Annotated in this window: 38 protein-coding genes and 1 pseudogene; 18 read left to right on the top strand and 21 right to left on the bottom strand. The window is 52.7% G+C overall.

All coding sequences use genetic code 11. The features are described from left to right. Positions 1 to 148: 148 nt before the first annotated feature. Positions 149 to 1,091 (bottom strand): annotated as a pseudogene (locus tag ACFSSA_RS06635) (IS30 family transposase). Between the two features lie 250 nt (positions 1,092 to 1,341). Then, positions 1,342 to 2,181 (bottom strand): D-hexose-6-phosphate mutarotase, encoded by an 840-nt coding sequence (locus ACFSSA_RS06630; protein ID WP_386819502.1) that lies wholly within the window; start codon positions 2,179 to 2,181, stop codon positions 1,342 to 1,344. A 235-nt stretch (positions 2,182 to 2,416) separates the two neighbouring features. Between ACFSSA_RS06630 and ACFSSA_RS06625 the strand changes: the two genes are divergently transcribed. Further along, positions 2,417 to 3,193 (top strand): PEP-CTERM sorting domain-containing protein, encoded by a 777-nt coding sequence (locus ACFSSA_RS06625; RefSeq protein WP_386819500.1) that lies wholly within the window; start codon positions 2,417 to 2,419, stop codon positions 3,191 to 3,193. Positions 3,194 to 3,200: 7 nt separating this feature from the next. Here the strand turns inward: ACFSSA_RS06625 and ACFSSA_RS06620 are convergent, their stop codons facing one another. The 9 genes from ACFSSA_RS06620 to ACFSSA_RS06580 form a co-directional block, all read right to left on the bottom strand. Next, positions 3,201 to 3,590 (bottom strand): RNA-binding S4 domain-containing protein, encoded by a 390-nt coding sequence (locus tag ACFSSA_RS06620; protein WP_386819498.1) that lies wholly within the window; start codon positions 3,588 to 3,590, stop codon positions 3,201 to 3,203. After that, entirely contained in the window at positions 3,583 to 5,835 is a 2,253-nt protein-coding gene (locus tag ACFSSA_RS06615) for an FdhF/YdeP family oxidoreductase (protein WP_386819496.1), read from the bottom strand. Before ACFSSA_RS06615 ends, ACFSSA_RS06620 begins: the two co-directional genes overlap by 8 nt. Positions 5,836 to 5,891: 56 nt before the next feature. Beyond that, positions 5,892 to 6,689, bottom strand: a complete 798-nt coding sequence (locus ACFSSA_RS06610; protein ID WP_386819494.1) for an HAD family hydrolase — start codon at positions 6,687 to 6,689, stop codon at positions 5,892 to 5,894. Positions 6,690 to 6,742: 53 nt separating this feature from the next. Then, positions 6,743 to 7,522 (bottom strand): prepilin-type N-terminal cleavage/methylation domain-containing protein, encoded by a 780-nt coding sequence (locus ACFSSA_RS06605; protein ID WP_386819492.1) that lies wholly within the window; start codon positions 7,520 to 7,522, stop codon positions 6,743 to 6,745. A 285-nt stretch (positions 7,523 to 7,807) separates the two neighbouring features. Next, on the bottom strand, positions 7,808 to 8,584 hold the full coding sequence (gene hisF, locus ACFSSA_RS06600) for an imidazole glycerol phosphate synthase subunit HisF (RefSeq protein WP_386819490.1): 777 nt from the start codon (positions 8,582 to 8,584) through the stop codon (positions 7,808 to 7,810). A 146-nt stretch (positions 8,585 to 8,730) separates the two neighbouring features. Continuing rightward, complete coding sequence (locus ACFSSA_RS06595) at positions 8,731 to 9,000, bottom strand: type B 50S ribosomal protein L31 (protein WP_386819488.1); 270 nt, start codon at positions 8,998 to 9,000, stop codon at positions 8,731 to 8,733. Between the two features lie 112 nt (positions 9,001 to 9,112). Beyond that, the gene (locus tag ACFSSA_RS06590) at positions 9,113 to 10,246 is read right to left on the bottom strand and encodes a serine hydrolase domain-containing protein (protein ID WP_386819486.1); all 1,134 of its coding nucleotides are present in this window, start codon (positions 10,244 to 10,246) and stop codon (positions 9,113 to 9,115) included. Between the two features lie 41 nt (positions 10,247 to 10,287). Beyond that, entirely contained in the window at positions 10,288 to 11,202 is a 915-nt protein-coding gene (locus ACFSSA_RS06585) for a histone deacetylase family protein (protein WP_386819485.1), read from the bottom strand. Positions 11,203 to 11,301: 99 nt separating this feature from the next. Next, positions 11,302 to 12,153 carry an alpha/beta hydrolase gene (locus ACFSSA_RS06580; protein WP_386819483.1) on the bottom strand — a complete coding sequence of 284 codons (852 nt, stop codon included), beginning with the start codon at positions 12,151 to 12,153 and terminating at the stop codon, positions 11,302 to 11,304. Between the two features lie 190 nt (positions 12,154 to 12,343). Between ACFSSA_RS06580 and ACFSSA_RS06575 the strand changes: the two genes are divergently transcribed. Further along, positions 12,344 to 12,754, top strand: a complete 411-nt coding sequence (locus ACFSSA_RS06575; RefSeq protein WP_386819482.1) for a hypothetical protein — start codon at positions 12,344 to 12,346, stop codon at positions 12,752 to 12,754. Positions 12,755 to 12,774: 20 nt separating this feature from the next. Here the strand turns inward: ACFSSA_RS06575 and tsaB are convergent, their stop codons facing one another. Next, a complete protein-coding gene (tsaB, locus tag ACFSSA_RS06570; RefSeq protein WP_386819481.1) occupies positions 12,775 to 13,428 on the bottom strand; it encodes a tRNA (adenosine(37)-N6)-threonylcarbamoyltransferase complex dimerization subunit type 1 TsaB in 654 nt (217 codons plus the stop codon). Positions 13,429 to 13,540: 112 nt separating this feature from the next. Between tsaB and ACFSSA_RS06565 the strand changes: the two genes are divergently transcribed. Genes ACFSSA_RS06565 through ACFSSA_RS06555 form a run of 3 tightly spaced genes read left to right on the top strand, consistent with a single transcriptional unit; the run spans position 13,541 to position 17,031 of the window. Beyond that, positions 13,541 to 14,641, top strand: a complete 1,101-nt coding sequence (locus ACFSSA_RS06565) for an LptF/LptG family permease (protein WP_386819479.1) — start codon at positions 13,541 to 13,543, stop codon at positions 14,639 to 14,641. 15 nt (positions 14,642 to 14,656) lie between these two features. Then, positions 14,657 to 16,534: a SulP family inorganic anion transporter gene (locus ACFSSA_RS06560; RefSeq protein WP_386819477.1), complete on the top strand. Its 1,878-nt coding sequence runs from the start codon at positions 14,657 to 14,659 to the stop codon at positions 16,532 to 16,534. A gap of 8 nt (positions 16,535 to 16,542) precedes the next feature. Further along, on the top strand, positions 16,543 to 17,031 hold the full coding sequence (locus ACFSSA_RS06555) for a hypothetical protein (protein WP_386819475.1): 489 nt from the start codon (positions 16,543 to 16,545) through the stop codon (positions 17,029 to 17,031). Here ACFSSA_RS06555 and ACFSSA_RS06550 read toward each other — a convergent pair. Then, entirely contained in the window at positions 17,028 to 17,702 is a 675-nt protein-coding gene (locus ACFSSA_RS06550) for a hypothetical protein (protein ID WP_386819473.1), read from the bottom strand. The two genes, ACFSSA_RS06555 and ACFSSA_RS06550, sit on opposite strands and share 4 nt — an antisense overlap. Before the next feature lie 182 nt (positions 17,703 to 17,884). Between ACFSSA_RS06550 and ACFSSA_RS06545 the strand changes: the two genes are divergently transcribed. From ACFSSA_RS06545 to ACFSSA_RS06530, 4 genes are all read left to right on the top strand, one after another. Next, entirely contained in the window at positions 17,885 to 18,772 is an 888-nt protein-coding gene (locus ACFSSA_RS06545) for a hydroxypyruvate isomerase family protein (RefSeq protein WP_386819471.1), read from the top strand. Between the two features lie 195 nt (positions 18,773 to 18,967). Beyond that, the gene (locus tag ACFSSA_RS06540) at positions 18,968 to 20,734 is read left to right on the top strand and encodes a Na/Pi cotransporter family protein (RefSeq protein ID WP_386819469.1); all 1,767 of its coding nucleotides are present in this window, start codon (positions 18,968 to 18,970) and stop codon (positions 20,732 to 20,734) included. Positions 20,735 to 20,761: 27 nt separating this feature from the next. Then, positions 20,762 to 23,107: a substrate-binding domain-containing protein gene (locus tag ACFSSA_RS06535; protein WP_386819467.1), complete on the top strand. Its 2,346-nt coding sequence runs from the start codon at positions 20,762 to 20,764 to the stop codon at positions 23,105 to 23,107. A gap of 174 nt (positions 23,108 to 23,281) precedes the next feature. Next, the gene (locus tag ACFSSA_RS06530) at positions 23,282 to 24,127 is read left to right on the top strand and encodes a PEP-CTERM sorting domain-containing protein (protein ID WP_386819465.1); all 846 of its coding nucleotides are present in this window, start codon (positions 23,282 to 23,284) and stop codon (positions 24,125 to 24,127) included. 97 nt (positions 24,128 to 24,224) lie between these two features. Here ACFSSA_RS06530 and lptB read toward each other — a convergent pair whose 3' ends face one another. Together lptB and ACFSSA_RS06520 are read right to left on the bottom strand one after the other, a co-directional pair. Beyond that, positions 24,225 to 24,947, bottom strand: a complete 723-nt coding sequence (gene lptB / locus ACFSSA_RS06525) for an LPS export ABC transporter ATP-binding protein (RefSeq protein ID WP_386819463.1) — start codon at positions 24,945 to 24,947, stop codon at positions 24,225 to 24,227. Between the two features lie 78 nt (positions 24,948 to 25,025). Further along, the gene (locus ACFSSA_RS06520; RefSeq protein ID WP_386819461.1) at positions 25,026 to 26,309 is read right to left on the bottom strand and encodes an LptA/OstA family protein; all 1,284 of its coding nucleotides are present in this window, start codon (positions 26,307 to 26,309) and stop codon (positions 25,026 to 25,028) included. A 114-nt stretch (positions 26,310 to 26,423) separates the two neighbouring features. Here ACFSSA_RS06520 and ACFSSA_RS06515 point away from each other — a divergent pair, with 114 nt between their 5' ends. The 5 genes from ACFSSA_RS06515 (at position 26,424) to ACFSSA_RS06495 (ending at position 30,666) form a co-directional block, all read left to right on the top strand. Next, complete coding sequence (locus ACFSSA_RS06515) at positions 26,424 to 26,888, top strand: peroxiredoxin (RefSeq protein ID WP_386819459.1); 465 nt, start codon at positions 26,424 to 26,426, stop codon at positions 26,886 to 26,888. Further along, entirely contained in the window at positions 26,885 to 27,355 is a 471-nt protein-coding gene (locus tag ACFSSA_RS06510; protein WP_386819457.1) for a hypothetical protein, read from the top strand. The genes ACFSSA_RS06515 and ACFSSA_RS06510 overlap by 4 nt, the downstream gene beginning before the upstream one ends. Further along, positions 27,342 to 27,950 (top strand): recombination mediator RecR, encoded by a 609-nt coding sequence (recR, locus tag ACFSSA_RS06505; protein WP_386819455.1) that lies wholly within the window; start codon positions 27,342 to 27,344, stop codon positions 27,948 to 27,950. Before ACFSSA_RS06510 ends, recR begins: the two co-directional genes overlap by 14 nt. 204 nt (positions 27,951 to 28,154) lie before the next feature. After that, positions 28,155 to 28,685: a DUF892 family protein gene (locus ACFSSA_RS06500; RefSeq protein ID WP_386819453.1), complete on the top strand. Its 531-nt coding sequence runs from the start codon at positions 28,155 to 28,157 to the stop codon at positions 28,683 to 28,685. A gap of 181 nt (positions 28,686 to 28,866) precedes the next feature. Then, the gene (locus ACFSSA_RS06495) at positions 28,867 to 30,666 is read left to right on the top strand and encodes an alpha-amylase family glycosyl hydrolase (protein ID WP_386819451.1); all 1,800 of its coding nucleotides are present in this window, start codon (positions 28,867 to 28,869) and stop codon (positions 30,664 to 30,666) included. Here ACFSSA_RS06495 and ACFSSA_RS06490 read toward each other — a convergent pair. Next, a complete protein-coding gene (locus ACFSSA_RS06490; RefSeq protein ID WP_386819448.1) occupies positions 30,652 to 32,085 on the bottom strand; it encodes a sulfatase-like hydrolase/transferase in 1,434 nt (477 codons plus the stop codon). The genes ACFSSA_RS06495 and ACFSSA_RS06490 overlap by 15 nt on opposite strands. A gap of 226 nt (positions 32,086 to 32,311) precedes the next feature. Here ACFSSA_RS06490 and ACFSSA_RS06485 point away from each other — a divergent pair, with 226 nt between their 5' ends. The 3 genes from ACFSSA_RS06485 to ACFSSA_RS06475 all read left to right on the top strand — a co-directional run bounded on the left by ACFSSA_RS06485 (position 32,312) and on the right by ACFSSA_RS06475 (position 35,914). Next, complete coding sequence (locus tag ACFSSA_RS06485) at positions 32,312 to 32,710, top strand: hypothetical protein (protein ID WP_386819446.1); 399 nt, start codon at positions 32,312 to 32,314, stop codon at positions 32,708 to 32,710. Between the two features lie 403 nt (positions 32,711 to 33,113). Continuing rightward, positions 33,114 to 34,958, top strand: coding sequence for a 3'-5' exonuclease (locus ACFSSA_RS06480; protein WP_386819444.1), 1,845 nt, complete (start codon positions 33,114 to 33,116; stop codon positions 34,956 to 34,958). 113 nt (positions 34,959 to 35,071) lie between these two features. Then, complete coding sequence (locus tag ACFSSA_RS06475; protein WP_386819442.1) at positions 35,072 to 35,914, top strand: HNH endonuclease; 843 nt, start codon at positions 35,072 to 35,074, stop codon at positions 35,912 to 35,914. 214 nt (positions 35,915 to 36,128) lie between these two features. Here ACFSSA_RS06475 and acnA read toward each other — a convergent pair whose 3' ends face one another. From acnA to ACFSSA_RS06455, 4 genes are all read right to left on the bottom strand, one after another. After that, entirely contained in the window at positions 36,129 to 38,987 is a 2,859-nt protein-coding gene (gene acnA, locus ACFSSA_RS06470; protein WP_386819440.1) for an aconitate hydratase, read from the bottom strand. Positions 38,988 to 39,200: 213 nt separating this feature from the next. Then, the gene (locus tag ACFSSA_RS15800) at positions 39,201 to 39,518 is read right to left on the bottom strand and encodes a hypothetical protein (protein ID WP_465262942.1); all 318 of its coding nucleotides are present in this window, start codon (positions 39,516 to 39,518) and stop codon (positions 39,201 to 39,203) included. Positions 39,519 to 39,855: 337 nt separating this feature from the next. Further along, positions 39,856 to 40,953 carry a hypothetical protein gene (locus ACFSSA_RS06460; protein ID WP_386819436.1) on the bottom strand — a complete coding sequence of 366 codons (1,098 nt, stop codon included), beginning with the start codon at positions 40,951 to 40,953 and terminating at the stop codon, positions 39,856 to 39,858. A gap of 9 nt (positions 40,954 to 40,962) precedes the next feature. Beyond that, entirely contained in the window at positions 40,963 to 42,453 is a 1,491-nt protein-coding gene (locus ACFSSA_RS06455; RefSeq protein WP_386819434.1) for a hypothetical protein, read from the bottom strand. Between the two features lie 274 nt (positions 42,454 to 42,727). Here ACFSSA_RS06455 and yaaA point away from each other — a divergent pair, with 274 nt between their 5' ends. After that, complete coding sequence (gene yaaA / locus ACFSSA_RS06450) at positions 42,728 to 43,504, top strand: peroxide stress protein YaaA (protein ID WP_386819432.1); 777 nt, start codon at positions 42,728 to 42,730, stop codon at positions 43,502 to 43,504. Between the two features lie 91 nt (positions 43,505 to 43,595). Here yaaA and ACFSSA_RS06445 read toward each other — a convergent pair whose 3' ends face one another. After that, a complete protein-coding gene (locus ACFSSA_RS06445; protein ID WP_386819430.1) occupies positions 43,596 to 44,183 on the bottom strand; it encodes an REP-associated tyrosine transposase in 588 nt (195 codons plus the stop codon). Between the last annotated feature and the right edge of the window lie 732 nt (positions 44,184 to 44,915).

Below are 44,915 nucleotides of genomic sequence, written 5' to 3'. Positions count from 1 at the left end.
CGGGAAGAATCGCTCCAAACCTGGACAATTCTCCTACTTCATTACAAGCAGATATAGTAATGCCCTTCAATGGAAAGGGTGTATCTCTGGAGAGTAATCGCTATATACGACATAGTTGAGGACTTGGGTTAAAGAGTGAAGTGCATCGTTAGGTTTTACTTATGAAAACTTCAGAAGGGGTTTGGTAGCCGAGTCTTTTCCTTGGCCGGTCGTTGAGTTTTTTGGCGATCGTGTCACACCTCTGCTGGGTCAGTGTCCTCAGGTCTTTTCCATACGGCAGGTATTGGCGGATCAAGCCGTTGGTATTCTCGTTTGTGCCCCGCTCCCACGATTGATGGGGGTGGGCGAAGTAGAAGGGGATACCGGTGATACGCTCAATCATGCCATAGCCGTGGAACTCACAACCGTTGTCTGCGGTGATCGATCTGTAGCTGCGGTAGTGCCGGCCGATGAGTCCGAGCATCGAGCGATTCGTCTCAAGCATTAATCTTGCCGATCTCGACATAACCACTCTTCCGCTCCACAAGGGTGACGACCGAGTGCTTTCCCGAGCCGTGCACAGTGTCAATTTCCCAGTGTCCCAACGTCTTCCGGTTTGCCACTTCCTGTGGGCGATCGTCGATCATACGTTTCCCGGCAAGCCGTCCGCGGCTGTCGTAGGCTCCGTATCTCTTCCTGCGTTTCTTTCGCGAACCGCGAAGGTGCTTCCACAGACTCCCCCCGAGGATTTTGTCCTTCAATACCCACTGGTAGATTGTCTCATGGCTGATTTGCAGTTCGCCCATACACCGGAGGTAGCCGGGGACTTGTTCAGGGCTCCAGTTCCTACGCAACAGGCGCTTCACCTCGCGATGTTGCTCGCCCGAAAACCGGGTTCCCGACCTCGATTCCCTCCGCTGTTTGTTCGCACGGTTTTGTGCGTGGGAGGCACGATACATGTTGTCCAAAGGCGACCGATTCCTACTGTGTTCCCGGCTGATCGTCGATCCGGCACGCCCTATCCGGCGGCCGATCTCGGCAAAGCTCTTCTTCTCCATTCTCAACGCCGTGATCTGGTAGCGTTCCTGTTGGCTGAGTTGTGTGTATTTCATCATGGTAAGTTCCCAGGCGGAACTTTCTGGCAAGATCCGATCGGTGCGCTTACTTTATGAATTCAAGGGAGGAAACAGCCGAGTTTCCCCGGGAACTCCTTTATTTCTTCTCCAAAGCGTTTCGGAAAACTGGGAGAAAAGCTCATATAACTGATAATTTTCGGGTAGAACGCTATTAGTGCAGTCGATTGTTGACTGAATCGGACGCGCTGTTGTCCGGAACTTCGAAAGAGGAGGCAGGATGATTTGTTCAATGAACTACGCGGATTTTTGTAGAAATCTCATGACAATCTGCCGGATTTAGCGAAATAGCCGATTGATTGGAAATCGATGTTTCGATACAAGCGAAGCGTAGATATGCATCATCGGGCAGATCTTTGAGTGCAGCTGCTTTATCTTTCCACGGATTCCAGATCACTGTAGAAGGACTGCCAGATTTTTCTACTACGATTGTCCTCTTCAATACCGGGTCGTCTAAATAAGTAATACCAGAGCTTTCGTAGATTCTATCCACTTCATTTTGAAACATGATGGATCCTTCTTGTTTCCTTACGATAGGTGGTCCGACAGTATCGAGATAATTCGAAGCCTCTAAACCGCGAATCCGGATTTGTCCGATATTGCCGACATTCAAATATGTGTGGAGAGCTCCGGAGATTTTTATCTTTTCGTTACTAGGGTTGTACGATTGCAGGGATACCACTAGTTCTTTGCCCATATCGATCGTCAGCGCCGCCTGCCAATTGTCTTTCCTGAAGCTCAACTTGATCGTGACGCCATCTTTACTTTCAGAGGCGCCCTTGAGTTGCCAAAAGACGTTTCTGACCAAGCCATGAGATGGAAGCTCTTTATTATTTGGATGAGCATTAAACCATGGCCAGCAGATGGGGATACCGCCCCGGATCGGGACTCCTCCGGTGTATACTGCTTGCGGACTGAGGTATAAGACCTCTTCTTCATCATTAGGCCTCCATGCCATCACATGAGCTCCGTGCAATGCGACAGTCCCTGAGCATAAAGGGTGCGAGATTTGTAATACTGGATAATCAGGCGCGAGATCTATAATTCTAATAGAAGAGGGAAGTTTCATGAGGATAACAGTTTTGTCTGAACGGTGGGAAATTTGATGCAGATATTTCTGACCGAGTTCTTAGAGCAATTTGACTGTTTCGTCGATAAAAGGAGAGTTGGCCGAAAATGGCATATAGAAAGTAATCGTTACGCGAAGGCGTTATGCACAAATTAGGGGTAGCTGGTATTCTCTTATCACTGACCTTGAGCGTGTCCTTATCTTTTGCGCTTTCAGATTACTACCCCCACACAGCATGAAATATTCCTCCCTACTCTCAGTAACCGTAGCTCTATGCTTCTCGCCCGTCCTCAACGCTCAGACATTTGTGGTTGATTTTGAAACTGACGATACTGGAGCGCCGTTGGTTGCCGGAGCCGTTGATTTGCAAGCAAAGCAGCCTTATGCCAATCTCTTTGGAGGAGATAAGGGCCTGACAATTACAAGCGGAAACAGTGCTACGAATCCACTGAACCTATACAATACCGAGGCCACCGGCGGTGCTGACGATGATCTCGAAAGGAATTCCACGGGCACGGGAGATTGGGCTGGAGGTTCACTCACTCGCGATGTTTTACATAACGTATTGATCATCAATACGAATACGGATCTAACTACTCCCAATGATAGTGGTAGTGGTGGTGAATTCGGCCTCGAATTTGATGTCGATTTGATTTCGTTCGGATTTGATTTCGTCGATTTGGATCGCTCCGAGAGTGGCGCGATTACTTTCCTGGATACAAATACCGGGCGGAGCCAGACGATACAATTTACCGAGTTCGAGAGTGGCTCGGGATCCGTTTTTGAGCGTGAAGGAGTTCTATTTGGTAACCGTCATGCAAATCGTGTAGATGAGATCACCGCAACCAGTCTTGGCCTAAGTAGTTTTGACCAGATTACATTCACAATGAAAAGCAGTGGCGGCATCGGAACACTATACGGCACCACATTGGTAGACAGTGTTCCGGAGCCCTCATCGGCGTTGTTACTTTTGAGTGGATTGACATTTCTTGGTTTCAAACGCCGCCGCTAGGATCGGGCTAAATTCCCCACTCGAAGTCCGCGCGTATCTGATCGATTGCGCGGCGATCTTTTTTTGTAGGGCGACCTTTTGCCGCCTCAGCTTTCACAATCTGCCAAGCCTTCAATGCCTCGTAAATCTCCCCCGGGGTATGATCCTCATAGCAGCTTCTTGCCTCGGGTGCTCCAACACGTTTCTCAATAACGCAAGTGACGGCGATCTGCCGCACTCCGGGACCTTCGGGAAAAGGGATCTCCAGGATATCACCCGCTTGAATGGCGGACGATCGCTTGAGCGAATGGCCATTGCGCTTAATTTTGCCCCCGGCTAAAATCTCGGCTGCCAAAGCCCTGTTTTTGAAAAAACGGGTGGCCCATAACCATTTATCAGCTCTCGCGGTATCAGGCATCTTTGCTCAAAGTGATTTCGATTTCTACGGATTTACTTGTCGGGGTGCCAGAGCCTTCTGCCTGACTCCAGATAGGCACTAGATCATTTGCTTCGGGGAAATAAGCGGCAGCACTGCCCCGTGGCATCTCGTAGGGAATGGCGGTGAAGTTCATCACTTCTCTGACCTCAGTGCCCCAGAAACTACGGATGTCCACCTTTGCTCCCGGTTTGATTCCTCTATCCATGAGATCGTCCGGATTAGCCATGACAATACGCCTGCCGTTGGCAATTCCCCGATAGCGATCATTGTCTCCATATATTGTGGTATTAAATTGATCGTGACTGCGAAGCGTTTGAAGTATCAATCGGCCTTTGGACGGTTCGAAAACGCTCAACGCCTCAAGCCCGAAGTTTGCCTTCAGATTCGCGGTGTTCCAGATGCGTTCTTTGGGAGAGTTTGGCAAATAAAACCCGCCTGGCTCCTGAGCGCGTTCTGAATAGTTTTCAAATCCGGGAACGACTCTTTCGATTCTGGCCCGTAAAGCATCGTAATCTTCGGCAAAGGTCTGCCATGGGACGATATGGTTCTCTCCAAGAACCGCCGAAGCCAGACCGGCAATGATTTCCACCTCGCTTCTGAGCTTCTCGGATGCCGGAGTCAGCACCCCGCGGGACATTTGAACCACGCCCATGGAATTTTCGCAGGTTACAAAACGATTATCTCCATCGCGCTCGCTTCTTCCTAGACAAGGTAGGATCAGCGCTGTTCTCCCTGTAATCAAATGAGAACGGTTCAACTTGGTGGAAATATGGCAGGTTAGCTCACATTTCTCCAAAGCTTTGGCTGTATATTTCGTATCCGGGCTTGCCTGGAGAAAATTTCCGCCAAGAGCGAAGAAAATTTTCGCCCGACCGTCGTGCATCGCGTGGATACTAGCGACAGTGTCGTAGCCATGGGCCCGCGGTGAAGTGATCCCAAACTCCCGGTCCAGCGCGGTGAGGAAGCTTTCCGGCATCTTTTCAAAGATCCCCATGGTTCTGTCTCCCTGGACATTGCTGTGGCCGCGAACGGGGCATAACCCAGCACCTGGTCGGCCAATTGCTCCGAGTAAAAGATGAACGTTCACCACCTCGCGTATGGTGGCTACGGAATTTTTATGTTGGGTGAGACCCATCGCCCAACACGTGATGAGACGGCGGCTTCCGCGAAGTATCGTATCCGTCAGCCTGCTGATCTCCTCCCTTGATATGCCGCTTTTTCCGATGATCTCGGACCATTGCGTGCTCTTCACCAAATCCCGGTATTTCTGGTAATCTGCGGTGTGTCGGTTGATGAAATCTTCATCTTCAAGATTATTTTCAATGAGGCATTTTGCGATGCCGCGGAAAAGCGCGAAGTCACCGTTGATACGCACCCGAAGGAAGTCCGAGGCCAGCGGGGAGGTGACTCCCAACATACCTTTGATTTTCTGAGGATGTGCAAAGCCCACGAGCCCAGCTTCTTTGAGAGGATTGATGGAAACCAGCCTTGCCCCATTTTCCACGGCCTCTTCCAGAGTGCTAAGCATGCGGGGATGATTGGTGCCAGGGTTCTGACCAACACAAAGAATCGTTTCTGCCTCAAGAAAATCATCGAGAGACACTGTGCCTTTTCCGATACCAATGGCCTCATTCATCGCTAAGCCGGAGGATTCGTGGCACATGTTCGAGCAATCGGGGAAATTGTTTGTGCCCAAACTGCGAACGAACAACTGGTAGATGAAGGCGGCCTCATTGCTTGCACGACCGGATGTATAGAAAACCGCTTCGTCTGGAGTGCTAAGGCTATTGATCTTTTCAGATAGGATCGCAAACGCATCTTCCCACGATATCGGGCGGTAATGGGTCGCTCCCGGATGCAACACCATCGGCTCTGTGATCCTGCCTTGGCGGTCATGCCAAAGATCGCTACGGGATATCAAATCTGCGATGGAATGTTTTTCAAAGAATTCAGGATCGGCCCTCTTTTTGGTGGCCTCGGATGCAAGGGCTTTCGCGCCGTTCTCACAAAACTCCGCATGAGCACGCCCATCATCAGGATCCGGCCATGCACAGCTCGGACAGTCGAACCCGCCGTGTTGGTTCATCTCCAAAAGACCATGTGTTCCTCGAATCAACCCGGCTTCCCGAGTGATATGCTTCATCGACGACACGACTGCCGGAAGCCCTGCGGCCCACGTTTTTGGATCGGTTACTTTGAGGTTTTCCGGCTTCGCGTCTGACATTGCCATAAGCTAGCCGATAGCTCACACAATGCCAGAAATGCTTATGGAATATGGTATTAATCTGCAAAATTTTTCTCAAGAGCCTCGATGACACCCCTCCCTGCAGTCGCTTGGGTGATGAGTCCACCTCTGGCGAGTATAATATTGCGGATAACTTCCACGGAATTTGCCGGGCAGGCAGCTTTGCCGGAATGGGTCTCGGAAAGCATCTCGATATCGTTGTGGCTATCGCCCATCGCAAAAACCCGGGAAGTCTCAAGATTATATAATCTCGCAACCTCGCTCAAGGTGCTGCCTTTCTGATAGTTTTTATGACCGAACCTGAGATAAATCGAATTACGCTGCCAGCCCAGACCCGGCACGGAATCCACCAATGGAGTGATGTGATTGACGATCCATTCCATCTCTTCCTCTGTGCGGGAGATTAGGCCTGCTGGCTCGCCATTCATCTCGATATACTGGGCTCCTGTGTGCTCTTCCACCTCATGCCTTATGATGCCGAGGACTTTTGCTGACTTCTTGAACAGTTTTCGGATATCTTTTTCGCAACGGTCATTCCACGGAGTGTGTGGAAGGAATCTACCGAAGCTATTGGGAAAGAAAATTTCACGTTCGCGCGCGATCACCCAGTCGGGGAGGAAGGGGAACTTACTTTCCATAAAACCGTCGATCACCTGCGGCATCGAACGGCCGGTATTGATACCCCAGACGGCAGATTTTCGCTCTCGGAGAGCGCGGATCAACGCAAAAAATCCAGCAGGGACAGATGGTGTCTCTGCTGGATCGTGGAGTGTGCCATCAAAATCAAAAGATAGCAGCAGGGCGGGTCTTGGGCAGGAATCCAGTGTTCTCACATGGCGGACCCTACAGGCATTTCGTTCTGGAGCAAGTGCGGGAGCAACAGCCCCTATTTCTTAGCTTTGGCCCGGTCGGTATTGATAGAGTAATAGAGCCACCACGCGCCGCCATCGGAGAGCTCGTCATTCGGGATTCTTTCCACATGACCGTCTATGAATACGCAGTGGGCTCCATCTTTGTAATTACCATGTGGAGCTCCTTTCGCAGGGCCGTTAGCCGTGGCTACCTTGCCGAGATCTTCATCATCATTGGCCTCGCCCATCATAATCATCACTTCCGGGCTCGAAATCATCGCCATGTTTACTCGTTTGGTCTCTGCCTCAATAGTTTTGGATGGAGTCATCCACTCACCGAGCTGGTTGCTATATACAAAGCTGCCAAGACCAGTCCGCATATCACTATCCTCGATATCCAAAGGGTTTGTCACATCTCCTGCAAGTTTATGCTCGGAAAGGGGATTCTGGAGAATGGTCTCGGACGGATGGGTGGTCCAAACATAATCATTTCCGTCCAGTCTGCAGGCTCCCTGGGTCTCGGCGATCAAAGTTTTGATCGTGTAGGTTGCCCAACCACCGGTTGCCAGAATTTTTCCGCCGTAACTTGGGAAATATCCCGGGGGAGTGCGCCCGTTATTCGGGAGTCCTTCTTCCGCGATCATGTGAACAGCTGCAGCGCATTGCCGTAAATTGCTAACGCAACTTGAAGCCTTTGCCGCCATCAGTCCACGACGTGCCGCGGTGAAGCCAAGTCCGGCGAGCGTGGCGACAATCACGATCACCACCAGTAGTTCCACCAGGGTGAAACCGCTTTGTTTGTTTTGAGTTTTCATAGGTTTTTTGCAGAGTTGGCCCGATAGGACCGAGTTCTTGGATCCGGGCAAAAACGAATAAATTCACTAGTTTGTCCGACCTATGAAACGTTTCCATATATCTTGCGCGGATTATAGATACAATTGCGCAAAAGATATACGAGATCATGTATGAACTCCCTTAGAACTGGGAGTTTCTGGTGCTATAGTTAACAATAAACGATTATTGTTAACTATAGCATGATCTCCGTGAGAGCTAAGAAATAGCAGTTGTATTTCTAACTCCCGAAGAAATCCGAAACCAGCTTAAGGCGAGTTTTTGAAACTTGGTCTAACGGGCACGCCGTGCTTGGCAAAGTGTGCTTTCGCTTCTCCTACCGTGTGCATGCCAAAGTGGAATATTGATGCCGCGAGGACTGCATCTGCTTTGCCTTTTTCAAGAACCTCCACCATGTGGTCGAGATTTCCAGCTCCACCGGAAGCGATCACCGGAATACCAATGGCAGAGGAGATCGCAGCGGTGAGTTCACAATCGTAGCCTGCTTGAGTGCCATCGGCATCCATGGATGTGAGGAGTATCTCACCAGCGCCGCGGCGCCAAACCTCCTTTGCCCATTCCACTGCGTCCAGGCCCACCGGGGTGCGTCCCCCGTGAGTGTAGACTCCCCATTTTCCCGAACTTTCGCGTTTCGCATCGATCGCGACAACAATGCATTGGCTGCCAAAGGCCTTTGCCCCTTCGTCGATCAAGCCCGGATTGGTGACAGCAGAGGTATTGATTCCTACCTTATCCGCGCCGGCTTGAAGCATGGTATGCATATTATCGACCGAACGAATGCCGCCGCCGACGGTAAGCGGGATAAAACACTGCTCTGCGGTGCGGCGAACGACGTCCACCATCGTATCGCGGGCATCGGAAGATGCGGTAATATCGAGAAAGACCAATTCATCGGCTTCCTGCTCGTTGTAAGCGATCGCGCATTCCACGGGATCGCCCGCATCAATGAGATCGACAAAATTGACGCCTTTTACGACTCGGCCGTTGGTGACATCGAGACAGGGGATGATTCGTTTTGCTAGCATGAGATGTGATATCTTTTGGGAAACACCAGAAGGCAGAAACTTGTCCGGAACAAGTTTCTAAGAAAAAAATGAAAATAAAAAAACGGCGACCGTTTCCGGAACGCCGTTTTTTTGAAGGGAACGGAGATAAAAATCCGTTCTGGGGCTTAGCCAATTTTTGGCTTGCCGACGCGGCGAACTGCGCCGAAACGCTTTTGGAACTTGTCGATGCGGCCTTCGGTATCGACGAATTGCTTCTGACCCGTGAAGAATGGGTGGGAATCCGAGGTGATACCGGAAGAAATTACGGAATGTTCAACACCATCGATAACTTCTTTTTTGTCGGAAGACTTGGTGGAACGTGTGACGAAACGTGCGCCCGTGGTCATGTCAACGAAGACGACGGGATTGTATTGTGGATGGATATCCTTTTTCATGTGATGAGGTAGGTTGGTTTCCACACGTGCCAACGCGCGGGGGTAGGAAGGTGCCGGAAATGACCGAAGTGTCAAGAATTTTGAAATTCCGGTTCGTTTTTGAAATCGATTTTCACTCGGCAGCGGCTTTTTGAAAAAGTGCCCGGGTCTCCGAGCCATCGCCATTTCCCAGATCACTCCGTTGGATCATCAACAAAGTGTAGCGCCCTCTGACAGGATCAATCCAAGCCTGGGTTCCGTAGGCTCCTCCGTGTCCGAAGCTTCCTTCCGAAAGCGGGCTGGTGACTCCGAGCGCCTCCTGAACTGCGATCCAACCCAGTCCGTAGGCATTTCCAGCAACGAAGCCTGCTTTGAGACCATCTGTGTGCGAGGTGGTCATTTGCTTGATGGATTCCGGTGATAAATAGTGCTTTCCGTCTATTTCGCCCCCATTCAGGATCATCCGGGCGAATTTGCCGTAATCCACGGCCGTCGAGAAAAGCCCGCCTGCTGCGGTAGGGTAGTGATCTGTGGAAACGGGTGATTTTCCGTGGAGAATAAAGACCGGCACCGGACTGAGACCTTTATCCGTCAGCTTATATGAGGTGGCGATTCTTGGCAGCTGGGCTTCTGTGGGATAGAAAGTCGTGTCCTTCATACCCAGGGGGACGAAGAGATGTTCGCTGAGGTAGTCCGGATAATTTTTGCCGGATACAACCTCAAGGATTCTTGCCGCGATACAGATGCCGGTCTGGCAGTATTTCCATTCGGTTCCCGGCTGGAATATGAGAGGTTTGGCAGCAGTGACTTTGGAAAGTTGCTCAAGATCTTTCATTGCAGCGTCCTCTTCCTTGGTGAGATCCTGTAGGCCGCTGGTATGAGAGAGGCATTGCTCGATCGTGATGCTGGCCAGCTTGCCATCCGGGCCCTTTAGCGTTTCGAACTCCGGTAGATATTTTGCCACAGCATCAGATAGTGCGATCGAGCCGTTTTCGACTTCCATCATCACGGCGGACCCGCAGATCGGCTTCGACATGGAGGCGATCCAGAAAATCGTGTCCTCCTTCATAGGGACTTGCTTATCCAAATCGGCAAAACCAGCGGCGTCGCGGATCAGGACGCGATCTTTATCACCTACTTCAGTGACGATGCCCGCGGCAGTTCCCGCGGCGATCCGTTCTTTTGCAAAAGCCTCAAGCGCGGCGCTAGGATCTGCCTGCGAAATACCAGCGGCGATGAAAAACGCGAGTAGGGTTTTATAGATCATGATTATTGAAGATTAGCTGGTGAACCTAGGTTCGTAGGAAGTTAGAGGGCGCGGTATTCACGGGCGATGCGTTTCGCTGTGACGATCGTGTTGCGATGTAGTTTGGCGGTAAATTCCGGCTGCCGGTTGTAGCCGCCTCCATAGAGAATGGCGACTGGGATCCGGTTGCGGATGAGGGCCCGCAAAAGAACTTCATCACGACGCTGTATCTCCTTCAAAGATAAGTGCATCTGGCCAAAACGGTCATTGCGATGATTGTCCGCGCCGGAAATCCAGATCACCAGATCCGGAGAAAATTTATCGAGCGAGTCTGCGAGGGTTTTGAAGAGCTGCTGGAGATACATTTCACCCTCCACATAACGCACCGTTTCCACATCCAGAGTGCTGGCGATCTTTTTAGTGGGATAGTTTCTGCCGACGTGGATCGAGTAGGTGAAAACCCTTGGGTCATCCCCGAGGATTGAGGCAGTGCCATTGCCCTGATGGGCGTCTGTATCGACAACCATGACTTTGATACCCGGCTGTTTGTCCTGAAGATCACGGATTGCGATGGCGATGTCATTGAAAACGCAGTAGCCCTCCCCGTGCTCGCGAAAAGCATGATGGGTTCCACCCGCCAGGCAAACTCCCACCCCCTCGGTGAGCGCCGCGTGACAGGCAAGCCTGGTGGCTTCTATCTCTGTGGCGGAGCGCAAGAAGAGATCCCGGCTGGCGGGCAGCCCAAGAAGAAGCTGCTCTTTTCTGTCCAGAGAGGCGGATTGAATTTTTTCGATGTATCCCCGGTCGTGCACCCGGAGAATGTGGTGGATATCGGTGGCTTTTACTTCGGTGATCTCTTCGGGACGTAAAATGTTCTCGCCCAAAAGCATATCTTTCGAGACCCGGAATTTATCCATTGGAAAGGGGTGTCCGCTGGGAAGTTCGAGCTCGAGAGCCTGTGAGTAGAAGCAACGCATGGGAAAACTCTAATTTTTAAATGTTAAACATCAAGAAGAGTCGCCGGAAGCCATCCGTGGCTCCGTTGCGGAGATTGTCTTGGGTTGACCGGCGGAAGGTCAGTTATCCTCAAGTAATTTGCTATCTTCCAGCCACTCAAGCAGACGCTGGGGCCAACGTGACGCGGCGGAATTGTTTTTCTGATGACGGTAGCCGAATCCATGGCCGGCATTTGCAAAGACATGGAATTCCGCCGGGATTTCTACTGCCTTGTATTTCAGATACAATGTGGCGAGCCCTTCAGAAATATCCGGTCTGTCATTGTAGCCACAGGCGAGGAAGACAGGCGGCATGCCAGGTTTTGCGGTCATCTGATCGGATTTTCCGGGATAAATCAGCGCTTGGAAATCCGGTCTGGAGCTTACTTTTTCCACGGGATCCACGGCTGCCGCATTTCCCGGAACGGAATCCATCGCGGAAAGCGCGGCGAGCTCTCCTCCTGCGGAAAAACCGATGATGCCGATCCGTTCGGGATCGATCTGCCACTCTGGCGCACGCGAGCGGACGGTGCGTATGGCGCGGCGGGTGTCTGCCATTGCGTCGCCCGCCAAGGTGTAGGGTTTCTCTGCGCAGCCTTCATCTTTTTCCAAGCGGTATTTCAGGACAAATGCGGCGATTCCACGGTCCCGGAACCACTCGGCGAGCTCATAGCCTTCGCTCCCGACGCAGAGCTTCTTATGGCCGCCACCGGGACAAATTATGATCGCCGTGCCTGTCGCTGTCTCGGTGCTTGGCAGGTATGGAGTGAGCGATGGGTTATGGACATTGGTGATGAGGTTTCCATCGTTCTTCTCAGATTCGTTTCTATATTTTTCAGAGCCGGGAGGGCCATCTTGCCATAGCGAAAAGGATGTTGGGAGTTCCGCCCGGCAAAAGGTCGCTGTTAAAAAGAGGAAGCATAAGAGGCGCATAACGTTAAACGATACCTTGATGCGAGGTTCCGCCTGTCATGTTCCGGAGTTAAATTTTCCACGACGATCCCGATCTTCCACGAGCCGGAGGCCAGGCGGCGGGCAATCAGCTCCTATTGGGGATGATACCGATCACCCACGGGCGGGAAAAATAGCCGACACCTCTATCTTTCACGGATCTCCGAGGTGAATGATCTTTGCTCTTCCCGTGGCGGATGGTGCAGCCTACGATGCGGGCGTGTTTCAAATCGTTTTCAATGAAATCAGTGCTGCCGAGTTGTCCGCCTTGGGAACTTTAGAGCAGTTGGAGCTGTTGGAGGAGTTCCATGTCACAGAAGAGGATCTCAATGGTCTGGGCAGTGACAAATTTGGTAAGATCGAACGTGACGGACACGTGATGTATCGCTTTCGTGCACGAGGATATCGGTTCTACTTCGAGGTAAAAGACGGCTCACTGATTGTTCATCGTGTGCTGCATAAGGGCACTTTCTCGGATTTTCTTTTCCGCTCAAGCATGCCGCTTGCGGAGGATGAGGCGCTGGCTGGCTCCAAGCATTTCTGGAAGCTTATCGACGAAGGGCGGAACGCCCGCCAGCTGTAACGCCCGCCAGGTAGGCTTATTCAAGCGGGATTGACCAATGGTTTTCGCTTGGATGGGGTGATGTGGGGAGGCTTCAGATAAATGGGTTGGGCAATCTGTCCCGCCCATAGGGCACGTGTTTTCGGACTGGCGGCCTTCCACGCGGCCCAGATGCCGGCCGCCGATGGCTTGGCAACCGGAAGTGAATGGCCCCGGATGCCTTCCATACAGAATACGGAGATTCCTTGCTGTTCTGCGGAGAGTAACGCTGCTTCAAATCCGAATGAATCTGTCAGATCCGGGCCGGAAATGAGCTGGCCCTCATTGATTTGGGCGGTCCAGTAGCTTCCCCGCCTGGCGTCGCCGACTGCCATACAGGGATTTCCGCTTAGCGCCTCGGGCGTCGCCAGGATTGAAGGAACGGCAACAGCCTTCGCGTCGCCGACAAGTGCCGCCCCCTGTGCTGCGGCGATTCCCACCCGCGTGCCGCTGTAGCTACCTGGTCCGCTGCCGACGAGAACCGCGTCGAACGATCTGGTTCCGTGAGCAGCCAGGATCTCGGCTAGTGGCTCGAAGAGCAGGGCGTTATGTCGTCTGTCGCTGATAAATGATTTCTCGCAAATGATTTCACCTTCGTTAGCCAGGGCGATCGAGGCAGCGTCTGTGGAGGTTTCGATGATGAGAACAGCGGACATGTGGGCAAAACACTAGATTTCCGGGCGGAAACTTCAATCGAAGAGTCCTCGAAACCCCAAACAATGCAATCTTGTCTCTTGCATGTTTTCGCCGGAGTTATGAGTCTGTGCCATGCGCCTTATTGACCGCTACATCGCCAAGCAGATTCTTGTGGGGACTCTGTATGCTATTGTGGTTTTGAGTCTGGTGTTGGTAATGGGGAATCTTTTCAAGGAAGCGCGGCCCTTGCTTGTCGAGCAACATGCGCCATTGGGCCTGGTTCTGCGTTTTGTCATCAATGTCTTGCCCTTTTCACTGATGTTCACCATTCCCTGGGGATTTCTCTCCGCGGTGCTTCTCGTTTTCGGGCGGTTGTCCGGAGATAATGAGATTACGAGCCTGAGAGTGGCCGGCATCAGCCTGTTCCGGTTGTCCTTGCCGGTTTTTGTAATCGGTGCACTGCTTTCCGGTGTTTGTCTGTGGATCAACGTGAATGTGGTGCCGTTGGCAAAAGCCTCGCTCACGGAAATGATTTACGAGCAGGTAAAGCGCGATCCCAGATCATTGCTGGATCCGGGTATCGTTCAGTCACGTTTCAAAAACCAGAAGGTGTTCGTCGAGTCCCGGGATGGTGACTCTCTCAAAGGTTTCCACCTTTATCAGGTGTCCAGCAATGAAAACGGCCTGACTCCCAGAGCTGAGGCCTATGTGCATGCGGGCCAGGTTTCCCTCGTCGTCGATGAGGAGAAGAAACAGCTGCGATTGAAGCTGATCGATGCCTTCATCGAGACGAAAAATGAGAATGGACAGGGGGAGCTTGCGTTTGCCGAGGAGGCGGAGCCATGGCTCTTTGATTTTGGCTCGGATCGTGTGAAAAAGATCAAATCCAGCGCGATGACAAACGGAGAGATTGTGAAGTATCTCCGAGAGACGAAGGATTTGCCCATGGAAAAGCAGGTAAGCTTCCGTGCTGAAATTACCAAGCGTTACTCGTTCTCCCTCGCCTGCCTTTCCTTTGCCTGCGTTGCCGTTCCATTGGGCTTGAAAAGCCGTAGGAAAGATACCTCGGGTGGTTTGGTAATCAGCTTGTTGGTGGGGCTGGCCTATTTCCTTTTCACCGTCGTTGCGGATGAGTTTGATTCCGATTTGGGAGCTACGCTGGCACTGTGGGCACCGAATATTTTTTGTGTTTTACTAGGCTTGTTTCTGTTCAGAAGAGCGCGCTTCCGCTAGCGTTTTGCGATACGCATGAGTTTTGGTCATTTTATCGCAAAAGCTTTCCGTCAGACGCGGACGTTTTTTGCCACGGAGAAAATAGATTTTATCCCGCGGGTTGGGCCGGTTAGCGCTTATTCCAGAGAAAAATTCCACGGCGATCTGCGGGCGGCGATGAATGTGACATTACTGGCATTGCCTCAGGCGATTGCCTATGCCGCGATTGCCGGGCTGGATATCATCTACGGGGTGGTCTGTGCCTCGATCGCTGCAATTACCGCACCTCTATTTGCCAGTTCCCGCTATAATGTCCTGGGGCCTACGAATGCGACGGCGTTCATGTTGTTCAGCTTTTTCTCGGTGAATCCGGAGCTGCAGGCGCGGATTCCAGAGTTGCTTCCGCTGCTGGTGGTTCTGATCGCATTGATATCGATGACGGGAGCTATGTTGAAAGTCGCGGATTTGCTTCAGTATGTTTCCCGCAGCGTGCTTGTCGGATATATGGCCGGAGCGGCGGTATTGATTATCGGAAATCAGATGAAACCATTGCTGGGGTTGAGCAAATTCGTGGACCCCGAGAAGACTGCGACATTTTTCGGACTGGTGGGGGAGCTGGTGAAGGCCTTGGTTTATATCGATTGGGTGCCCGTCGGGATTGGCGTTGCGACCTTGGCGATCTATCTCTCGTTTCGCCGGTGGAAGAAAAATTGGCCTGCTTTTTCGATCTCTCTGCTTTTGGGGTCGGCGATTTTCGGGCCTTTGATCAATTTCGATATCGGTCCATTCGGTGGGCAGTCTACCTTTAGCACCTTTGGCTTTGCCCAGCTTACACCGACGCTGCCGGATTTTTTCCAAAGGGAGGTTTTCAATGATATCTCGGCCTTGATGGGACTTGCGATGGCGATTTCCTTTCTTGCCTCATTGGAAAATACCTTGATGGCCAAATCGATTTCCTCCCAGACGGGAGACCGGGCCGATGTCAACCAAGACATGCTTTCCATAGGTTTCGCCAATCTTGCGTCCGCCATCGCAGGCGGGATGCCCGCTTCCGGCTCTCTCACACGCTCGATGCTGAATTTCCGCTCGGGGGCGATGACCAAAGCTGCTCCGGTGTTCACAGGCGCTTTCACGCTCACCTTGGTTATACTGATCGCCTGGTCCAGAGAGACGGGGCTGAATATCCTGGATTATATCCCCAAAGCTTCATTGGCGATTCTGGTGATCGCGATCTCTTTTTCTCTCTTCAATGTTCACCAGATCCGTATCTGTCTACGCTCTACGAGCGATGATGCGGTGGTGATCATTTTTACGTTTCTGGCCACGCTGCTGGCTCCGCTACACGTGGCTATTTTCATCGGTGTGGCAATATCGATCACGCTGTTCCTGCGTAAGGCCAGCAAGCCGTATCTCACGGAATATGAGTTCAACGAGACCGGTGAGCTGCGTGAAATGGGAGAAAAAAAAGTGCGGCCCATTCCCGCGATCTCGATCGTCCATGTGGAGGGCGATTTATTCTTTGGCGCGGCCGAGCTTTTCCGGACACAGATCCAGCGCACCGTAGCGGATCCAGCGATCAAGGTGATCATTCTACGTTTGAAGAATGCCCGTCATCTCGATGCTACCAGTGTGATGGCTCTGGAGGATCTGGTGCATTTCATGCGTCGACAGAATCTTCACCTGCTAATTTCCGGAGCCACCAAGGATGTCTATAAGGTGCTGAAGCGCTCGGGAATATTGGAGACCTTGCAGATCGGAGCAGACCGGAAGCAGGGAGAAAGCAATATTTTCCTAACGATGCCCTCCAACCCCAATATCTCCACACGGGATGCCCTGAGGCGTGCGCAGCATCTGCTAGGCACCAAGGAGGCAGATATCCGGATTTTCTACGATCCCAACAAGCACGCCAACTGAAATTTCTTATGACAAGACCCCGGATAATTATCGCAGCTGTCCTTCTTCTGATCCTGGTCCCCACCGGAATGTGGTGGTTTTCTCCGGAACAGGTGATCATGCGCCGGACAAAGCATCTCATGGAAGTTCTCACCCTCAGCGAGGGAATCGGCGGTCCATTGCGGCAGGCAAAGGTGTATTCCATGAACGGAATGCTGGCTCCGGAGGTGGAAATGATCACTCCGGATATATCCGAGGCGAACGGGACTTTTGATAAACAGGAGATAGAGAGCGCGTTCTCGTGGATCTGCCAGAATGCGAAGCGGTCAAATTTCCGGATTACCGAATATCGCGATGTGGAAATCGAGGGAGAGCGGGCGCGGGTGCGTGTGTTTGTGGAAGGCTATATAGAGATCGGCGCCACGCGCCCTGCCGATGGATATTTTGAGGTAGTGATCCATTGGGTCAAAGGTGGCGATGGATGGCGCTTTGAAAAGGTCATCTGGCAGAATAGCTAGTCCCCGAGGAAGATATATTCCTCCGCAATGCGGTTGAGCGATCTCCTCGCCTGCGGGAGGCTTTCCGCGAGTTCCCCGAAAAATTTCCGGGGAATACTACCTGTTGCCGCCGAATTATTGGCTGCGGAAGAATAGGAACGCTGGGCGAAAGATTCATAGAAGCGGATATCGGGAGCTCCCCGTCGCTGACAGCGATTTTCTATATAGGATGGAAATAAGCCGGTGAGCACCAGGAATTGATTCCCGGCCGCGACCTGGAGCCGGAATTTCATTCTGCCGTGGGCATGGCTGATGATCGCCAGGAAATCTCCCGCATGGGTATAGCCGTGGGAAATATCGTGCAGAGGATCCGAGTTCATCGGATTCAAGCGCTCCGCCAGCACTGCGGCCACGTAATCGGCGATATCGGGATTTGCAATATCCGCCTGCACGAAAGCGTGGCGGACCAGCACATAAAAGTAAAAATCCGGAGAAACTTGCAGCGTGGACGGAGAGTCAAGCAGGCCGCGAAGGACTTCTTTGAGATCTAGCATTTCCCGCAAAGCGTTGGGATCTTCCCAGAGCTTGGCCAGGCAGGCCCGTTTCTCACCTCCTGAAAAAACTTCCGTGATGAAATCGAAATCCGCGTTCGTGAATCGATCGCGACTCGCTGCTATCCATTCTTCCAACATGTCTACCCAAATAGCAAAAAACCTGCCATCGTGGCTAGAAAATACTAAGGGGATCTTAAGTGTTTATCATTGAGATAAGTTTCGGCGTGCCGGTTTTTCCAAACTTGCCACATCGGGGGATTTGAAGAGGATAAGAGGAAATGAAACCTAACGAAGGATTAAAACTCTCACGTAGAAACTTTATGGAAAAAACAGCTAAATACGCCGCTATCACCGCCACTGCAGCTTCGCTGGGGGCTAGACTTTCCGCAGCCGAAGAGGCCGCCGATAAAGCCGGAGTCAAAGGCTCGATCAATCACTCGGTTTGCAAATGGTGCTACAAGAATGTCACTCTGGAAGAGCTATGCATCGCAGCCAAGGACATCGGCCTCCAGTCCATTGAGCTTCTTGCACCAAGCGACTTCGCACTTCTCAATAAATACGATCTGACTTGCGCGATGGTTTCCTTCCCTACCGGGACAACGAAAGATGGAGAGAAGGTTGGCCGGATTGAGAAAGCGTTCAACCGCCTGGAACATCACGATACTCTCCAGGAAATCTACGAAAAAGAGCTTAAAGCCTGTGCTGAAGTCGGTGCCAAACAACTCATCTGCTTTTCCGGGAACCGCGAGGGGATGGACGATGAGCAAGGCCTTGAAAACTGTGCGATCGGCTTGAAACGAATTCTCCCGCTGGCGGAAAAACTCGGCATCACCTTGAGCATGGAGCTGCTCAACTCCAAGGTGAACCATCCGGATTATATGTGTGATAACACCAAGTGGGGTGTGGCTCTTGCTGATAAAATCGGTAGCCCGAATTTCAAATACCTCTACGACATCTATCACATGCAGATCATGGAAGGGGATGTCATCTCTACTATTCGGGAGAAAAATGAGTATTTCTCCCACTACCACACTGGCGGCGTCCCGGGGCGCCATGAGATCGATGAGTCCCAGGAGCTCTATTACCCGGCAATCATGCGTGCGATCGTGGAGACCGGATACACTGGTTTTGTAGGACAGGAATTTATCCCGGCCCGTCAGGATGCTTTGGGCAGCTTGAAACAAGGTGTGGAAATCTGCACCGTTTAACATCGCTCCTAAGGACGGATTTTTCCTTCTGATCGGGAAGGACAACTGCTCCGCCCAAACGCACTTCCCGAAAAGCCCGGCTTTTTGAGAGGTGCGTTTTTTTTGTGCCACAATGCTAGGGAGCTCGGCGGATTCGGGAAATCGTCACGATTTTGTTCTGGCAGGTTCGAGGGAATTGTGACGATTTCGTCACACATGTTCATTGCATCCATCTCGATCTGGTCCACCGTCGTGGCGTTACTGCAGGTTCTCGGCTCTCTGGGAATCTTTCTCTATGGGATGAAGGTAATGTCCGAAGGGGTGCAGAAAGTCGCCGGCGATAAGATGCGGGCGGCTCTTTCCGGAATGACGAGCACGAGATTCCGCGGCGTTCTCACAGGCTTTTTCACGACAACTCTCGTTCAGTCCTCTTCGGCTTCGACAGTCCTCGTCGTCTCCTTCGTAAATGCCGGGCTGCTCACTCTGATGCAGGCGATCGGCGTGATCATGGGAGCGAACCTCGGGACGACGACGACAGCCTGGATTGTCGCCCTCATCGGGAAATTCTCCGTGGCTACGATCGCGCTGCCGATCATTGGTATCGGATTGCCGCTCTTTTTTGCCGGAAAGAATAAGGGACGGGACTGGGGCGAGGCCTGTATCGGCTTTGGTCTGGTGTTCCTGGGCCTGGGATTGTTGAAGGATTCCGTGCCGGATCTTAGGATGATGATGGAGACCGACCCCGGAACGGCGCAGAATATCCAACATATTATCGAGCTCCTCGGTGGACACGGCTTTGGCTCAGTCGTCCTCTTCATGACTGCTGGGATATTTCTGACGCTTATCGTCCAATCTTCATCAGCAGCGATGGCGATCACAATGACATGTGCGCTGAATGGCTGGTTTGGCGATATCGGCACGAATCCTCTGGGAGTGTTCCAGAGCTCCGCCGCAATCGTTCTCGGCGAAAATATCGGCACCACTGTCACCGCATGGCTTGCATCCACAGGTGCCAATACAATTGCAAAGCGAGCTGCCCGCGCCCACTTCACGTTCAACGTCATCGGAGTGATCTGGTGCCTTCTCCTGTTTTATCCTTTCACCCAATTTGTATGGTCGATCGCCGCGCAGCTTCCGTATGGATTGCGCACCGCAGCCACCGGTATGTCCCAATCGGAAGTCGCCTTCGCCACCGCGATTTTCCACAGCTTGTTCAACTTCTCGAACATCTTTTTGCTGATCTGGTTCGTTCCACAAATCGAGCGGATCGTGACTTGGTGGGTCAAGGATAACGCTCAAGAGAACGAAACCAAACTGCGCTATATCGGGAGCTCGTTGGTGGACATCGGTGAGCTGAGCTTGGCGGAGGCCGATGGGGCGGTGAAAAAAATGGCGCTGCTGACCTCCGATATGTTTGATGGAATGATCGAGGTTTTCAATAACCCCGAGAGTGATCTCTCCGAGCGTGTGGCCGAGCTGAAGAGCATGGAAAATGTTTGTGATGAAATGCTTCACGATATCACCTCTTACCTGATCCAGTGTTCCACGCACGAGATCGGCTCCGGCAATGCGGCGAGCATTACCTCGAAGCTCAGGGTGGTTTCAGAGTTCGAGGAGGCTACGGATCGTATTTACCGCATGGTAAAAATCGTGCAGCGCAAATACGTGAAAGGCCGGGATTTTTCCGAAGTCCAGCATGAAGAACTGATGTCGAGCAGCAATCAGGTGCGGATGCTCATGGATGTTGCCAGGAACTCCCTGGTCAGTATCGATGGCACGACATTGGAACGCGCCTATGAGATAGAAAGCCGTGTGGACCGTTTGAGGAAGCGCAACAATAAGGCTGCTGCGAAACGCATGCAGGACGGGGCGGTGGTTCAAACCGAAATGATTTTCATTGATCTGAACAACCACCTCGAAGCCGTGGCGAACCACCTGCTCAATGTGATCCAGGCCAGCAAGCGTGAAGTCCGTGTAGACTGAGGCTGGATAGCGGTTAGCATCTGTTCCGTGCCAGTGCTGACAAGAATCGCGATCGTAACGAGCCCATTGCACGTCAATGGCAGGTGTTTTATCCGGGGCGCGGCACATTATTTGCAGGAAAGCCGCCTGCCGGCGGAGCTGGGGATTTTGTCCAACCACGAGCCACTTCTTCCCGCACAGCTGGAAGAATATGATGGCTTTGTCGATATGGGGTCTGATCGGCGGCTCGCTCAGGTTGCCGGCAGGAAGCCGATCGTAGTGATTGACGATCCATTCTCTAAAATCGCGGATGTCTCGCTGCCCATGGAAAATCTGGAGATTGGTAGAGCTGCGGCAAGGGCTCTGCATGATCTCTCGCCTGTTAGCTACGGTTATTTTGATGGAACCCGGGGGAAAGGTCGAAAGCTGGACTGGCGTAGTGCGGAGCGGTGGAAAGGCTTTCGCGAAACTCTGTATTCATTGGCAAGCAAACGAATCGTCAGAAAATTTGAGGACGATCCCGCTTTGCCGGATGCTTGCGGAGAATGGCTGGAAGCGATGCCCAAGCCGATCGGGATTTTTTGCTACAACGATCTGGGAAGCCTCAAGATTGCCTCCGTTTGTAGGTCTCTTGGCCTTGATATTCCCAACGATGTGGCAATTGTCGGGGTGGATAATGCGGAACTCATTTGTCAGCTGGGGCTGCCGCCGTTTTCGAGTGTTGATCCGCAGTATGAAAGGCTTGCGGCTCTCGCATTGCATACGGTTTTTTCCTGTATCGAGAACGGAAAATTTTCCGGTGAAGCTCCGCCAATACCTGTGCCCCGCCTGGTTTCGCGGGAATCTACCGGCAACAGCTCCGTTCCGGATGAATTGGTCCGGAGAGCTCAATCGCTCCTGAAAGAGAGAAAGCCCGGCCCACGTGCCCAACCAGCGGAAATAGCAAAAAAACTGGGACTTGGCCTACGGGCTCTGGACGCCAGGTTTAAGACTCATTTGGGACGAAGTATCCATGAAGAGGCGTTCAACGGTCAGCTTTATGAGGTGAAGCGCCTGCTGAGGACGACGGATCTCACCCTGGAGGAAATCAGTGAGAGATTTCACGCGGACCTATCGAGCATGCGTCGCCGCTTTCTCCGGGCTGAGGGAATTCAGCCGGGAGAATATCGGAAATATCATCGGGATGGTTCCTCCAAGGGCGGAGTGAGGAAATTTTTGAAAAGTCCGGGATTCAACTTCTGCCTGATAACGAACTTCCGCGGGCAATCCGCCTACGATATCGCCATGGGTGCTCTCGATTTCGCGAAGGAACGGAAGGACGTGTTTCTCAGTGTGCGCACCGGAGATTCCTACAATGTGGAAGGAGACGCGCTGCCTGCCTACCGGGATGATTTCAGCCATTTCGATGGTTTTGTAGTTATGCCTCGATTGGGGATCCATGGGCTGATCCCGGGGGATAGGCCGGTGGTGTGCCTTGAGCATGAGGTAGCGGGTAACCACGTGCGGTCCATCGCGATCGACAACTTCGGTGCGGGAGTCCTAGCCGCGCGGCATCTGCTGGGCAAAGGGCATCGGCGCTTCCTGTATTGTGATTTCCAGCACCAGGCAGCCGTTTCGGAAGGCGCGGAGATCGATCATCGGAGTAGCGAACGGTATCGGGGATTCCAGGAAGCGCTCAGCGCTGCCGGGATTACGAATGAGGTTGAAATCCGTAGTATCGGCGGAAAAGATGATTCAATTCCCGCGTGGTTGCTCGAACTGGAGCGTCCGGTGGCTATTTTTGCCTTCAACGACGGGGCGGCGCTCCAACTTGCCAATCACTGCAGGCATCTGGGGTATCCGGTGCCCGATGAGGTTTCAATTCTCGGATGCGACAATGATGTGGTTCTCTGTCGCCTGACCGAGGTGGAGCTGAGCAGCATCGACGTGAATTTCCGGAGAATAGGATATGAGGCTGTGAGGCTCCTTGTCGAGGAACCGCTGGATCATGAAAAGAGAGCAAAGATACTTCCTGCGAAGTATGTGGTGGAGTGTGCAAGCAGCCGTGGAATTGCGACAACGGATGCGTCCCTACGGAAAGCGCATGGCATGATTTCCGGAAGCTATTCAAGAGTCTTGGACGTAAATGCTATCGCAGCGGAAAGCGGCGCGAGCCGACTCACTCTGGAAGGCAGATTTCACACTTTTTTCGGGCAAGGGATAGCTGGTTATCTGCAGGAGTTCCGGATGGAAAAGGCAAGGCAACTGCTTTGTGATACAACGTTGACGGTAGGCGAAATTTCGGAGCACGCGGGCTTCAGGGATACGAATTACTTTATAAAAGTTTTCAAAACGATGCACCGAATGACGCCCCGTGATTTCCGGATTTTGAAATCCCGGGTAGCCGATAGATAGCTTGCGGAAGTTTTCCGGAGATTTGCGCAAATTTGCTATTTTTTTGCGATCGATGCTCTTTCGGCGGCACTGCAGATCGGCTAGTTTGATCCGCTTCACTACCCTCTATTCGCAGCCATGCCACTGATGGACGGAATTGAAGATTTGAAAAACCTACGACTTATCCACTCCAATATGAAATCAAAATTTATTTCGACGGTCCTCGTCGTTTCCTCTGTCGGCTTCACCCACGCCAGCACCATCGTCCAGTGGGGAACTGCTGGAGGAAATACCAATATTGTATCCAAGGCTGGTGTTGGAACCGAAACAGGTAACCCGGTCATGCAGAATGTCACCGGGGGCACAGGAGCAACCGCCGTAACTACATACAATGCGGCTATTAACCGGAACCCGGTCATCGGAACAAATCCTGATGATTCCAAAAAAAGTTATTTCCTGGGTAGCACTACCGGTCAGTCGCCAGTTTATCACATGGCACTGAATGTCGGACCGAACACCTACTCCGTGACTGACAATAATGCGGGAGACCGGATCACCCTTTCCAAAAATGCCAGCGCTACAGTGGGTAGCGGCACTTTCCAGGGGATGCTGGCCTGGGACAGCTTTCTCACCACGGACCGTGAGTTGACGACTTTCAGTTCGGAATTTATTAGAGGTGGCACGGGTGGAACAGAGGGATCTTACCGCTATCTTTTCCAGAATGAGAGCGGCTGGTATGCAAGCTCGGCGATCTCTCTGACGGCAGAATTTGTCTCGAATACGAGCGCGGTCACGGCATTGAGCTGGTTTGGTTTCACTCCTTTCAGCGCGGGGGTAGCTACCATAGGTGCTGCTGCGACTCCCGACTTCACTGGCGTTCAGAGCGTTGGCTACTATTTCGATGTTCGCACCGCAGAGGCAACTGGAAATGCTGCGAGTTTCAACGGACGCTATTTCGAGGTGGGGGCAGTGCCCGAGCCATCAGCTCTCGCGCTTCTCGGAATTGGAGGTCTGGGGCTGACGCTCCGTCGGCGCCGGTAACAACGGCAGGAAAGGTTAAATCGCTCACTCTATCAAAAACCCTCTGCCTTTATGGCGGAGGGTTTTTTCGTATGGAAACGGCCAGGCGAGTGGGCGGCTACATTTTAAAGTCTTCGCCCAGATAGTATTTCTTCGCGATGGGATCGTTGACTAATTCCTGTGAGGCACCTTCCAGAATAACTTTTCCGTCATGAATGAGAAAGGCGCGATCCGTGATGGAGAGGGTTTCGCGGACCGAGTGGTCGGTTATGAGGATTGCGAGCCCGTCTTTTTCACGAAGATCGCGAACAATCCGCTGAATATCTTCCACCGCGATGGGATCAATTCCGGCAAAGGGTTCATCTAGCATCAAAACCTTCGGGTTTGAACATAGAGAGCGGGCAATTGCGAGACGGCGCTTTTCTCCTCCTGAGAGTGTCACTGCCTGGGATTTCGCCAATTTTGTGATATTGAAGCGTTCCAGAAGCTCATGGGCGCGCTCCTTTTGGTCGGCGCGGGAAAGGCCCGGGCGTGTTTCGAGGATCGCGAGCAGATTCTCGAACACTGTGAGTTTGCGGAAAATGGATTCTTCCTGGGGGAGGTAACCGAGCCCGAGGCGTGCGCGACGGTGCATCGGAAGTTTGGAGATGTTTTCTCCATTGAGATGGACCGAACCGTCTTCAGCAGGAATCAGCCCCGCGATCATGTAAAAGGAGGTGGTTTTTCCCGCACCATTCGGACCGAGCAGGCCTACGATTTCGCGCGGTTGCACCGTTACGCATACGCCATCGACAACTGCCCGGCCATTATAGGTTTTGCGCAGGCCTTGGGCGGATAGCACAGCGTTTTCGGTGTTTTTGCAAGTGGAGCCGGGATCGTGCACAGATGGTTAGCGGTTGGTTTTGATGAAAAATTTGATTTATTGTCCGTCTAGTTTCAGCTGGCCGCCCATCTCCCAATTTCCGCGAGTGGAAAAGGAGCCGTTATTAAGGAGCCTGAGGCTTAGATTGGCTTCTTTCGCGCGGGCAAAGTAGGTGCCTTGCTTCACCCATGGATAGCCTCCGTGGATAATGATTTCCTCGTCATCGATATTGTAGGTGAGAACGGCGCCGCTGGCCTCCACAGGTTCTTTCCCATTCACGGATTTCTGCAGGATTCGCACCGCACCGGTGGCGATGAGTTTCTTAACATCCCCAAAGTTCGCCGTTGGCGTCGTGTCGTTTTTCTTTTCATTGCCGGGTGCCTTTTTATCGAAGAAAATCTTCAGTTCATTCGCTCCGGAAAGCGTAAACCTCGGATCGGTAACCCGGACATTCCCGAGATAAACAAGCACCCCGTTATCGGCATCGAAATACATGCCATCGTCGCATTTTATCAAGGTATCCTCGGGCTTTGGCTCGATCTTGAGTGGCTCTGTGGCGGGCTGGTCGTTCCCGGACTCTGAGGCGGTGTTTTTGATTTGGCTTTCCTTGATAAAGGCCATTGCATCGGCGCTGGCCTTCCCACCTGCGGCGACATCGGCGGCGAGGGAGGCCTCGGCGGAATCATTTACTTTATCGATCTCGGGCTTGGCTGAGGCTGCCTCCGCCTTGAGGGCGGCGAGCTCGTCCTGCGAGACATATGCTGGAGGTGCTGCGCTTAACGTTTGCGGCAAGAGGCAAGCGGCGATTAATGCGGCTTTCGGCAAAGGATGGATGTGCATGGAGGTGGTTTTCGGTGGCGTTGAGATCCAGGTGGTGGCGGGACCACGGAGAAATCCTTTGCCGGTTTGGAATGCGTAAACCAGACCGCTGCCACGGGCGACCAGGCGGTCGTTGATGATTTCCACCGGTTCATTTGCGTAAATGAGGGATTTTGCCTGATCGAAAAGGGCGTTTTTCATGGCCACTTTGCCCTTGATGCTGTGATCCGGATTATAAAATTTGATGAGAACGTTCTCGCCTTGGATACGGTCCGCATCGATCAATGTCATCACCTCCGCCTTGAGGTCGCCGACGAGCTTTCGTTCCGCGTCATAACGGGGAAGTAAAACACCTTTGAGAACACTCCCGCTTGGCAGCAGTGCAATGGGCGATTTCGAAGTCACATCTGCCTCGCTGGCTTCCTGGGCATGGAGCAGGGAAACGGTTAGCAGGAAGATGGAAAGCCTGGGGATCAAGGAACTTCGGGGAAAAACGATTGATAATGCGGGACTGGATTTCACTGAAGGTAGCCAATCCTGACGCTCAGACAATCGGAATATGCCATGGAGCAAAGCATTTTCCCGCTGACGATGACGGAGGTTGATTTGCCATGATAAGCGGGTGATGCTCCGGCCATGAAACCAAAGGTTGGAGAGATGGCTCCGGATTTCACTGCAACGGTGGTGGACGGGGAGAACGAGTATGAGCTGGCGCTGAGAGATCTGCGCGGGGAAAAAGTGGTTCTCGTGTTTTACCCGAGGGACAACACCCCGGGATGCACCATCCAGGCTTGCTCTTTGCGCGATCATTGGGAGGACATCCGGGACCGTGCGCGGGTTTTTGGCGTGAGTGCGGATAGTGTGGCTAGTCACCGGAAATTCATTTCGAAAAAAGATCTGCCTTACCCATTGATCGCCGATGTGGACAAATCCATCGTGGAAAGCTACGGGGTTTGGGTGGAAAAATCGATGATGGGGAAAAGGTTCATGGGAATCGAAAGAAGCACTTTCGTAATTGATGAAGAGGGGCGTTTGGAGGCAGTTCTTGAAAAGGTCTCGCCGATGAGCCACACCGAAAAGCTTTTGAAGGTCCTCGGATGAGTAAGAAGTGGAAAAACGAAGAGCACCCGCACCTCGGGTTGGCGATATTTGCAACCGGCGTGATGTCGCTGGCTCTGGCCGCCGGGCTTCAATATCTGGGCTTGGTAGCTCGTTTGGATCGTGCCCTGGCTTCTTGGTTTTCTCCCTCGTCCCTAGGAATGATGGAGCGAGGCATCCACCCTCTGCTGCTATGGTGCTCGACAGCTTTTCTCGCCTTCGGCCTGGCTGCCGTGATGCTGAATATACCCGGCTCCTGGCGTAGATTATTGATATGGGCAATGACGGTCGTGCTCACATTCTGCTGGGGACCGGTATTGGTTTTATCCGCATACAAGCCGGAAATCGGAGTGGCGATCATTGCCATCATTTGGTCGGGAATTTGCTCAATGGTCTACGCGGTGAATCACATCCTGCCGGTTGATAAAGCTGATAACCAAGGAAAGGAGATGGCGGATGGCACGCGCTGATTTCCCGGCTCCGGTAAAGGATTTGATCGCGGGGCTCAAAAGGCTACCCGGCATCGGACCGCGCAGCGCCGAGCGTATGGCCGTGTGGCTGTTGCAGAATAAAAAGGCGGAACCCTTGGCTTTGGCCGAGGCGATCGTCGCTGCCCGGAATCAGGTCATTGCGTGTCCGGTCTGTGGCTTCTTCGCGACGCGGGAGCTATGTGAAATCTGTGCGGATACCAGGAGGGACGATTCGCTTTTATGCGTGATTGAGCAGGCGACCGATGTGTTGCCGCTGGAGCGATCGGGCGCGTTCAAAGGACGCTACCATTGTCTTGGCGGCAAGCTCTCTCCGCTGGACCGGGTTTCGCCGGAAGATCTCAATATTGCGGGCCTGATGGAGCGTATCGCCGTTGTGGAAGGGGAAATGGAGATTATTTTGGCTCTCGGGGCTGATGTGGAAGGAGAGGCGACCTCGAATTATCTGGCGGATATGTTGCGGGGAAAGCCTGTCAAGATCACCCGAATCGCGCAGGGACTTCCGGCTGGCGGAGGTTTGGAGCATGCCGATGAGCTGACCTTGCTACGCGCTTTGCAAGGGAGGCGTGATTTCTAGGCTGGGATTTTTGTGCAGGTGTGCAAAATGCGCGTCAGTGGGTGTTGTTTCTCTCAAATTGCATCTACGTGAGAGGGAATTGAATTAATCAGGGTCTCTGTTTATTGTTGTAAGTGTCTGGAGAACAGTAGAGAGCTGGTGTTTTGGCGCGGGTGGCATGGTGCCTGCGGTAGAGGGAATGTCCTAATAAATTATATTTATCCCATGAACGTATCTACCCAAAGCACCAAGCAAGTTTATAACCTCAAGCATCTTCTCGAAGAGCAGGCACGTGACCTCTACAATGCCGAAACCAAGTATTCCGAGTTTCTCACCAGCATGCAGCTGTCTTCCAAAGATGAGGACTTGGCCGATAAATTCGCCCACGTGAAAGAGGGCACTGCCAATAACATCCAGAAGCTCAAAAGCATCTGTGAAAAACTAAATGTCCCGCCGACAGGTGTAAAATGCGAAGCAATGGCAGGCCTGCTGCGCGAAGCACGCGAGACTGAGCACGATTACGCGCACAGCTCCATCAAAGACGCCGCTCTCATCGCAAACGCACAACGCATCGCCCACTACGAGATCGCAGGATTCGGCACGGCTCGTGCGTTCGCCAAGAAACTGGATCTCGATGATATCGCGGACATGTTTGAGGAAATGGCCGAGCAATCTGGCGAGATCGATAAAAAGCTCACCAAGATCGCGTGCGGTTCATGGCTCAGCACTGGCATCAACGATGCCGCAGCCAATTAGTTTTCAGCCTTAGTCTAGTTTCAACTTTGTTTTGTTATGGCATCGGTGCCCGGATGGGTGCCGATGCTTTGTGTTCTGCCTTCACGCAAACCGTGCCACCCATCTCTAGAAAATCGGGCAATCGATGTCTTCTCCGAGGTTTTCCCCAAATTTTTCTTCAACCATTTTCTCTCAAATCAAGATGCAAACCGCAGCAATCGATCCTACACAATATCCGTTAGGCAGTAATATTCTGGAGGAAGGCACTGTCTTCCGTGTCTGGGCTCCGAACGCTGATAAAGTCAGCGTCATCGGGGATTTCAACAAATGGGACGCGAGCGTCCATACTCTTGAGGGAAGTGAGGAAGGTGTATGGAGCATCTTCGTTGCGGAGGCGAAAGAAGGGGATGAATACAAATACCTGATTACCAATGGAGAAAACGAGATGGAGCGTATTGATCCGCGTGCCATTGAAGTAACCAACTCCACAGGAAACGCAATCATCCGCAGCCAGGAATTCGATTGGCATGAAACGGAATTCCAGATGCCTCCGCACAACCAACTGGTCATCTACGAGCTGCATGCAAAGACATTCCCCGAGGAGTCGGGAAAAAGCTGCCTGGATGCGATTATCGACAAGCTTCCCTACCTCGCCGGATTGGGAATCAACGCGATCGAAGTGATGCCTTTGGCGGAGTTTCCAGGAGATAATTCCTGGGGCTACAACCCCTCCCATCCATATGCGGTGGAGAGTAGCTACGGTGGGCCGTTGGCCTTAAAGCGCTTGGTTCAGGCTGCCCACAAGAACGGGATCGGCGTTATTCTGGATGTCGTCTATAATCACTTCGGGCCAGGCGATCTGGATCTCTGGAAATTCGATGGCTGGTCTGAAAACGACGGTGGCGGAATCTATTTCTACAACGACTGGAAGGCGGAAACGCCGTGGGGAGCGACCCGGCCCGACTATGGTCGAGACGAGGTGCGCAGTTATATTTTCGATAATGCGATGATGTGGTTGAAAGACTACCGCGTCGACGGGCTGCGCTACGATGCCACACTGCTGATCCGAAACGTCAATGAGGATGAAGATCCTTCGAATGAGATACCGGAAGGGTGGTCATTGGTTCAGTGGATCAACGGAGAAATAAGAAAGCAATTTCCGGAACGAATTATCATTGCGGAGGATTTGAAGTCGAATGCGGCTCTGACAAAATCCGCTTTGGCCGGCGGCGCCGATTTTCACGCGCAGTGGGATGCGAATTTTGTTTTCCCCATACGCGATCAGCTGACAAAGGCGGAGGATGACTGGCGTTCGCTGGAAGATGTTCGGAAAACCCTTCTATTCCATTACAATGATGATGTCTTCCAACGCATTATTTATACGGAATCACATGATGAGGTAGCCCAGGAAAAAGCCCGGGTGCCGCAGGAGGTCCAGGATGACAATGCCACAGGATATTTTGCCCAAAAGCTATCCTGCCTCGGCGCAGGGTTGCTATTCACCTGTCCGGGTGTCCCGATGATTTTCCAGGGGCAGGAGTTTCTCCAAGGTGGGAGTTTCTCCGATGAATTTCCTCTGGAGTGGACTAGAGCGGAACAATTCTCCGGCTTGATCCAGATGTATCACGATCTTATTCACTTGCGGCAAAACCGTGACATGAAGACGGGAGGCCTGTGTGGCCAGGGAGTCATCGTCCATCATATTAATGAGGAACAGAACGTCATCGCCTTCCAGCGGTTTTCGACCCATGGGGTCGGTGATGATGTGATCGTGGTTTGTAACCTCAGCCACGAGGAACGTGACGGATACCGGATAGGAATGCCATCCGGTGGCGAATGGAAGCTGCGTTTCAATTCCGATGCAAAACTCTACAGTGAGCTTTTCAATGACGTCCCCAGCCACGATATCCAGGCAGATGGAGAAGGGCAGGATGGCATGCCACACTCAGCCCTTATCCGTATAGGACCTTACTCCACCTTGATCTACTCACAGGGCGAGTGATGAATAGGTCTCAGTAAGATCCAGCTCGTCTCCGTTTTCTTTCTGCAGCTTTTGGAGAGCGGAGAAGAGCGCTTTCATCCGGCTCTCTTGCTCCGGGTTTCCCGCCATATCATTCATCTCCAAGGGATCCGATTTGAGATCAAACAGAAGCGCTTTTTTGATGTTTGGATATAAAATGAGCTTCCAGCCATCCTTGGTCACGGAGCGCTGGAAATCGACATAGGCACCATAGACTGCCTCTAGTTTGGTCTCTTTCTCCCCCCTGATGATCGGCATAAGATCCTGAAAGTCCACATGATCGGGCTTCTCTGCGCCAGCAAGAGCCAGCGAGGTAGCCATAAGATCCTGATAATAAATCGGCTGCGAAATTGATTTTCCCGCAGGAATCCCCGGGCCAACCATCATAAACGGCACACGGGTGCTGTTATCAAAGGAGTTCTGTTTTCCCAAAAGACCATGATGCCCGCAGCTCAGGCCATGGTCCGCGGAAAAGAAAATGACTGTGTTGTCCGCTTTTCCGGATGCTTCCAAAGCATCAAGAATGTGCCCGATCTGGGCATCCATGTGGGTGATGAGCGCGTAATATTCCGCCCGATTTACCTTCACAGAGTGTTCCGTGCGCGGCCATGGGGCCAGACGTTCATCGCGCAGTTTCCGGCCGGCTCCGATGTCTTCGCCATACGGATATTCCGCAAGGAAACTCTTTGGAAGCTCAATGCGTTCTTCTGGATACATATCGATGTATTCCTTTGGCGCCTGATGGGGATCGTGCGGCGCGTTGAATGCCAGATACATGAAAAACGGTTTTTCCTGCTTTGCCGCATCATCGATGAAACCCAACGCATCATCACGCAGGACTTCGCTCCAGTGAGTGCCTCCTTCCCAGAAACCGCCGAATTTTTTATCGTAAGGACTCCAGATATCCGGCTCGCCATCTTTCGGGCGGTTGTAACCTTCCGGCGTCTGCTCTGGCATCCCACCGCGAACATGTGCTGCCACATCGAAGACACTCTCCGCATCTACCGCCACGTGCCACTTGCCGGTCATGTAGGTGCGATAGCCCGCCTTGCTCATTAGCTGGGACCACATCACGCCGCGGTCACGTTCCTTTTCGAGGGTCTTCAGCGCGCCTTTCGCACTCCACACATACCGTCCGGTGTTCAGCATCGCCCGGCTGGGCATGCAAACCGCAGGTGACCAAGAGCCCATATTATAAGCGTGGGTAAATGTCGTGCCGCGGGAGACCAGCTTGTCGAGATTCGGCGTATCGATATCGGTATATCCAAAGGCACGGATTCCCTCATAGGTCAGGTCATCGGCGAAGATGAACATAATATTCGGTTTCTCCGGCTCAGCTGCGGTAGCGGCATGCCCGAGGAAAAGACTGATTGAGAGGAACAGAAGCGGTATTTTTTTCATTGGGTTTGGCAAAAGAACAGAAATTACTGGATCGGGACAGAAGTCATTCCTACGTCAGCGGGGGATAGCATCTTTCCAGGGTTTTCAATCCCCATGAGGTCTGATCAGGAAATTGCGGAATCACGGCTCCATACATATGCGTATTTCCCATGCCCGCACCCAGTTGCGATAATCCTGTCACGGATTCGCTTGGCAAGGCTCGCCGCATTGATCTACATCCGCTGAAATGAATTTTCAGGAAGAAATCGAATGGCCGGATGAAGTTGAAGTAATGGTGGATCAGCTTGAGGGCGAGATGGCTGAGCGCGGGCTTAGCCGTGAGGAACGCGCTCTGATGGATGTCTATGAGACGGTGCCGATCCTTGAGAGTGAGGACTGCTTGCACGAGTTTTGGCAGAGCCCGATCGATCATCAAAGAATTATCAAATCCTTCGATCTTATCGGCGCGACAGGAGTTGTCGATGCGCTGAACGCCAGCCGCTGGTGCGGAACCCGCAGCGAAGACCGCAATGACTATACCGAGACCGAATCCGACTACCTCGCCACCATCGAAGAAGAGCTGCCTTCCGCGATGGAAGAACTCGTAGATCTCGTGCTGGAGTTCATTGAAGACGAATTAGGATAAGCGGCACACCAGGAACTGGTGCTCCTTCGGCTTCAAAAATCATAAGTGGTGTTATTTATTGTACTGCCTGCTGTTTTTATAGTGTTTCGCGAGGAGCTAGATACGAATAGCAGACGATACTGATAAAGAAGCGCGTAGCTGGGATGCGTCACACACCTGCGATGGGGAAGACCAAGACGAAACTTACAATAAGATCCCTATGCGCTGGATCGGCTATGGATTTGCTGTAAATCCACACAGAAAATTTGAAGCTACCCAGTCTATCGAACCATTCTGCCAAATAGGATATCGCCATTTGAAATCGGGTTGCAGGATATCTCTTAGCGATTCTTTTACATGAGATACAATTGATGCTCTCATGCTTGCAGATTGATTGATTTCTTTTAAATATCGCCGCATTGTTATGGCGATCTTTATACAATCGATTAACGCTGCATCCGCCACGGTAACACCCGGAGAGCGGCGTCTTGGGCAGAGACTGAACAGCTATTTAGAGGACGATTATTTGGTATGGTTCAATGTGCCTGTCGGGCGCACTCGAAGGTATCCGGATTATGTAGTTCTGCATCCTCGGCGCGGGCTGCTTGTGCTCGAGGTAAAAGATTGGAAAATCAGCGATTTCCTGAAGTTCAGCAACGACCGGTGGGAGGTCCAGCTAGCGGGAAAAAGGCAAACTGTGGCTAGCCCACTGGAGCAGGCTCGTCAGTATATGATCGAGATTGTCAACCAATTGCAGGTCGATCCTCAGCTCCGAGAAACCGAAGGTAACTATTACGGTAAACTCGTGTTTCCTTACGGCTGGGGTGTCGTCTTCCCAAACATCACCCGCAAGCAATGGAACGAACTCCTATCTGAGCACGAGCAGGACCTCATCCTTCCCGCCCGCCGCCTCATCTGCCAAGACGAGATGCAAGAGTCTACCGATCCAATGATATTCCAGGAAAAGCTCTGGGGCATGTTTGAATATGATTTCAAGCGCACCATGACCCTTCCGCAGATTGATCGTGTTCGCTGGCACTTATTCCCAGAGGTTCGTATCGATGAGAGGAAACAGGCGGAGCTTTTCGAGGAAGAGGAAATCGCTCCGGACCTCATCAAGGTGCTTGATATGCAGCAGGAGCAGCTTGCCCGGAATCTCGGCAAAGGCCATCGTGTCATCCATGGCGTCGCAGGCTCTGGAAAAACCCTCATCCTCGGCTACCGCTGCGTGCAGCTCGCCGACACCCTCGCTCTCCCAGTCCTCGTCCTCTGCTACAACGTCTCCCTCGCCGCCCGTCTCAAACATTTCATTGAGGCGAAAGGGCTTTCAGAGAAAGTCCACATTCGCAGCTTCCACGAATGGTGTGGTGAAATGCTCCGCGCTTACCAGGCTCCGCTAAGAGATGGCGATGGGGAGCATTGGGAGCGTCAGGTCGAATCCGTCATCGAAGGCGTGGAAATCGGCCTCATTCCTCGCGCCCAATATGGTGCTGTCATGATCGACGAAGGCCATGACTTCGAACCGCAATGGCTCAAGCTTGTGGTCCAAATGGTCGATCCCGCGACCGATTCGTTTCTTCTCCTTTACGATGATGCGCAGTCGATCTATCGGAAGAAAAAGGGGCTCGGTTTCTCCCTCTCCAGCGTCGGCGTGAAAGCGGCAGGCCGCACCACCATCCTCCGCTTGAACTATCGTAACAGCCGCGAGATCCTTAAATTTGCTTACGATTTCGCCAAAGGTAGTTTCGGCTCCGCCACTGCGGACGAAGATCACATCCCGCTCATTGAGCCAGAGTCGGCTGGCATTTCCAGATCGAAACCCGCTTTCAAAATGCTATCCCGCTTCGCTGACGAATGTGACTACGCCATCCGTTGCGTGAACGCATGGCGGGAAAGAGGGGTGCCGGCCAATGAGATTGCCATCATCTGTTTCCAAGAATGGCAGGGTGAAGCCGTCTCCGCCCAACTCGCAAATCGCCGCATCGCTCACCTATGGACGGGCGCACCCGGCGGCAAAAAATCTTACGATCCCAGCGCCGAGAAGATCACCGTCATCACAGCCCAGAGCAGCAAAGGCCTCGAGTTCCAATCGGTCATCGTGCTTGGCACTGGAGTTTTGAACGATGAAGAAGACGTTACCTCCGACCTAACTCGTCTCCTCTACGTCGCCATGACGCGTGCGAAACGCCAGTTAGCCGTGAGCGCTTCTGCGGAGAATCGTTTCACACGCAGGTTGAAGGAACTTGGAGAGGTGAAGGTGGGGGCGTGATTCGTGATTGGTGGAATGCTCTGCTCTTACACCTCGAAAGGATGCCTTAAAGAAGTGCTGCCATCTGCCGTCGCTTCTTGTCGAAGAGTTCCTAATCTAGTTTTATTTCAAAAATGAAAGAGGCATACAGCGAATTTGTTCATTCGATCAATCTGAGTGGAAGCGGACGCGCTTCGTCCTACGTCCGCGCCTTGGATTTGCTGCAGGAAATGATCAAGACTGTGCCGTTGGGGTTCGCGGACTGCGAAGATATTTGGAACCCTCCGCCGGTGAAGCGTCTCAATGATCTTTATCATTTTGTATGCGAAGAGAAGAAAAAGGGAGATGCCAGTGTCTGGAATCTTCCGGACCTGCCTAAAAGTTATCTACAATCGGGCTACTGTTCCGCTGCGTTGAGGGATTACCAATCGTTCTTGGTTGAATCCCAGCACGAGCGATCGCTTCTATCGGAATTCGAAGAGCATGACGGTTCCGAAGACGAGCTTGTTTCCAAGCTAAGGCGTGAACTTGAGCTTCCCCGTTTCCTCATCGATGACCTTCTCAAATTGGAGGGCAAGGAGATCTTGAGAATGGTGAAAGCACGCTCCAATCAGCGGGTCTTTCAGAAGATGATCATGAAGAATTACTGCGGAGTTTGCTGCATCACAGGAATCGACGTGCCAGAGGTAAATCGCGCCAGCCACATCATCCCATGGTCGCGCCGCCGGGAGACCCGGATGGATCCTCGCAACGGCCTTTACCTATCGGCGACTTACGATGCGGCGTTTGACCGAAATCTTTTAAGCCTTGATGACGATTACAGAATTATTCTTTCACGTGACCTGAAGGAGCATTATTCGAGTCAGAGTGTGAAGACTTACTTTCTCGATCGAGAGGGAGACAAGATCCAATTGCCGATAGCCTATTTACCCAAAAAGGAATTTCTTGAAGAGCATCGCAGATCCGGGAATTTTTGAAATCGCATAGAATAAACCATCTAAGAAATCATACTTATAGCCCGTGGACGCTGCATTTTAAAATAATGAACGTTGCTATCGGCAGGAGTGAGTAGTGGGGACTGGGAGGAAAACGGATCGGGTCTTTAGCCCCCCCCGGAGGATATGAGCGGAGGTAAATGGAGCGGACCGAAGATCCGCGGTCCGTTTTCCGGGACAGAAGTGTCCCGACTCCTTACGCTAGGATTTGGTCCAGCACGTAAGGAAGAATTCCGCCGGCATTGTAGTAGTCGACTTCCGCAGGTGTATCCAGGCGGACTTTCAGAGGGATTTCCACTTTGGTGCCGTCGGGTTTCGTGGCGGTGAGGGTGGCGGACTGCATCGGTTTCAGTTCGCCGGCGATGCCGGTGATGTCAAAGGTGGCGTCGGTAAGGTCTTTGACTTTTTCATAGTCGGCTTTGTCGATGAAGTTGAGCGGCAGCACGCCCATGCCGATGAGGTTGGAGCGGTGGATGCGCTCGAAGGATTTGGTGACGACGGCTTTCACGCCGAGCAGGCGGGTGCCTTTCGCCGCCCAATCGCGGCTACTACCCATGCCGTAGTCTTCGCCGCCGATGGCGATGAGGGGGGTGCCTTCTTCCTGATAGGCCATGCAGGCGTCATAGATGAAAGTGGGTTGCGCGCCGCTGTAGGATTCGATGGCGATATCGGGTGCAGGCACGGGTTTTCCTCCGAAATACTGGGTGTAGCCGCCTTCGATGCCGGGGCACATCAGGTTTTTGATACGGACGTTGGCGAAGGTGCCGCGCGTCATAACGCGGTCATTGCCACGGCGTGCACCGTAGGAATTGAACGAGGCTTTCTCCACGCCGTTGGCGAGCAGGTATTGGCCGGCGGGTGAGGTTTCCTTGATGGCTCCGGCGGGTGAGATGTGATCGGTGGTGACGGAGTCGCCGAAGATGCCAAGAGGACGTGCGCCGACGATATCTTCGCTGCCGCCAATCTTGGTTTCGAAGAAGGGGGGAGACTGGACGTAGGTGGATTTTTCATCCCACTCGTAGGTGTCTCCGGTGGAGCCGTTGATCTCGGCCCACTTCGGGTTTGCGGTATCGACGCTGCCATAAAGTTTGTTGTAAACTTCAGGCTTGAGCGCGGCATCGAGCTGGATGCGGATTTCTTCCTGGGTCGGCCAAAGATCTTTCAGGAAAACAGGATTACCTTCTTTGTCGTTTCCGAGGGGCTCTGTTGTGAGGTCGATATCGACGCGGCCGGCGAGAGCGTAGGCTACGACGAGCGGTGGCGACATGAGGAAGTTCGACTTGATGGAGCCGTGGACGCGGGCCTCGAAATTACGGTTTCCGGAGAGCACGGAAGCGCAGACGAGATTGCCCTCCTTGATTGCGCCTTCGATCGCAGGGTGCAGTGGCCCGGAGTTACCGATACAGGTGGTGCACCCGTAGCCAACTGTCTGAAAGCCGAGCTCATTGAGCTCTTTGGTGAGGCCGGTGGCATCAAGATAATCAGTGACGACGCGGGAGCCGGGGCCGAGCGAAGTCTTCACAAAAGGAGCGATGGTCAGACCCAATTCATTTGCCTTTTTTGCGACGAGACCTGCGGCAAGCATCACGCTCGGGTTGCTGGTGTTTGTGCAGGAGGTGATGGCTGCGATGAGGATGGAGCCGTGACGCAGAGACATTTCCTTAGGGCCGTCGGCAAAAAGGTCGTAATCAATGGCCTCTGGAGCTGGACGGTTGGAAACCATTTCCGTCTCGTTGCGCTCCCCGCCTTCGAACTTCTGGTGGGTGGAATCCGTGGAGAGCAGGGAATCCACGGAAACACCGGGTTTCTCACGCATCGTCAGCGAAATGCTGCGTTCACGTTCCGAGGCGGAGAGGCCGAAGCCGCCAGCCGAGGCCGGCGCACTGAACAGCGTGTTGAAGCTATCGCGGAGCTCCGGAACATCGATGCGATCCTGCGGGCGTTTCGGGCCGGCGACGGCTGGAACAATCGTGGAGAGATCCAGCTCGAGATCATCCGTATAGATGCATTCACCTTTCTCAGGGATGCCGAAGAGGCCTTGGGCTTTGTAGTAATTTTCTACGGTCGCGCAGAGTTCCTCGGAGCGGCCTGTGCCACGGAGGTAATTGATTGTTTCGGCATCGACGGGAAAAAAGCCCATGGTCGCGCCATATTCCGGAGCCATGTTTGCGATGGTTGCACGGTCCGGGAGGGAGAGGGCGGATGCGCCAGGGCCGTAAAATTCGACAAATTTGCCGACAACGCCGTGTTTGCGCAGAATTTCAGTAACGCGGAGCGTGAGATCGGTGGCGGTAACACCTTCTGCGAGCGAGCCATGCAGATAAACCCCAACGACTTCCGGGACCAGAAAGGTGACAGGTTGCCCGAGCATGCCGGCTTCCGCCTCAATGCCGCCTACGCCCCAGCCAACAACGCCGAGGCCGTTGATCATTGTAGTATGCGAGTCGGTGCCGACGAGCGTGTCCGGATAATAAACGCCGTCCTTGGAGAGGACTCCTTTGGCGAGGTATTCCAGGTTCACCTGGTGGACGATGCCGATGCCGGGAGGGACTACAGAGAAGGTATCAAAAGCCTGTTGACCCCATTTCAGGAACTCGTAGCGCTCGCGGTTGCGGATGAACTCGATGGCCATATTGCGGTCTAGCGCGGACTGGGAGCCTGCGAAGTCGACTTGGACGGAATGATCGACAACGAGGTCCACAGGGACAAGTGGCTCTATTTTTGAAGCATCTGCGCCGCGTGCAACCGCAGCATCACGCATGGCGGCGATATCCACAAGAAGAGGAACGCCGGTGAAATCCTGGAGGACAATACGAGCAACGGTGAAGGGGATCTCATATTCTCCGGTGTTTTTCGCATCGTAATTCGCGAGGTTTGCCACATCGGATTCGGTAACTTTCCGTCCATCGACGTTCCGGAGGACAGACTCAAGGACGATACGGATGGAAACGGGGAGCTTGGAAAGATTTGGAAAGCCACTTTCGGCAAGAGCTGGGAGAGAGTGGAATTTTCCTTCGGCTCCGGAGCCGGTTTTGAAAGTTCTTAGCGTGTTCATATATGAAGACCTATACATCAATAGAGGAGGTGCTTCCAGAGGCATGTTGGCGAAAGTGGGGGATGAACGGATCGTGGTTCTTCGGCCCGCTCCGGAGGATATGTGCTGGGGTTTTGGGGCGGGCTGAAGACCCGCGGTCCGCTTTACTTATGTGGCCGTTCGTAGCCTGCAGAGGAGAACGGCCAGTTTTTGGGCTCGGTGACCCGACCTGCCTTACTGGATTTCGGTGGATGTAGGCGATGGCTTTCCAGAAGTGATCTTTATCGCGTATTGCTCGGGCGAAGTAATCTTTTGCCCAAGAGTGGGCCTTGGCGGTTGAGATGAAGGTTGATACAGCGTGCGCTGCTGCCTTTCCAGCTGCGGATGATTTTCCCGAGGCTGGATTCTGTGTTCTGTCGGATAAGGACGTGAACGTGGTTGGGCATGATGCCAGACGATCAGTTGGTATGCTGCCTCATGGCCTTGGATGAGTATATCCTGGATGATTTGTGCGACCGCGGGTTGACGGAGCAGGCATTGACCGTGGCTCACATCTTCATAGTGGGCGATGCGTCGTGTGAGTTCCTTTCGGGTATCTTCGTCGGATGAATGGAGTTCTGTTTTCCAAGCTTCGATGATGTGAGCGGGAAGGGAATCGGCTAGGCGAAATGCTGGAGAGCTCCTCCGTAATCCCGGTGGGGTAGGTAGCCGCGCTGATGGTGGCCCTTGGGCTGCATCAAAAAATGATAATAAATACCTTTCCGGACCGCGAGCCTTTAGCTCGCCCCATTGCAGAGAGCCAATACACTGGGGCGGGCTAAAGACCCGCGGTCCGTGGTGCTTTAAAAAAGTCTAGCACTCATTCGGCCATCCCGTCGCTTTAAGGAACTTACTCGTCGAGCCCTCTTTTTTCCATATCTACGATCAGGCCGATCGGCTTTTGTAGCCCTGCTGTGAGAGTCCACTTCCAGTCAGACCACAGTCTTATCATCATCTCATCCCGGTCCGGGTCCCTGGATGGATTGCCATCGCCGTGGTCAATAATCTGTGCGATCGCGTCGGGTATATTGTCTCTGTTTTTATCGGCTGGAACGCATTCCACTCCTCCATCGCTGGACGGAAACAACGGAAACGAGATCATATTGCTCACCGGCATGAAGCCGGTGGGACCATTGACGCATAAAAAGACACGGTAGCTGCCGATGCCATCGGCCACAGCTATGGATGACTGCCCGGCCGCAGGCCTTGTCGCGACGAGCTTATTGTATTTGTAAATCCGCCAATACAGCTGCTTCTCCAGCTCTGGCTCTGGAAGTAGCTCCCGCCGGATCACACCATCATTGTGCAGTGCCAGCACGACAGACGGGTCGACCAGTTCATTGCGATGCTTCAGGTCATTCGGGTTTCGATGATCTCTCGCTACATGGAAATCCGAAAAGACACATACTCGTCTATCCGGCCAATCCGGAAGGCCTGCTCCTCCCGGACGAATCGTGCGCACGACCAACCCGCTAGTGGACTGCTTTTGTGCGGAGGCATCGCCATGATTCACTTCCAGATAGACGATTGGAAAATGATACTGATAGCCAAGAGTGCCAAAAGACCTGATGAGAGCCACATAAGTCCCCGGGTTTAGTTTAGGCAAATATCTGTTACCATGCTCCGAACTGTTGGTAGACGTCGAGATCGCCCACTCACTGGATCCGCTGCCATATTCAAAAAGGCACAGGGTAAGGTGTTCCGAGGAAGTCGTATTGATACTCAGACTATGATGGATCTCTCCGTCTTCTGAGATCGTCAAATCAGAGGTTGGCCAGTATAGGTCCTTCGCCTTGATGAAAGTATCGAGCCTCTTGTAGGCAAGCACCCATTGCTCTGGCCAGTTGCGATATGGGTTCTCCTCGCCCTGTCCATGGGAAAGGTGGACCGGGTGCAAAAGACAGCAAACCAATGCGATCCATATCCATGAATAAGAGTGACTCTTCATCGTGATCGATCAACGGTAGCCCCGGTGTAAATTGCTCATCTTGATTTGTTTCCCAAGCTCATCGAGTTTCGTGAAAAGGGCACTGTCATCGAAGTTTTTGATCATTTGCGGATGGTCTTTCCGCAGGCGTTTGATCGCGTCGACAGCCAGATCATGGGGGATCATTTCATCTGCAGGAGCCTCGATAACTTCGCGATACCTGACATAGGCGGAGATGGGATCATTCGCTCTTTCGAAGCGTTGGGCGGCGAGTAAGTTATTGAGCGCCTTGATGGTGATATAATCGCTCTGTTGACTCTCTAATTTCAGATCGGTTCTCAACTGAAGTAACTTCACGATATTTGAATAGTCCCCATCGTCCCACAGCCTTTTCAAAACCCCATCCAACTGTGCTGATTGAGACGGGGTGACTGCTGCGTCCGCTTTCAAGTCGACGATGGTGCCAAGCTTTGCCTCGAGGACGCGCTGTCCAAGCATTTCCAGGATACGATCGAAAGCGTTTTTATATTCGGGTCTCGCAGTATAGTTTCTGAGGGATACTGAAATTTTGAGCGCAGTTTCTACATCGCCATTTTCTATGGCGGCAAATCCCTTGCGCAATGATTCAAGCAGGTGAAGCGCTTGGCTGCCGGAGTCTCGACCTCCTGGCATCAGCCGTGGGTTCGTCTCTGCTTTGGCAATTGCCTCAATAGCTCCTTCCAGATCTTCAGGGCCATCCACCTTTTTCAGGATATCCGCGGTGATCTGATAGAGCGATAGCTCCCCGGTTGTTGGGAGCCATTTTTCATCGAGCTGCTCCTGGGTTAGGATCGGGACTCCAGAAAAATTCGATCGAATGGATTCCAGGATCTTATTGGCTCCCTGCGCATTGCCCGCATTCTTCTGGTCCAGGTATTTCATGTAGTTATTTAGAAAACCCACGATCCCCTGCAGTTGTTCTGAGCCTCTGGTCACCAGCACGTTGTGGGACGATTGTGGACGGCTCATTTCCAGTGCCGCGACCTTGAGCAGCAAGTCATTCAGATCGGCGGAGTCTTCAGCGGTCAACGCCTTCTCCTGCGTTTCTTTCATGGTGCTGGTAATCTCCTTATACCAGTCGGTCAGATGCGTGGTTTCCACTTTCTCCAGTTCATCAGCAAGCTCAATGATGATCTCGATAGCGTGATCAGCCGGTAGCAATGGCGTGATCTGGCTTTCCAAGCGCTCGTAAGTCTCCCTGGCCTCCCGAGCATTGCCACGCTTATGGTAATGCTCGGCTTTTTTTAGCTGAACCTTAAGACTTTGCAGTAGGTCGTGGTTACGTTGCTGGGTCTGGGCAATATAGGCCTGTTGGGCATCGTTCTGGTCCGCCTTCTCTATCTCGGTCAGCTCTTTCAACCGCTCATCGATCAGCTGGTATAACTCCTGGAATTTTCCGGTGGCCCTCTGTTGTATATCAGATGCCTCGACTCTCGCGAAGAGAACCAATAAAGCTATGCCTACGATTGAAAACAGTTTCATATCATCGGATTAGAAAAGTATATATCAAAATGGCAAGGAGAAAAGATGGGTTCCGTTCAGCGGATCGGCAATGTCGGACCGCGGGTCTTCAGCCCGCCCCGAAGCACCAAGCCAATGCACCAATCTTGGGCACTGGAGCGGGCTGAAGATTTGAGGAAAAGTTCAGGTAGGTTCTTTCTCCATGTCTGCTGCGCTCCCATTGCGGTCCGTGGGATTTGTTCTGCGACTTGCCCTTTGTGGGAATGAACCCATATTCCGTGAACTTTTCCACGCCATGCTCGTTCTTTTATCGCCCGCCAAGTCCCTTGATTATGATTCCCCGTTGCTCATCAAAAAATCCACCAAGCCGCGCTTCATTGATGATTCCGCGGAGTTAATTGAGGGGCTGCGCGAGCTTTCCGTGGCAGAGGTGGGGAAACTGATGTCCATCAGTGACAAGCTGGCGGAGCTGAATCACGGGCGTTATGCGGATTGGCAGCGCGACTTTACGAAGGGGAACTCGCGCCAAGCGATTCTCGCTTTCACCGGAGATGTCTATCAGGGCATGGAGCTGGATGACTGGAGCACGGAGGATTTTTCGAGAGCGCAGAAACAGGTGCGGATTCTCTCGGGTTTGTATGGGGTATTGCGTCCGCTGGATCTGATGCAGGCCTACCGGCTGGAAATGGGAACGAAGTTCGCGAATGCCCGGGGGAAGAATCTTTATGAGTTTTGGGGGAGTAAGGTGACTGATCTCCTGAATCAGGATCTGAAAGGATCCGGGAGTGAGACCGTGGTGAATCTGGCCTCGAATGAGTATTTCTCTGTGGTGAAGAAAAAGGAGCTGGAGGGGGAATTTGTGACTCCGGTCTTCAAGGATGAGAAAAACGGGAAGTATAAGATCATCTCGTTTTACGCGAAGAAAGCCCGGGGGATGATGGCTGATTTCATCGTTCGGGAGGGAATTCAGGATCCTGAAGATCTTAAAGAATTTACGACTGCGGGTTATAAATATAGCGCGAAGGAGTCGTGTGGGAAATGTCTGGTGTTCCTGCGGAAGGAGCAGGGGTAGATGGACCGCGAGTCTTCAGCTCGCCCCGAAGCACTGAGTTGATGCATTAGTCTTGGGCTTTGGGGCGGGCTAAAGTCCCGCGGTCCGTTTTTTAAAAGGCGGGGAGAGGCCAGTCTTGGCCTTTGGAGGAGAAGGGCCAGTCGGCGGGTTCTTTAACCAGGTTTGCTCGGACCGGATTTTGATGGATGTAGGTGATGGCTCTCCAGAAATGTTCTTGATCGCGGATGGCCCGGTCGAAATAATCTTTTGCCCAAAGTGGGCCTTCGCGGTTTAGGTGGAGATTGATTTCGCGGGCTGTGCTGCCTTTCCAACTACGGACAATTTTTCCCAAGCTGGTCTGCGCCGCTTGCCGGATGAGGACGTGGATGTGGTTCGGCATGATGCACCAAGCGATGAGTTGGTAATGTTCGTCGTGACCTTTGATGAGTGCACCCTGGACGATCTCCGCGACTTCGGGGTTGCGGAGGTAGCAGTTTCCGTGGCCGGCGTCTTCGTAGCGGGCGATGCGGCGGGCAAGTCCCTTCTGGTTTTCTTCGTCAGATGAGTGGAGCTCTGCTTTCCATTTCTCAACAACGTGGACAGGGAGAGAGTCGGCCAAGCGGAAGGTGATGGTCTGGAGTGCTCCCCCATAGTCCCGATGAGGCAAGTAGCCGCGTTGATGGTGACCCTTGGGAATCATGGAGCCACCTTAAGATATTCCAACAAAGGAACGCGAGCCTTCAGCTCGCCCCGAAGCACAGAGCCGATGCATTGGGGCGGGCTGAAGACCCGCGGTCCGTTTAATAGACCCGCGGTGCGTTTAGCTAACGCCCACCTACCGCTCGTTAGGCGACCTACTCAATTGGTCTTCCCATCGTTTTCTACCAGATGATGTCAGCGCCACAGACTCCGCATCGACCAGCTACAAGGACTCGACCGACGCCCACCTTGTGAGCTTGGCTGATAGCCACGGACTTAGGCTCGGGACTTTGGACAAGGCCTGATCCAAAAAGCTTGGGCGAAGCGATGTGCCTTCAATCCGGTAGCGTGAGACTGCGCGTTCATGTCTCTGAAACGAAAAAAATGTGAGATAGCTGGGATTGACCCTATTGACTGATAAGGTATGCCAACGAAGGAACGCGAGCCTTCAGCTCGCCCCGAAGCAAAGAGCCAATGCACTGGGGCGGGCTGAAGTCCCGCGGTCCGTTTCACTAACGCCCCCCCACCGCTCATTGAGCGACCTGCTCGATCGGCCATCCCATCGTTTTCTACCAGAAGATGTCAGCGCCACAGATTCCGTAAAGACCAGCCATGAGGACACGACCGACGCCCACCTTGTGAGCTTGGCTGATAGCCACGGACTTAGACTTGGCCTGACCCCAGAAAATCGGACAGCTCCTTTTTAGAGTTCTTGTGGTAAAACCACTGAAAC

The organism is Luteolibacter algae (assembly GCF_042683045.1).
Classification (GTDB): Bacteria; Verrucomicrobiota; Verrucomicrobiia; order Verrucomicrobiales; family Akkermansiaceae; genus Luteolibacter; species Luteolibacter algae.
Note: the sequence above shows the minus strand (reverse complement) of the source record. Positions and strands in the feature narration are given on the sequence as shown.

What these genes read in the sequence shown, in the direction of transcription:
- ACFSSA_RS06630 (WP_386819502.1), bottom strand. Translation starts at nt 2,181, where the DNA reads ATGAAACTTCCCTCTTCTATTAGAATTATAGATCTCGCGCCTGATTAT.
- ACFSSA_RS06625 (WP_386819500.1), top strand. Translation starts at nt 2,417, where the DNA reads ATGAAATATTCCTCCCTACTCTCAGTAACCGTAGCTCTATGCTTCTCG.
- ACFSSA_RS06620 (WP_386819498.1), bottom strand. Translation starts at nt 3,590, where the DNA reads ATGCCTGATACCGCGAGAGCTGATAAATGGTTATGGGCCACCCGTTTT.
- ACFSSA_RS06615 (WP_386819496.1), bottom strand. Translation starts at nt 5,835, where the DNA reads ATGTCAGACGCGAAGCCGGAAAACCTCAAAGTAACCGATCCAAAAACG.
- ACFSSA_RS06605 (WP_386819492.1), bottom strand. Translation starts at nt 7,522, where the DNA reads ATGAAAACTCAAAACAAACAAAGCGGTTTCACCCTGGTGGAACTACTG.
- hisF (WP_386819490.1), bottom strand. Translation starts at nt 8,584, where the DNA reads ATGCTAGCAAAACGAATCATCCCCTGTCTCGATGTCACCAACGGCCGA.
- ACFSSA_RS06595 (WP_386819488.1), bottom strand. Translation starts at nt 9,000, where the DNA reads ATGAAAAAGGATATCCATCCACAATACAATCCCGTCGTCTTCGTTGAC.
- ACFSSA_RS06590 (WP_386819486.1), bottom strand. Translation starts at nt 10,246, where the DNA reads ATGATCTATAAAACCCTACTCGCGTTTTTCATCGCCGCTGGTATTTCG.
- ACFSSA_RS06585 (WP_386819485.1), bottom strand. Translation starts at nt 11,202, where the DNA reads ATGCGTTGCTTCTACTCACAGGCTCTCGAGCTCGAACTTCCCAGCGGA.
- ACFSSA_RS06580 (WP_386819483.1), bottom strand. Translation starts at nt 12,153, where the DNA reads ATGCGCCTCTTATGCTTCCTCTTTTTAACAGCGACCTTTTGCCGGGCG.
- ACFSSA_RS06575 (WP_386819482.1), top strand. Translation starts at nt 12,344, where the DNA reads ATGATCTTTGCTCTTCCCGTGGCGGATGGTGCAGCCTACGATGCGGGC.
- tsaB (WP_386819481.1), bottom strand. Translation starts at nt 13,428, where the DNA reads ATGTCCGCTGTTCTCATCATCGAAACCTCCACAGACGCTGCCTCGATC.
- ACFSSA_RS06565 (WP_386819479.1), top strand. Translation starts at nt 13,541, where the DNA reads ATGCGCCTTATTGACCGCTACATCGCCAAGCAGATTCTTGTGGGGACT.
- ACFSSA_RS06560 (WP_386819477.1), top strand. Translation starts at nt 14,657, where the DNA reads ATGAGTTTTGGTCATTTTATCGCAAAAGCTTTCCGTCAGACGCGGACG.
- ACFSSA_RS06555 (WP_386819475.1), top strand. Translation starts at nt 16,543, where the DNA reads ATGACAAGACCCCGGATAATTATCGCAGCTGTCCTTCTTCTGATCCTG.
- ACFSSA_RS06550 (WP_386819473.1), bottom strand. Translation starts at nt 17,702, where the DNA reads ATGTTGGAAGAATGGATAGCAGCGAGTCGCGATCGATTCACGAACGCG.
- ACFSSA_RS06545 (WP_386819471.1), top strand. Translation starts at nt 17,885, where the DNA reads ATGGAAAAAACAGCTAAATACGCCGCTATCACCGCCACTGCAGCTTCG.
- ACFSSA_RS06540 (WP_386819469.1), top strand. Translation starts at nt 18,968, where the DNA reads ATGTTCATTGCATCCATCTCGATCTGGTCCACCGTCGTGGCGTTACTG.
- ACFSSA_RS06530 (WP_386819465.1), top strand. Translation starts at nt 23,282, where the DNA reads ATGAAATCAAAATTTATTTCGACGGTCCTCGTCGTTTCCTCTGTCGGC.
- ACFSSA_RS06515 (WP_386819459.1), top strand. Translation starts at nt 26,424, where the DNA reads ATGAAACCAAAGGTTGGAGAGATGGCTCCGGATTTCACTGCAACGGTG.
- ACFSSA_RS06510 (WP_386819457.1), top strand. Translation starts at nt 26,885, where the DNA reads ATGAGTAAGAAGTGGAAAAACGAAGAGCACCCGCACCTCGGGTTGGCG.
- recR (WP_386819455.1), top strand. Translation starts at nt 27,342, where the DNA reads ATGGCACGCGCTGATTTCCCGGCTCCGGTAAAGGATTTGATCGCGGGG.
- ACFSSA_RS06500 (WP_386819453.1), top strand. Translation starts at nt 28,155, where the DNA reads ATGAACGTATCTACCCAAAGCACCAAGCAAGTTTATAACCTCAAGCAT.
- ACFSSA_RS06495 (WP_386819451.1), top strand. Translation starts at nt 28,867, where the DNA reads ATGCAAACCGCAGCAATCGATCCTACACAATATCCGTTAGGCAGTAAT.
- ACFSSA_RS06490 (WP_386819448.1), bottom strand. Translation starts at nt 32,085, where the DNA reads ATGAAAAAAATACCGCTTCTGTTCCTCTCAATCAGTCTTTTCCTCGGG.
- ACFSSA_RS06485 (WP_386819446.1), top strand. Translation starts at nt 32,312, where the DNA reads ATGAATTTTCAGGAAGAAATCGAATGGCCGGATGAAGTTGAAGTAATG.
- ACFSSA_RS06480 (WP_386819444.1), top strand. Translation starts at nt 33,114, where the DNA reads ATGGCGATCTTTATACAATCGATTAACGCTGCATCCGCCACGGTAACA.
- ACFSSA_RS06475 (WP_386819442.1), top strand. Translation starts at nt 35,072, where the DNA reads ATGAAAGAGGCATACAGCGAATTTGTTCATTCGATCAATCTGAGTGGA.
- acnA (WP_386819440.1), bottom strand. Translation starts at nt 38,987, where the DNA reads ATGAACACGCTAAGAACTTTCAAAACCGGCTCCGGAGCCGAAGGAAAA.
- ACFSSA_RS06460 (WP_386819436.1), bottom strand. Translation starts at nt 40,953, where the DNA reads ATGAAGAGTCACTCTTATTCATGGATATGGATCGCATTGGTTTGCTGT.
- ACFSSA_RS06455 (WP_386819434.1), bottom strand. Translation starts at nt 42,453, where the DNA reads ATGAAACTGTTTTCAATCGTAGGCATAGCTTTATTGGTTCTCTTCGCG.
- yaaA (WP_386819432.1), top strand. Translation starts at nt 42,728, where the DNA reads ATGCTCGTTCTTTTATCGCCCGCCAAGTCCCTTGATTATGATTCCCCG.
- ACFSSA_RS06445 (WP_386819430.1), bottom strand. Translation starts at nt 44,183, where the DNA reads ATGATTCCCAAGGGTCACCATCAACGCGGCTACTTGCCTCATCGGGAC.